The 56,685-nt window shown below is 73.0% G+C and carries 49 protein-coding genes (1 of these 49 only partly in view); 21 read left to right on the forward strand and 28 right to left on the reverse strand.

All coding sequences use genetic code 11. The annotated features are described in order from the left end of the window. Positions 1–297, forward strand: a 297-nt coding sequence (locus ACFY9V_RS22325; RefSeq protein ID WP_391162516.1) for a peptidoglycan-binding protein, incomplete at its 5' end; no start/stop codon positions are given. A gap of 224 nt (positions 298–521) precedes the next feature. On the opposite strand, the gene ACFY9V_RS22330 is transcribed toward ACFY9V_RS22325, so the two are convergent. Beyond that, the gene (locus ACFY9V_RS22330) at positions 522–1,448 is read right to left on the reverse strand and encodes a M56 family metallopeptidase (RefSeq protein WP_355336403.1); all 927 of its coding nucleotides are present in this window, start codon (positions 1,446–1,448) and stop codon (positions 522–524) included. Next, entirely contained in the window at positions 1,445–1,885 is a 441-nt protein-coding gene (locus tag ACFY9V_RS22335) for a BlaI/MecI/CopY family transcriptional regulator (protein WP_355336402.1), read from the reverse strand. The genes ACFY9V_RS22330 and ACFY9V_RS22335 overlap by 4 nt, the downstream gene beginning before the upstream one ends. Positions 1,886–1,998: 113 nt before the next feature. Here ACFY9V_RS22335 and ACFY9V_RS22340 point away from each other — a divergent pair, with 113 nt between their 5' ends. Further along, complete coding sequence (locus tag ACFY9V_RS22340) at positions 1,999–2,721, forward strand: DedA family protein (RefSeq protein WP_355336401.1); 723 nt, start codon at positions 1,999–2,001, stop codon at positions 2,719–2,721. After that, positions 2,718–3,323 carry a phosphatase PAP2 family protein gene (locus ACFY9V_RS22345; RefSeq protein WP_355336400.1) on the forward strand — a complete coding sequence of 202 codons (606 nt, stop codon included), beginning with the start codon at positions 2,718–2,720 and terminating at the stop codon, positions 3,321–3,323. Before ACFY9V_RS22340 ends, ACFY9V_RS22345 begins: the two co-directional genes overlap by 4 nt. A 78-nt stretch (positions 3,324–3,401) precedes the next feature. Here the strand turns inward: ACFY9V_RS22345 and ACFY9V_RS22350 are convergent, their stop codons facing one another. The 5 genes from ACFY9V_RS22350 to ACFY9V_RS22370 form a co-directional block, all read right to left on the reverse strand. Continuing rightward, positions 3,402–4,148, reverse strand: coding sequence for a phosphotransferase (locus ACFY9V_RS22350; protein ID WP_391162517.1), 747 nt, complete (start codon positions 4,146–4,148; stop codon positions 3,402–3,404). Between the two features lie 76 nt (positions 4,149–4,224). Beyond that, positions 4,225–9,153, reverse strand: coding sequence for a DNA repair ATPase (locus ACFY9V_RS22355; RefSeq protein ID WP_391162518.1), 4,929 nt, complete (start codon positions 9,151–9,153; stop codon positions 4,225–4,227). A gap of 11 nt (positions 9,154–9,164) precedes the next feature. Continuing rightward, positions 9,165–11,288: an SPFH domain-containing protein gene (locus ACFY9V_RS22360; protein WP_391042994.1), complete on the reverse strand. Its 2,124-nt coding sequence runs from the start codon at positions 11,286–11,288 to the stop codon at positions 9,165–9,167. A 221-nt stretch (positions 11,289–11,509) separates the two neighbouring features. After that, positions 11,510–12,232 carry a hypothetical protein gene (locus tag ACFY9V_RS22365; RefSeq protein ID WP_391162519.1) on the reverse strand — a complete coding sequence of 241 codons (723 nt, stop codon included), beginning with the start codon at positions 12,230–12,232 and terminating at the stop codon, positions 11,510–11,512. Positions 12,233–12,498: 266 nt separating this feature from the next. After that, positions 12,499–13,044 carry a YceI family protein gene (locus ACFY9V_RS22370; protein WP_355336395.1) on the reverse strand — a complete coding sequence of 182 codons (546 nt, stop codon included), beginning with the start codon at positions 13,042–13,044 and terminating at the stop codon, positions 12,499–12,501. 98 nt (positions 13,045–13,142) lie between these two features. Here ACFY9V_RS22370 and ACFY9V_RS22375 point away from each other — a divergent pair, with 98 nt between their 5' ends. Next, positions 13,143–13,733, forward strand: coding sequence for a MarR family transcriptional regulator (locus ACFY9V_RS22375; protein WP_355336394.1), 591 nt, complete (start codon positions 13,143–13,145; stop codon positions 13,731–13,733). A 198-nt stretch (positions 13,734–13,931) separates the two neighbouring features. Here the strand turns inward: ACFY9V_RS22375 and ACFY9V_RS22380 are convergent, their stop codons facing one another. From ACFY9V_RS22380 to ACFY9V_RS22400, 5 genes are all read right to left on the reverse strand, one after another. After that, positions 13,932–15,038, reverse strand: a complete 1,107-nt coding sequence (locus ACFY9V_RS22380; protein WP_391162520.1) for a helix-turn-helix domain-containing protein — start codon at positions 15,036–15,038, stop codon at positions 13,932–13,934. Positions 15,039–15,237: 199 nt separating this feature from the next. After that, positions 15,238–15,519, reverse strand: coding sequence for a Sec-independent protein translocase subunit TatA (tatA, locus tag ACFY9V_RS22385; RefSeq protein WP_355336392.1), 282 nt, complete (start codon positions 15,517–15,519; stop codon positions 15,238–15,240). Between the two features lie 252 nt (positions 15,520–15,771). Further along, positions 15,772–16,644, reverse strand: a complete 873-nt coding sequence (locus ACFY9V_RS22390; RefSeq protein ID WP_391162521.1) for a hypothetical protein — start codon at positions 16,642–16,644, stop codon at positions 15,772–15,774. 124 nt (positions 16,645–16,768) lie between these two features. Further along, a complete protein-coding gene (locus tag ACFY9V_RS22395) occupies positions 16,769–17,278 on the reverse strand; it encodes a SigE family RNA polymerase sigma factor (RefSeq protein WP_355336390.1) in 510 nt (169 codons plus the stop codon). Between the two features lie 91 nt (positions 17,279–17,369). Then, complete coding sequence (locus ACFY9V_RS22400; protein ID WP_391162523.1) at positions 17,370–17,936, reverse strand: hypothetical protein; 567 nt, start codon at positions 17,934–17,936, stop codon at positions 17,370–17,372. 878 nt (positions 17,937–18,814) lie between these two features. Here ACFY9V_RS22400 and ACFY9V_RS22405 point away from each other — a divergent pair. After that, complete coding sequence (locus ACFY9V_RS22405; RefSeq protein ID WP_391162525.1) at positions 18,815–21,661, forward strand: BTAD domain-containing putative transcriptional regulator; 2,847 nt, start codon at positions 18,815–18,817, stop codon at positions 21,659–21,661. A 66-nt stretch (positions 21,662–21,727) separates the two neighbouring features. Here ACFY9V_RS22405 and ACFY9V_RS22410 read toward each other — a convergent pair whose 3' ends face one another. Next, positions 21,728–21,994 carry a DUF6295 family protein gene (locus tag ACFY9V_RS22410; RefSeq protein ID WP_355336387.1) on the reverse strand — a complete coding sequence of 89 codons (267 nt, stop codon included), beginning with the start codon at positions 21,992–21,994 and terminating at the stop codon, positions 21,728–21,730. A 2-nt stretch (positions 21,995–21,996) separates the two neighbouring features. Next, the gene (locus ACFY9V_RS22415; protein WP_355336386.1) at positions 21,997–22,752 is read right to left on the reverse strand and encodes a dienelactone hydrolase family protein; all 756 of its coding nucleotides are present in this window, start codon (positions 22,750–22,752) and stop codon (positions 21,997–21,999) included. Positions 22,753–22,800: 48 nt separating this feature from the next. Here ACFY9V_RS22415 and ACFY9V_RS22420 point away from each other — a divergent pair, with 48 nt between their 5' ends. Further along, a complete protein-coding gene (locus tag ACFY9V_RS22420; protein WP_391162526.1) occupies positions 22,801–23,388 on the forward strand; it encodes a MarR family transcriptional regulator in 588 nt (195 codons plus the stop codon). 118 nt (positions 23,389–23,506) lie between these two features. Beyond that, positions 23,507–25,168, forward strand: a complete 1,662-nt coding sequence (locus ACFY9V_RS22425) for an MFS transporter (protein ID WP_391162574.1) — start codon at positions 23,507–23,509, stop codon at positions 25,166–25,168. Between the two features lie 201 nt (positions 25,169–25,369). Here ACFY9V_RS22425 and ACFY9V_RS22430 read toward each other — a convergent pair whose 3' ends face one another. From ACFY9V_RS22430 to ACFY9V_RS22440, 3 genes are all read right to left on the reverse strand, one after another. Beyond that, the gene (locus ACFY9V_RS22430; RefSeq protein WP_391042977.1) at positions 25,370–26,026 is read right to left on the reverse strand and encodes a GNAT family N-acetyltransferase; all 657 of its coding nucleotides are present in this window, start codon (positions 26,024–26,026) and stop codon (positions 25,370–25,372) included. A gap of 173 nt (positions 26,027–26,199) precedes the next feature. After that, on the reverse strand, positions 26,200–26,808 hold the full coding sequence (locus ACFY9V_RS22435; RefSeq protein ID WP_391162527.1) for an SPW repeat protein: 609 nt from the start codon (positions 26,806–26,808) through the stop codon (positions 26,200–26,202). A 397-nt stretch (positions 26,809–27,205) separates the two neighbouring features. Then, positions 27,206–27,649: a MarR family transcriptional regulator gene (locus tag ACFY9V_RS22440; protein ID WP_355336382.1), complete on the reverse strand. Its 444-nt coding sequence runs from the start codon at positions 27,647–27,649 to the stop codon at positions 27,206–27,208. Positions 27,650–27,890: 241 nt separating this feature from the next. Between ACFY9V_RS22440 and ACFY9V_RS22445 the strand changes: the two genes are divergently transcribed. From ACFY9V_RS22445 to ACFY9V_RS22465, 5 genes are all read left to right on the forward strand, one after another. Next, a complete protein-coding gene (locus ACFY9V_RS22445) occupies positions 27,891–29,189 on the forward strand; it encodes an MFS transporter (RefSeq protein WP_391162528.1) in 1,299 nt (432 codons plus the stop codon). Positions 29,190–29,375: 186 nt separating this feature from the next. Beyond that, positions 29,376–29,879 (forward strand): hypothetical protein, encoded by a 504-nt coding sequence (locus tag ACFY9V_RS22450; protein WP_391162530.1) that lies wholly within the window; start codon positions 29,376–29,378, stop codon positions 29,877–29,879. 5 nt (positions 29,880–29,884) lie between these two features. After that, complete coding sequence (locus ACFY9V_RS22455) at positions 29,885–32,713, forward strand: substrate-binding domain-containing protein (RefSeq protein ID WP_391162531.1); 2,829 nt, start codon at positions 29,885–29,887, stop codon at positions 32,711–32,713. Beyond that, on the forward strand, positions 32,710–34,179 hold the full coding sequence (locus tag ACFY9V_RS22460; RefSeq protein WP_391162532.1) for an extracellular solute-binding protein: 1,470 nt from the start codon (positions 32,710–32,712) through the stop codon (positions 34,177–34,179). The genes ACFY9V_RS22455 and ACFY9V_RS22460 overlap by 4 nt, the downstream gene beginning before the upstream one ends. 76 nt (positions 34,180–34,255) lie before the next feature. Then, positions 34,256–35,392 (forward strand): alpha/beta hydrolase, encoded by a 1,137-nt coding sequence (locus ACFY9V_RS22465; RefSeq protein WP_391162533.1) that lies wholly within the window; start codon positions 34,256–34,258, stop codon positions 35,390–35,392. Here ACFY9V_RS22465 and ACFY9V_RS22470 read toward each other — a convergent pair. Beyond that, positions 35,389–35,970 (reverse strand): hypothetical protein, encoded by a 582-nt coding sequence (locus ACFY9V_RS22470; protein WP_355336376.1) that lies wholly within the window; start codon positions 35,968–35,970, stop codon positions 35,389–35,391. The genes ACFY9V_RS22465 and ACFY9V_RS22470 overlap by 4 nt on opposite strands. Before the next feature lie 145 nt (positions 35,971–36,115). On the opposite strand from ACFY9V_RS22470, the gene ACFY9V_RS22475 reads away from it, so the two are divergent. Both ACFY9V_RS22475 and ACFY9V_RS22480 read left to right on the forward strand, forming a co-directional pair. Beyond that, complete coding sequence (locus tag ACFY9V_RS22475) at positions 36,116–37,510, forward strand: putative T7SS-secreted protein (RefSeq protein WP_391162534.1); 1,395 nt, start codon at positions 36,116–36,118, stop codon at positions 37,508–37,510. Next, positions 37,507–38,265, forward strand: coding sequence for a hypothetical protein (locus ACFY9V_RS22480; RefSeq protein WP_391162535.1), 759 nt, complete (start codon positions 37,507–37,509; stop codon positions 38,263–38,265). Before ACFY9V_RS22475 ends, ACFY9V_RS22480 begins: the two co-directional genes overlap by 4 nt. Positions 38,266–38,310: 45 nt before the next feature. Here the strand turns inward: ACFY9V_RS22480 and ACFY9V_RS22485 are convergent, their stop codons facing one another. Next, entirely contained in the window at positions 38,311–38,616 is a 306-nt protein-coding gene (locus tag ACFY9V_RS22485; RefSeq protein ID WP_355336373.1) for a hypothetical protein, read from the reverse strand. Between the two features lie 85 nt (positions 38,617–38,701). Continuing rightward, positions 38,702–39,379 (reverse strand): TetR/AcrR family transcriptional regulator, encoded by a 678-nt coding sequence (locus ACFY9V_RS22490; RefSeq protein ID WP_355336372.1) that lies wholly within the window; start codon positions 39,377–39,379, stop codon positions 38,702–38,704. A gap of 159 nt (positions 39,380–39,538) precedes the next feature. On the opposite strand from ACFY9V_RS22490, the gene ACFY9V_RS22495 reads away from it, so the two are divergent. After that, complete coding sequence (locus ACFY9V_RS22495) at positions 39,539–40,573, forward strand: zinc-binding dehydrogenase (protein WP_391162536.1); 1,035 nt, start codon at positions 39,539–39,541, stop codon at positions 40,571–40,573. Positions 40,574–40,732: 159 nt separating this feature from the next. On the opposite strand, the gene ACFY9V_RS22500 is transcribed toward ACFY9V_RS22495, so the two are convergent. From ACFY9V_RS22500 to ACFY9V_RS22515, 4 genes are all read right to left on the reverse strand, one after another. Beyond that, positions 40,733–42,163 carry a DUF6596 domain-containing protein gene (locus ACFY9V_RS22500; protein WP_391162537.1) on the reverse strand — a complete coding sequence of 477 codons (1,431 nt, stop codon included), beginning with the start codon at positions 42,161–42,163 and terminating at the stop codon, positions 40,733–40,735. Beyond that, a complete protein-coding gene (locus ACFY9V_RS22505) occupies positions 42,136–42,555 on the reverse strand; it encodes a YciI family protein (RefSeq protein WP_188285869.1) in 420 nt (139 codons plus the stop codon). The genes ACFY9V_RS22500 and ACFY9V_RS22505 overlap by 28 nt, the downstream gene beginning before the upstream one ends. A gap of 137 nt (positions 42,556–42,692) precedes the next feature. Next, positions 42,693–44,075, reverse strand: coding sequence for an MFS transporter (locus ACFY9V_RS22510; protein WP_391162539.1), 1,383 nt, complete (start codon positions 44,073–44,075; stop codon positions 42,693–42,695). Further along, positions 44,072–44,560: a MarR family transcriptional regulator gene (locus tag ACFY9V_RS22515; protein WP_355336369.1), complete on the reverse strand. Its 489-nt coding sequence runs from the start codon at positions 44,558–44,560 to the stop codon at positions 44,072–44,074. Before ACFY9V_RS22515 ends, ACFY9V_RS22510 begins: the two co-directional genes overlap by 4 nt. Positions 44,561–44,720: 160 nt before the next feature. On the opposite strand from ACFY9V_RS22515, the gene ACFY9V_RS22520 reads away from it, so the two are divergent. Beyond that, entirely contained in the window at positions 44,721–46,172 is a 1,452-nt protein-coding gene (locus ACFY9V_RS22520) for an amidase (RefSeq protein ID WP_391162540.1), read from the forward strand. 8 nt (positions 46,173–46,180) lie between these two features. Here the strand turns inward: ACFY9V_RS22520 and ACFY9V_RS22525 are convergent, their stop codons facing one another. Both ACFY9V_RS22525 and ACFY9V_RS22530 read right to left on the reverse strand, forming a co-directional pair. Next, on the reverse strand, positions 46,181–47,455 hold the full coding sequence (locus tag ACFY9V_RS22525; protein WP_355336367.1) for a lanthionine synthetase LanC family protein: 1,275 nt from the start codon (positions 47,453–47,455) through the stop codon (positions 46,181–46,183). A 24-nt stretch (positions 47,456–47,479) separates the two neighbouring features. Continuing rightward, on the reverse strand, positions 47,480–47,944 hold the full coding sequence (locus ACFY9V_RS22530; protein ID WP_355336365.1) for an ATP-binding protein: 465 nt from the start codon (positions 47,942–47,944) through the stop codon (positions 47,480–47,482). A 160-nt stretch (positions 47,945–48,104) separates the two neighbouring features. Between ACFY9V_RS22530 and ACFY9V_RS22535 the strand changes: the two genes are divergently transcribed. From ACFY9V_RS22535 to ACFY9V_RS22545, 3 genes are read left to right on the forward strand one after another with little or no spacing between them, the layout of a single operon-like run. Further along, the gene (locus tag ACFY9V_RS22535; RefSeq protein WP_391042927.1) at positions 48,105–48,974 is read left to right on the forward strand and encodes a Scr1 family TA system antitoxin-like transcriptional regulator; all 870 of its coding nucleotides are present in this window, start codon (positions 48,105–48,107) and stop codon (positions 48,972–48,974) included. Further along, positions 48,971–49,216: a DUF397 domain-containing protein gene (locus ACFY9V_RS22540; RefSeq protein ID WP_391042926.1), complete on the forward strand. Its 246-nt coding sequence runs from the start codon at positions 48,971–48,973 to the stop codon at positions 49,214–49,216. Before ACFY9V_RS22535 ends, ACFY9V_RS22540 begins: the two co-directional genes overlap by 4 nt. 23 nt (positions 49,217–49,239) lie before the next feature. Continuing rightward, a complete protein-coding gene (locus tag ACFY9V_RS22545; RefSeq protein ID WP_391162541.1) occupies positions 49,240–50,139 on the forward strand; it encodes a TIGR03619 family F420-dependent LLM class oxidoreductase in 900 nt (299 codons plus the stop codon). A gap of 99 nt (positions 50,140–50,238) precedes the next feature. Here ACFY9V_RS22545 and ACFY9V_RS22550 read toward each other — a convergent pair whose 3' ends face one another. Beyond that, positions 50,239–50,592: a beta/gamma crystallin domain-containing protein gene (locus tag ACFY9V_RS22550; RefSeq protein ID WP_355336359.1), complete on the reverse strand. Its 354-nt coding sequence runs from the start codon at positions 50,590–50,592 to the stop codon at positions 50,239–50,241. 175 nt (positions 50,593–50,767) lie between these two features. Further along, positions 50,768–54,013 carry an AAA family ATPase gene (locus tag ACFY9V_RS22555; RefSeq protein ID WP_391162543.1) on the reverse strand — a complete coding sequence of 1,082 codons (3,246 nt, stop codon included), beginning with the start codon at positions 54,011–54,013 and terminating at the stop codon, positions 50,768–50,770. Between the two features lie 621 nt (positions 54,014–54,634). Between ACFY9V_RS22555 and ACFY9V_RS22560 the strand changes: the two genes are divergently transcribed. Together ACFY9V_RS22560 and ACFY9V_RS22565 are read left to right on the forward strand one after the other, a co-directional pair. Beyond that, complete coding sequence (locus ACFY9V_RS22560) at positions 54,635–55,915, forward strand: hypothetical protein (protein WP_391042920.1); 1,281 nt, start codon at positions 54,635–54,637, stop codon at positions 55,913–55,915. 123 nt (positions 55,916–56,038) lie between these two features. Next, positions 56,039–56,685: the beginning of a tetratricopeptide repeat protein gene (locus ACFY9V_RS22565; RefSeq protein WP_391162544.1), read on the forward strand. 1,735 nt of this gene lie beyond the right edge of the window; 647 of the gene's 2,382 nt are visible here — the first part of the coding sequence; the start codon lies at positions 56,039–56,041; its stop codon lies off the right edge, out of view.

The following is a 56,685-nucleotide window of genomic DNA, read 5'->3' on the forward strand; positions in this document are numbered from 1 at the left end:
ATCGGCGCGGGCACCAACACCGCCGTCCGCTCCTTCCAGTCCGCCCACGGCCTCACCGCCGACGGGATCGTCGGCCCCAACACCTGGCAGGCCCTGATCGTCACCGTGCAGCAGGGCTCGTCGGGCGCCGCGGTCCAGGCCGCGCAGAGCCAGCTCAACGCGCACGGTTCGTCCCTGGCGGTGGACGGTGCCTTCGGCGCGGGCACCAACACCGCCGTCCGCTCCTTCCAGTCCGCCCACGGCCTCACCGCCGACGGGATCGTCGGCCCCAACACCTGGCAGGCCCTGGTCTCCTGACCCTCGGCACGCCCTGACCGGACAGCGGCAGCACCCGCGATCCCGGTACGGCACCCCGGCCGCGCTCCTCCGGCCGAGGTGCCGTTCGCGTGAACGCGGAAGGCATGGGTCACCGCGCGCCGGCGCCGCGCGACATCGGCCCCCCTCCCGGGGCCGGGGGCCTCGGGCGACGGGCGACGGGCGACGGGCGACGGGCGACGGGCGACGGGCGACGGGCGACGGGGTCAGCGTTCGCCCTGGGCGACCTCGATGGAGCCGTGGAGGTCGTGGGCGGCCTGGAGGGCGCTGGCGGCGGACAGGGCGAGGCAGGAGGCCAGGACGAGGGCTATGGCGCGGGGGGCGCGGGCGCGGAGGTGGGGGGTGGTCGGGGGGTGGGCCAGGAGGGCGGCGACGCGGCGCGGCACGGGCCCGGTGGCGGCCGGGAGCGCGGCGTGCGGCCGGACGCCGGGCCGGGAGGCCAGGGCGGCGCGCCCGATGGCGCGGGCGGCGAGGCGGCGGTCGCCGACGGCGAGGGCGGCGGACTCGTCGGCCCAGCGTTCGAGGGCGTAGGACAGCGGCCCGCGCAGGCCGCGCAGGGCGGGGTGGCAGGAGGAGGCGAGGGCGAAGGCGGCGAGGAAGAGGTGGTGGCGCCCGGCGAGGTGGGCCCGCTCGTGGGCGAGCAGCGCCTCGCGCTCGGCGGGACCGAGGGCGCGCAGCATGCCGGTGGTGACGACGATCCGGCCGGGCCGTCCGGGCAGCGCGTACGCGTCGGGGCCGGGGTCCTGGAGGACGGTGAGGTCACCGGCCGCCGTACCGGCCGCGACGGCGCGCCTGCGGGCCCGCGCGGCGAGCACGAGGTGGCGGCGCGAGGTGCGGACCAGCGCCGTGACGACGGCGGCCAGCAGCACGGCGGCGACGCACGCGGCGGCCACCGTCACCTGGTCGCCGACCACCGGCAGCACGAAGTGCGCGAAGGCGGCGACCGGCGGGAGCCGCAGGGCGCCCGCCCCGGCGAGCAGCAGCAGCGCGGTGGTGCTGCACGCGGCGAGCGCGACGGCGGACCCGGCGAGCAGCCAGGCCGCGGCGCGCGGCGGCAGCGCGTCCGCCAGCCGCCGCGCGGCGGGCACGGCGAGCAGCGGGAGCAGCAGCGGCGCCCAGACGGCGAGGTTCACGGGCGGCGGCCCTCCGGGGCGGGACCGGCGGGGCCGGGGGCCGGGGACGGCCCGTCGTCCTCCGCCTGGACCAGCAGCTCGCGCAGCAGCCGTTCGTCGTCCGGGTCGAGCTGGGAGACGAAGCGGGCCAGGACCGTACCGCGGTCGTCCTCACCGGACTTGTCCAGCTCGGTGCGCATGCGGCGGGCGGCCAGGCCCGGCGAGTCCTGGACCGGCAGGTACGCGTAGCCGCGCCCCGAACGGGTGCGGCTGACGGACCCCTTCTCGTAGAGGCGCGCGAGGATCGTGGTGACGGTGGTGCGCGCGAGGGCGGTGCCCAGGTCGCGCTGGACGTCGGCGGGGGTCAGGGCGCGGCCGTCGGCCGCCCACAGCGCGGCCAGCACGCTCGCCTCGAGTTCACCCGAAGGCCGCCGGGCCGACGCGTTGGCCTCCGTCATGGATCGCCCCTTCCGGCTCGTTCGTCTACAGTTCTGTAGACCGACTACACGACTGTAGTCGGGGAGGGTGCCGCGCGGCACCCCAGGACCCATTATGGGAGGGCCCCACCGTCATGCCCCTGCCCGCGCTCGATCAGGCCGTGAACGTCCTGGACGCGACCTCCCTGCTGTCGTCCTTCGGGGCCATCGGCATCGCGGTCATCATGTTCGCCGAAACCGGCCTGCTCATCGGCTTCTTCCTGCCCGGCGACTCGCTGCTCTTCACCGCCGGGCTGCTGTGCGTGCCCGGCGCCTCCGATGTGGTGCATCTCTCGCTGTGGCAGGTGCTGCTCGCCGCCGTGGCCGGGGCGCTGCTGGGGGCGCAGACCGGTTACGTGATCGGACGGCGCGGCGGCCCCGCGCTGCTGAACCGCACGAAGAACGCCAAGCTGCACCAGGGCGCGGCCAGAGCCGCGGAACTCCTCGAACGGTACGGCCACGCCAAGGCCGTCGTCCTGGCCCGCTTCATCCCCATCGTGCGCACGGTGCTCAACCCGCTCGCCGGGACGCTGAACGTGCCGGTCCGCACCTTCACCGTCTGGCAGATCGCGGGCGGCGCCGTCTGGACCGTCGGCCTGGTGCTCGGCGGCTACGGGCTCGGCTCGTCGATCCCGCACGTGGACACGTACCTGCTGCCGATCGTCGCGGTGATCGTCGTCGTCTCGCTGGCGCCGCTGGTCCTGGAGGTACGGCGCAGCCGCCGCGACGGCGCGAAGGCGGCCGACGCCGAGCCCGTACCCGCCGCGTCCGCGCCCGCCGTGACAACCCCCGCCGCCTCTGACCCGGAGCGCCCGTGACCTCGCAATTCGACGCGGGCCTGTACCGCTGGATCACCGACCTCGCGGGGCGCACCCCGCAGCCCGTGGACGACACCGTCCGCTTCTTCAGCGACTACGGGCTCGGCCTCTTCGCCGTCCTGATGCTGATCGTCTGGTGGCGGGCCCGCCCCGCCGGGTCCGCCGCGATGGCGGCGGCGCTGGCCGTGCCGTTCACCGTCGTGGTCGCCTTCCTCGTCAACGACGGGGTCAAGGCGGTCTTCGACGAGCAGCGGCCCTGTCAGACGCTGCACACCGTCACGGTCGAGACGTGTCCGGCGCTCGGCGACTGGTCCTTCCCCAGCAACCACTCCGCCATCGCCGCGGCCGCCGCCGTCGGCCTGCTCTTCGCCGACCGGCGCCTGGGACTGCGTCTCGCCGTCCCCCTCGCCCTCCTCATGGCCGCCTCCCGCGTCTGGATCGGCGTCCACTACCCGCACGACGTCGTCGTCGGCCTCCTCGTCGGTGCCCTCGTCGCCTGGCCCGTCTCCCTCCTGGCCCCCCGCGCCGCCCCCGCCGTCGACCGCCTCCGCGCCACCAGACTCCGCCCCCTGGTCCACGCCCTGCGTCCCGCCGCCGAATAGCCTTCCGGGGTGCGGCCCCGGTCGGTTGACCGCGCCGCGCTGTGGCGCGGCCCGGGGCTCGGGGGTCTGCGTACGGGGCTACATACGGGATTTCAGGACGTCGACCTCGCAGCCCGGGGCGAACGGGTCGAAGCCGTGTTCGGTCAGCCAGCGGACGCCCAGGAGGGCGCGCAGGGACCACCAGGCGCGCAGGGCGTCGAGGTCGACGTCGGCGCCGTAGCCGGTGAGGAGGTCGCCGAGGCGCTCCTCGTGGCCGAGGGTCAAGGTGGCGAGGTCGAAGAGGGCGTCGCCCCGGCCCGCCTCCGACCAGTCGATGACGCCGGTGACCTCGGCGCCGTCGACGAAGACGTGATCGATCTGGAGGTCGCCGTGCGCGAACACCGGCGTCCACGCCCGGAGCGCGGCCTCGGCGACCCGGCGGTTGCGGGTGACCAGGGCGGCGGGCAGGACACCGCTGGTCACCAGCGCCTCGCACTCGCCGTCGAGTTCCCCCGCCAACTCGTCGGGGTCGCGGCGGCGCCGGCCTGCCCAGGGCGGCAACGGCGCGTCGTGCAGCCGCCGGACGGCGGCGCCCGCCGCGGCCCACGCCGCCGGGGACGCGGGCGACGGCTCACCGAGGCGGCCGAGCGCCGTGCCCCGGACCGCGGCGAGCGCGAGCACGGGCGGCTCGCGCCACAGGATCTCCGGGGTCGGGACCGGCGCCAGGGCCATCGCCTCGACCTCGACGTCGATACGCGCCTGATCGGCGTCCACCTTCAAGAACACGTCGCCGACGCGCAGGGTCGCGCGCTCGGAGTGGGCGACCACCACATTGACCTCGTCCATGGGCGGCAGTATCCGGGGGGAGGGCCCCGGCGTCACCGGATTTGCCGCGTGGGCCGACGCGGCCGGCCGTGTCCCGCTACCCCACGGCCGTACCGCCCCCCGCGTAGGCGGACCTGATGGCGGACCACCGGGCCGCCTCGGCGGGGGTGAGCCGGTCGCGGAGGGCGGCGAGGTGGAGGAGGGCGGATTCGGCGCCGGAGGCGAGGGTCTGCGCCTCCGCGCGGTAGTGGTCGTCGATGACGGCCTCCAACTCGGCCTCGTTCATGGCGGGTTGGATACGGGCGGCGAGGCGGGACATCGTGCGGTAGGAGCCCTGGAGGAGGAACGGCGGCTCGGTGCGCGAGGCGTCGGTGCGGGCCGCGGACGCGATATAGGCGGCGTTGACGGCCAGCACGGTGGCGCGGGCGCGCAGCAGATGGCGCAGGACGGCCACGATGTCCTCGCGCTCGGCGGCCGGATAGGGGTGGGCGAGGTCGTCCGCGCGGGCGGTGGGGTCGTCCTCGGCGAGCCGGATGAGGAGTTCGAGGTCGCCGCGCTCGCGCCCGGCCAGCGGCGCGAGCGTCTCGTTGGCGGTGAGCGCGTTCTCCACGTAGCTCAGCGCGAAGAGCGCCTCCCGGCCGGTCAGGACGTCACCGAGGTTCCAGACGTCGGCGCGGTTGGCGAGCATGTCCGGGACGCGGAAGAGGCGGCCGGACTCGGTGTACGGGTTGCCCGCCATGCAGACCGCGAACCGCTTGCCCCGCAGGTCGTACGTGCCCGCCGCGCCCTCGACGCGGCGCTGCGCGTCGCACAGCGTGATGAATTTCTGAAGGAGCTCGGGCGAGGTGTGCTGGATGTCGTCCAGGTAGAGCAGCACGTTGGAGCCCAGCTCCAGCGCGAAGTTGATCTTCTCGACCTCGCGGCGCGAGGTGGCGTCGGGGGCGCGCTCGGGGTCGAGCGAGGTGACGCCGGTGCCGAGCGCGGGCCCGTCGATGGTCACCAGGGCGAGGCCGAGCCGGGCGGCCACGTACTGCACGAGCGAGGTCTTGCCGTAGCCGGGCGGCGACATCAGCATCAACAGGCCGCCGGACGGGCCGAATTGGCGGGCGAGGTTGTCGCCGATGAGCGGCAGCGACACCTCGTCGAGCAGCCGGTTGCGGACGAAGCCGGTCAACGGCCGCGGGCGGTAGGCGTCCAGGTCGAGGCGGTCGCGCTCGGCGGCCACCACGGAGGTGCGGTGCCGCTGGTAGGTGCGGTAGGCGGGGACGTCCTCGGCCCTGAACCGCCGTACGCGGGTGAGGGTTTCGTCCAGGCGTACGGCCATCCGCCGCGCGGTGATCCGGGGGTGGGTGCCCAGCAGCCCGGTCACGGTGGTGCCGACGGCGGCCTCGGAGGCGTAGACAGCGAGGTCGGGACCGCAGACGAACGCGGCGGCGGCCTCGGCGAGTTCACCGTCCGCGGTAGAGACGGAAGAGACGGAAGAGGCCGAAGAGGCCGAGGAGCTCGTGGCATGCGCGCCGAGCCAGCCCGTCACGAGCTGCCAGCGCGCGCCCAGGTCGTCGCCGAGCGCCCCGAGGTCGTCGAGGAACTCCTTGTACGGCACGCCCTGCGCGCCGCCGAGCGCGGAGACGAACCGCTCCCGCAGCGCCCGCGCCTCGGCGCCGCCGACGAAACCGGTCCGGTCGGCGGCCAGTTCGGCCACCAGGTAGTCGCCGACGGGCGTCCCCTCCCCCACCGCGCCGATCCGGCCGAGTCCGGCACGGGCGGCGAAGTCCCGTACGGCGGAGTCGAGTTCGGCGGCCAGCTCGGTCAGCGCGGGCACGGCGGCGGCGGAGTCCCCGAAGGCGGACGCGGCCCTGCTCAGCGAGCGGGCCCTGGTGGTCCAGGCCGGCCGGGCGGCCGGGGCGGCGCCATGGGTCCAGAAGAGCTGGGCCAGGGCGCGGTCGGCCGCGGGGTGGCGGAGCAGGCCCGCGGCCGTGTCCAGCTCGTGCAGCGCGGTCAGCAGCAGCGTCGCGTCGTGGTCGTGGACACCGCGCTCGTAACCCTCGTCGAGCCGGGCCGCGGCGGCCTCCTTGACCAGCGCGGGGATGTCGGTCAGAGCGCCGGGGGCGTCGAGCAGCAGGGTCGCGGCGAGGTATTCGGCGCGGTACAGGTCGGGCGACTCCGAGACGACCGGGCGGTCCCAGAAGCGGCGGGTGGCCGCGAAGGCGGGGTCGGCGACCGGCACGAGGTAGTCGGTGCCCGAGATGGTGAAGGCGAGGCCGTCCGCGTGCGGGACGAGGGCGAGTTCCAGCGGCTGGGTGTTGACGGCGAAGCGGTGGCGGCCGAGCCGGATCACCGTGCCGTCCGCGTCGTAGAGGTCGAGCCGGTCGCGCAGCGAGCGGCCCGCGTCCTGCCGGGCCGCGGCCAGTGCCGCCTCGGCCTCCGCGGCCCGCGCCGGGTCGCCGAGGTCCCGCAACTGCGCGGCGATCCGCCGGTGCTGGGCAGCCATCGGGTCGGACGCGAAGTAGGTGTTGACGTCGTCAAGGCTGGGCAGCGCGGCGGCGCGGCGGCGCACCCCGGCCAGGACGCGCTCAGCGGAAGCCGCCAACCGCTGGGCCCGCTGGGCGCGTTCGTCGGCGAGCGCCTGCTTGCGGGCGGCGAAGGTCTGGTGGATCTCCTCGCGGCGCTCGTCCAGGGCCGCGAGCCGGGTGTCGTCGGCGGCGAAGCGCGTGGTCAGGTTCTCGATCCTGACCAGCAGCCGGCCGAGCTGTTCCTCGCAGCTCTCCGGGGTGTCGGCGGCGGCCAGCGCCCCGCTGACGCTCTGCGCCAACAGCGCGCTCTCGGCGGCGAATTCGCCCTCGGACTCGGCGGCGGCCAGCTCCCTGCGGCGGCCGTCGAGCACGGCCCGCGCCTGGTTGACGGCGCCGAGCACGTCGGCGACGGCGGCCAGGATGCGGGTGCGGACGGTCGCGTCGTCGATCTCCAGGGTGCCGACGATCTCGGTGACGGTGGCGAGCCCGGTGGCCTGCTCGTCCAGGACGGCGGCGACCTCGGCCGCGTCCGCCGCGGCCCCGATGGCCTCGGCGTCGGCGGCGGTCGCGGCGACCCGGTCCCGGTAGCCGTCGAAGGCGTGCTCGTCGGCGAAGTACCCCGCCGCGCGGCGCGCGGCGTCCGCCAGGTCCTTGGCCAGGCTCGCGGTGAGCGCGTCCAGGCGCTCGGCGTCGACGTACCGCATCTCGCGCAGGGACATCAAGTGGCCCTGTGCGCGCCGCAGTTCGGTGAGCCGTTCGACCCACTCGTCCGCGGACTTCACGGCCTCGCCGCGCGCCTGCCGGACGAGGACGGCGATACGGGCGGCGCTCTCGTCGACGGCGGTCGCGGCGCGCGCGGTCAGGTCGCGTACCCGCGCGTACTCGGCGAGCACCTGCCGGCCGGTGTCGCGGACCTGGGCCAGCGGCGCGACCAGGTCGCCGGAGGCCGCGTCCGCCGAGGCGGCGTCCTCCTCGATGTCGCCGAGCCAGTGGTAGCGGTCGAGCACCCGCTCGCACTCGCCGACCAGCGCCTCGTAGCCGGGCAGCGCGGGCGCGGCCTCCAGGGCCAGGGCGGTACGGGCCACCGACAGCGTGTCCGCGACGGCCCGCACCAGGTCCGGGTTGCCGATCCGCTCCAGCGGGCCGCCGCCGACCGGCTGCGCGGCGGCGTAGGCGTCGGACAGGAACGGCGTCTCCCAGCGCTGCACCATGTGCACGCGGGCCGCCTCGCCGCCGTCGGCCGGGCGCAGCGTCAGCAGCGTGCCGTCCTCGTAGAGCGCGGCGCCCTGGACGTGCAGCGGCGCCGCGGCCTCCTTGCGGATGAGGTTGTACGGCAGCAGCAGGCGGCGGCCGTCGGCGGCGAGGAAGACGTACAGCACGTCCTCGCCGTTCGCGGACCGCACGATCCGCTCGAACTCCAGCTCCTCCGGACCGGTTTCGTACGCGCGGGTGCCGCCGGTGGCGAGCGCGTAGCCGCCGGGGAAGACCACGCCCTGGTCGTCGGGGAGCCGCAGGCACGCCTGGCCGAGGGCGTCGAGCCGTTCGATCTCGCCGGTCCTGGTGTTGACCGCGAAGTGCCGGTCGGCGTTCTCGCGGTACGGCCGGACGCGCAGCAGCACCAGCGGGCCGACGGTGGCGTAGGCGACGTCGGCGTCCGCGAGGGCCTGGAGCGCGTCCTCGACGGGCTCCTCGTACGACGCCTCGTCGGCGCCGATGGCGAGCGTGCCGCCGGAGGTGGCGACGGTGACGGTGCCGCCGTCGGCCGCGGTCAGCGCGAGGTGCGGGTCGCGCCCCGCCACCTGGTCCTCGCGGGTGACGGCCGCCCAGGTGACGGTGTAGACGCCGCCGTCGGCGTCGGCCCACTCCTCGCGCGCGGTCCCCTCGTACGCGCAGCTCCCGTCGGGCGCGACCCGCCAGCCGACCACGCGGACGTCGCCGACGCCGGGCCCGGTGCTGAAGACCGCGAGCAGCCGCCCCTCGGCGACGCGCAGCCGCAGCAGCCGCGTCTGCCGGTAGTAGCGGTACAGCTCGCCGAACTCCCGTACGAAAACGGGGTCGTCGAGCAGCCCGGCGGGACCCGCGTCGCCGCCGCCCGCACCGCCCTCGCCGCCCGCACTGCCCTGCCCGCCCACACCGCCCTCGCCGACCGACGCCGCCGGGAGCGCCTGGAAGACGTCGCCGACCGAGGTGACCTCCGGCGGGTTCGAGGCGAAGAGCAGATACGGGCCGACGGCGGCCACGTCCGCCGCCTGCGCGGGGTGGGCGGTGCGCAGCCGTTCGGTGCCGTCCAGGCGCAGCTCGGTGGTGCCGAACACCTCCTGGCGACGGGAGTTGAGCGCCCCCGCCCGGTCCGCGAGCAGCCGCGCGGACGCGGTGAGCCGTGCGCGCAGCACCTCGTACGCGTCCCCGTCCAGCCCGCCCGCGGCTGACCCGCCCGCCGGGCGCGGCCCCCCTGAGGCCGCGCCCGGCGAACCCTCGGGTGCCGTGCCCCGCGACTCCTGCGCCCCGCTCACGCCCGGCCCCCTCACTTCTTGACGAGACCGTTGGCCGAGGAGGCCGCGGGCTGGGCGTCGGGCGCGGCACCGCGCAGAGCGCTCAGCGGCGCGTCGGCCAGGCCCAACGACCGTGCCTGGTCGAGGAGTTTGTTCAGCGAACCCGTTTGGGGACCGCCCTCGGCGATCAGGCGCCCGAGCACCGCGGAGACGGTGAGGTTGGCGACGTCACCGGACCCGAGCGAAGACAGCACGCGCGTGGCGTCCTCGGTGAAGCTATTGCCCGAACCGTCGAGCCAGGTGCCCGCCAGCGTCTTGACGGTGTCGGAGTTCGCCACGAAGTTGTCGACGCTGCGCCCGGCCGAGACCGCGCCGAGCAGCTTGTCGAAGAAGACGCTGTCGCCGCCGACGATCTGGATGTCGGCGTGCTCCAGGCCGGTGGCCAGCACCGTCGCCTGCGCCTCCGCGATGGAGCGCTGCGTGTCGAGCCCGGCCATCCGGATGTCCTTCTCCGCGGCGAGCCGCAGCCGGTACTCCTCGTGGCCGCGCGAGGCGTCGTCGAGCGCCGCCATCGCGGCGGCCTTCTCCGTCAGGCCCTCGGCCTCCGCCTTCAGCTTCTCGCCGATCATCGCCGCGTCGGCCTTCGCCTGCGCGGTCGTGCCCTCGGCGTTGGCGAGCGCCAGCAGCCGCGAGCCCTCCGCCTCCGCCTTGAGCCGGGCCTCGGTGGCCTCGGCCTCGGCGTGACCGACCTTGGTGATCGCCTCCGCGCTGCGCTCGCGCACCTCGACGTCGGCGAGCCCGGCCGCCGCGGCCTCCGCCCGGATGCCCTCGGCCAGCCGGATCTTGGCGGCGGCGTCCAGCTCGGCGGCCTGCTTGCGGGCCTCGGCCATGGTCAGCGACTCGCGTGCCTTGTGGTGCGCGGCCTGCTCGGACGCCTCCGCCGCCTTGATGTCCTTGACGAGCTGCTCCTGCGCCTGCGCCTCCGCGGTGATGATGAGCGCCTGCCGCTCGCGCTCGGCCTCCTGCACCAGCCGCAGCGCCTTGATCGACTCCTCCTGCTCGGCCACCGTGCGGTCGACCGCGATCCGCTCCCGGATGACGTCGGCGACCTCGCGGCGCTCGGACTCGACCTCCTTCTCCTTGGAGATCCGGGACAGCTCCGTCTCCCGCTCGCGGGCGATGACTTCGAGGACGCGGTCCTTCTCGATCCGCTCGTTCTCCACGGCGATGACCCGCTCGCGGTTCTTCTGCGCGACCGCTATCTCGCGCTGCTGGTTCTCGCGCTGGACGCCGAGCACTTCCTCGGTGCGGATGAACGCGCCCTGCGCGCCCAGGCGTTCCTCCTCCTGCACGCGGGCGGTGGCCGCCTCTTCCTTGGCGCGCAGCGTCTCGACCTCGCGGCGCTGCTTGATCTCGGCCTCGGCCTGACGGCGTTCGAGCTCCAGGATGGTCTCGCGCGCGTCGACGTTCTGCCGGGTGATCTCCTTCTGCTCGGTGCGCTGGAACTCGTTGGTGCGCACGTGCTCGATCGCCGTCAGCTCGGTGATCTTCCGGATGCCCTGCGCGTCCAGGATGTTGGCCGGGTCGAGCTGCGTCATCGGGGTCTGCTCGAGGAAGTCGATCGCGCAGTCTTCCAGGTGGTAACCGTTGAGGTCGGTGCCGATGACCTGGATGATCCGGTCGCGGAAGTTCTCGCGGTGGGTGTAGAGGTCGACGAAGTCGAGCTGCTTGCCGACGGTCTTCAGCGCCTCGGAGAACTTCGCGTTGAACAGCGTCTGCAACGTCCCCTGGTGGCTGGCCCGTTCGGTGCCGATCGCCTGCGCGACCTTGATCACGTCCTCCTTCGTCTTGTTGACACGGACGAAGAAGGTCAGGTGGATGTCGGCGCGGATGTTGTCCTGGCAGATCAGGCCCTCGCGGCCGGTCCGCTGGATCTCGATGGTCTTCACCGAGATGTCCATCTGCTCGGACTTGTGCAGGACGGGCAGCACGACGGCGCCGGTGAAGGTGACGTCGACATGCTTCGCCTTGGAGATGATCAACGCCTGGCCCTGGGCGACTTTTCGGAACAGCCGGCTCACGGTGAACAGCGTTCCGAGGGCGATGAGCAGAAGCACTCCGAAGAGCACGCCGATTCCGATGGCGGTGGCATCCATGGCAGATCCTCAGGTTCTACGGGTCTGGTGGTGCGGGGACGATGTGCCGCCGTACGGCGGTTTGGTGCCGCGCGGCGAGGCGGACCGGCCGGAGTGGTCCGGCCGGCGGGGACGTTCAGTGGGGACGTTCAGCGGGGGTGCGGATGGGCGGGCGCGGCGAGGCGTCGCGGCCCCGAGGCGGTGAAGCCTTCGGGCGTCGCGGCCTTCAGGGGTTGAACCGCTCAGACCGTCGCGGGGCCGATGCGTTCGTAAGGGTCGAACGGCGCGACCCAGAAGAACTCGCCGTCGGGCTCGTACGCGTAGATCAGCGCGGTGCTGCCCGCCGCGTACCTGTCCTCGCCGCTCTGCCGGACCTGGACCACCGCGGTGGAGCCGTCCGGCGAGGTGACCTCGGCCTGGCCGAAGGCGCCGGTGACGCGTCCGGTGCGGATCACGCAGGGCTGCCCGACGAAGTCCTCGCGTGAGGGCGGGCGTTCGTGCGGGAAGAGCCGTCGCAGCGGGCGGACCAGCACCCAGGTCAGCGACCAGGAGCCGATCACGGCGCCGCACAGGACGGCGAAGGACAGCAGCGTGCGCACCAGGCCCGGCGGGCCGGCGCCGTCGAGTGCCGCGGAGCCGGCCAGGCTCAGGAACCAGGCGAGCGCGGTGAGCAGCGAGAAGACGACGGTGACGGGCACGCCGTCCAGTCCCGTGGCGGCCAGCAGGCCGCTGAGTCCGCCGTGGCCCTCGTGGCCGCCGTCCGGGGCGTCGTGCGCGTGCGCGTCGAGTCCGCCGTGACCGCCGTGTCCGGCGCCCCCGAAGTCGGCGTCGGGGCCGTGGTGTCCGGGTCCGTTGGCATCGGCCCCCCCGAGGAGCACAACGAGCCAGAAGCAGACCACGACCACCAGGGCCCCGCCGAACAGGACGGTCGGAAAGCCGAGAACGATGCTGGTGAACTCCCCCATCCCCAACACCTCCCCCCTGTGCGGCTCTCCCCCGCCCCGCGATGATTGTCGCAGTCCGGGAACCTTTGTCGCATTGCCGGTTCCCGGCAGTCTTCACCGCGTCTACACGTCCTGAACCGACCGCAACCGAAACGGCTCCGGCCGCCGTCCGCGCGGAGTGACCCGTACGGAGGGCGGCCGGAGCCGTGGAATACGCCGCGCGAAGGCGCGAGAACGCGTGATCTGCCGTGCCGTGCCGTGCCGTGGCAGGGCGGGGCGCGGGGGCCTCAGCCCTGGGCGGCCTCGATCTCCAGCGCGATGCGGATCTTGTCGCTGACGGCCGCGCCGGCGGCGCCGCCGGTCACGCCGAAGTCGCTGCGGCTGATCTCGGTGGCGGCCGAGAAACCGGCGATGGCGTGGCCCTGGGGGGCCGTGCCGAAGCCGTTCAGTTCGAGCTGGAGGGTGACGGTCTTGGTGACGCCGTGCAGCGTCAGGTCGCCGTCGACCTCGAACAGCTCGGAGGTCTTGGGGCGGATCGCGGTGGAGGTGAAGGTCAGCTCCGGGAACTTCTCCACGTCCAGGAAGTCGGCGCTGCGGACGTGGTTGTCGCGCATCTCGTTGTTGGTGCTCACCGAGGTGGTCTTGATCACCGCGGAGACCTTCGAGTCCACCGGGTTCTCGGCGGTCTCGATGGTGCCCTCGAAGCTGTCGAAGCTGCCGCGGACCTTGGAGACACCGAGGTGACGGACGTAGAAGGAGACATCGGAGTGGACCGCGTCGATCGTCCACTTGCCGGCGACGTAGCCGTCGATCACTTCGGTCTGGGAGGACATGTGGGGCTCCTTGAGCGGTGAACCGGGGTATTTGGTTGAGCGCTCACCCACCATAACGCCATGGTGTTGAGAGTTCAACCACCCGTATGCTGGTGGGTATGGACGATGTGCGCTGGCTGAGCGACGACGAGCAGGAGATCTGGCGTGCGTATATGACCGCCAGCGTGGAGTTCTCGGCGTATATCGACCGCCAGCTCCGCCGCGAGTCCGGCATGCCGATGGCCTACTACGAGATTCTGGTGCGGCTCTCGGAGGCGTCCGGGCGCAGCCTGCGGATGAGCGAGCTGGCGGAAGCCTCGCAGTCCTCGCGCAGCCGACTCTCGCACGCGGTGTCCGCGCTGGAGAAACAGGGCTGGGTGGTACGCAGCCCCGCCGACTGCGACCGGCGCGGCTGGGTGGCGACGCTCACCGACGCCGGGTTCGCCGCGCTGGAAGCGGCGGCCCCCGGGCATGTGACGGCCGTCCGCGAGCACCTTTTCGACGTGCTGACCCCCGAGCAGCTGGCCACGCTGCGCGACGCGGGCCGGGCGATCAGCGCCGGGCTCAAGACGGAGTGCGAGGAGGCCCGCTCGGAGGAGGACCGGAGCTGCCCGACGCAGGAGGCGGAAGCCGCCGAAGTGGCCGCCGCCCGCGCCGCCGGAGCGGCCGCGATACCCACCGGCGCGACACCGCCCCCGCCGGCCGCGTAGCCCCGGCCCGCGCGTCGGCACACCAGCCACGTCAGCGCACCCGCCGAACCGTCCCGCCCGCCGCGTGGGCAGGGCCCTCACTGGGGCGTGCGCGTCCACGTCAGCGCGCCCGCCGCGTCGTCCCGCCCGCCGCGTGGGCAGGGCCCTGGCTCGGGCGCGCCCGTCCACGTCAGCGCACGCGCCGCGTCGGCGCGCGGCTCACAGCGGTTTGGTCGGCCAGTCCAGCAGCCTCGCGCCCATCGCGGCCGTCTCCAGGGTGTAGCGCTGCAAGGCGTCGTCCGGGTCGAAGCCGGTCACGGCGGCGATACGTTCCAGCCGGTACGACAGCGCGCGCACGCTCAGGTCGAGCCGCCGGGCGGCCTCGGCGTTCACGTACCCGGCGGCGGCGTACGCGGTGATCGTCTCCAGCAGCGGCAGCGCCCCGCCGCGCGCCTCCTCCAGCGGGCCCAGCACCGTCTTGACCAGGTCGAGCATCGCCGCGCGGTCCCGCATCAGCACCGGGAAGACCAGCAGGTCGGCCGCGTTGAGCACGGTCGCCTCCAGGCCGAGCCGGTCGGCGAGGTCCAGGGCGCTGAGCGCTTCCTCGTACGAGCGGACCACGCCGGAGGCGCCGCTGTGCGAGCGGCCGACGGCGGTCCTGGGCGCGGCGACGGTCTTCACGAAGGCGTCGAGCACCTGGCGCTGCGTGCCGGGCACGACGCAGACCATCCGGCCGTCCTTGGGCGCGACCAGCGCGTCATGGTCGCCGAAGCGGCCCGCCAGTTCGCGCTCGACCCGGCTGAGCGCGGGGTGCGTCTCGTCGTACGGCCCGTCCTCGGGCGCCGCGGCGACGGCCACGACGTGCTGGCCCGCGAGCCGCAGTCCGAAGCCCTCGGCCTGTTCCGCGAGGCGGCCGGGGTCGCTGCGGCCGTAGAGCAGGTCGTCGACGAAGGCGCGGCGGGCGAGGGCCGCGCGGCGTACCGAGTGCCGCTGCGCCCGGCTGTGGCCCTCGGCGAGGGCGGCGACACCGGTCTCCAGGGCGGCCAGTACGGCGGCGCCGACCTGCCGCAGCTCGGCGGTGCTCCTGGCGTCCGCCACGCCGGGCAGTACGGGCCAGGTCTCGCGGACGGCCGTGAGGTGGGTGCCGATCAGCGACGGCAGGGCTATGCCGGAGTCCGCCGCCTGCTCGCCCAGCGCGCGGCGGCTCTCGCGCTCGGCGCGGCTGAGCGGGCGGCAACTGCGGGAGACCTCGGCGAGCGTTTCGGGAAAACCGGTCAGAAACTCCTGCGGTACGGCTTCCGCGGCGCTGCCCGTACCCGTGGTCACCCCTGGCCCCCCGTCACTCCACCGGATCCGGCCTTCCGGTTCCTGGACATCAGGAACGTATCAAGGCTGCCGGATCCCGGAAACGGGGGGCGGGGGCAGGCCGCGTCCCAGCGGCGTCCGGCGGGGGGCCGACGGGCGCTTCGCGGTGATTCGGCCGGATACCCGGCGGACGCGGCGGTGAACGCCGCGCGCGGGGCGGCTACTTGGCCGTGGTCGTCGGCTGCGGAGTCGGGGTCGTCTCGCTCGCGGTCACGACGTCGCTCGGGGTGATGGCCTCGGGCGCCGGGGTGGCGGTGGCGGTCGGCTCGGGGCTCGCGGGCCCCGTGTCGTCGCTCTTCATCGCCTTCGCCTCGGACTTGAGGATGCGCATCGACTTACCGAGTCCGCGGGCCGCCTCCGGCAGCTTCTTGGAACCGAACAGCACGATGACGACGATCGCCACCACGATCAGGTGCCACGGCTCCAGCCCGTTTCGCAACATGGAGATCCTCGCTTCTTTCAGGGGGCCAACTGTGCCGAATACTTCAGCTTCGACTGTCGCATTGTCACCCGAAAGCCGTCGCCGACGGCACCCGGGTACTCAAAGCATGCGCAAAAAGCTTGTGAACGGGAAGCCCCCCTTCCCCCGGTCCGGTCGGCGGCGGACCGGAGGAGGGGGCGGGGGGAAGGCCCTGCGAGGCACCAGGGGACGGGCCGGGAGACGGGTCGGGGAACGTCCGGGCCGGGGGCGGTGTCAGCCGCCGTACGTGCCCGCCAGGCGGGCGGACGCCTTGTCCTTCGCCGACGGGTCCGTGGCCGCGTTGTCCCAGGTCGCCTTGTCCGGGTCGGGCAGCGCGTCGATCACCCGCTGCCAGCGCGGGTCGGTGACGATCTTGGCGAGCTGGGCCGAGCTGAGCGGCGGATTCGGACGTGAGATCGGGGCGTCCTTCTCATCCCTGGAATTCCACTCGCTCAGGCTGATCACGGCGCCGGAGGGTGTGACGAGGGTCGCGTACCACTCCTTGGTCTCGGCCCGGTGGTCGGAGTACTCGAAGCCCTTGGAGATCGTCAGCGTGCCGCCGTGCACGTGCGTCGACGTGCACGAGGTGTCCGGGTCCTGCGAGGGGAAGTCCGGGCACGACGGCACCGCCTCGCCCGCGCCGATGCCGAGCGTCACCAGCCCCTTGTTGAAGACGACCGCCGCCAGCGGAATGCCCTCCTCGGTGCCGCGGCTGGGCCAGGTGGACTTCGTGACATGCCCCTTGGGCAGCGTCGCCAGGAACAGGTCCATCACCTGCTTGGCCGTCATCGCGGGCCTGGCCGGCTTCGCCGCGGAACTCGCCTTGTCCGAGGCCGTGGACGACACCGCGGGCTTCGTGGGCGCCGACGCGACCCCGCTGCCCCCGTCGCCCTTGGCCAGGCCGCCGACCAGCGCGCCGCCCACCCCGACCAGGGCGAAGGCCGCGACGCCCGCGGTGATCGCGGCCGTACGCCTGCGGCGCAGTCTGCGGCCGTGCGCGTGCCCCTCCGCGACCAGGCCGCGGGAGTCGTCCGGCTGGAACGTGTCGGCGGTGCGGCGCAGCGCGTCGCCCAGCTCGTCTTCGAATTCGATCGGTTCGATGGGCATGGCGGAACCACCGTCTCGGTTTGGTGTGTACGGATGCGGTCTACGTGGGGGGGTACGGCCACGGGTGCGGCCGGTTGGTCTGTCTGTCTGTCTGTCGACGGGAATCGGTTGCAGCCGACGCGGCTCAGCGGGCGATGAGATCGGCGAGGCTGCCGCCGAGATCCGCCCTGAGCCGGGCGAGCGCGCGTACCGTGCGGGTCCTTATGGCTCCCGGTGTGGAGCGCAGGGCCTCGGCGGTCTCCTCGATGCTGCGGTCCTCCCAGTACCGCAGCACCAGGACCGCCCGGTCCTTCGGCGAGAGCCGGCCGAGCGCGTCGAGCAGCGTGATCCTGAGCGTCGCGTCGTCGCCGTGCCGCGTGGGGCTGTCCGGCAGCTCCGCGCTCGGGCGTTCCTTGCTGCTGCGCCGCCGCTGGTGGGTCAGGAAGGCGCGGACCAGAACCGTCTGGGCGTACGCGGCCGGATTCCCCACCTTCGCCATCCGGCCCCAGACGACGAACATCCGGCCCAGCGTCTCCTGGACCAGGTCCTCCGCCAGGTGCGTGTCGCCGCTGGCGAGCAGACAGGCCGACCGGTACAGGTGGCTCGCGCGGACCGCCGCGAACTCCAGATACGCCGCCGTCTCCCCCTCTCGCATCCCGCTCCCCTTCCCCCGTCCGACCCTTCACCTCTTCGACGCGGCGGGGAACGGGGAATGTTACGGGGCGCCCGGGGACGTCTCCGGGCCGTTACGCGGCTGCCGCCACACCGTCCCGGTCCAGCGGCTTCGCGGCCTCGCGGGTGCCCTCGCGGGCGGCCTCGCGGGCGGCCTCGCGGGCGGCCTCGCGGGCGGCCTCGCGGGCGGCCTCGCGGGCGGCCTCGCGGGCCGGGTTCCGGGTGGGGAAGACCAGCAGGCGCAGCGTCGCGAAGCGGGCGATGCCCGCAAGGGCGGAGGCTCCCAGGTACACGGCCTGCGCCAGCAGGGCGCCCGGGTGCGGGTGCGCGTGGTCCAGCGTCAGGACGGCCGCCGTCGTGAACAGGTATGCCCCGAGCAGCGTCAGCGCCGACTTGCTGTGCACCCGCCACCCCGCCCATCCGCCTTCGGCGGACCTGAACGTGATCCGGTGGTGCAGCTCCGTCGCCAGCAGCGTCGACACCACGGTGACCACCGCGTTCACCAGCGCGAACGGGGCGTGGCCCGCCGCCGCCACCAGCACCGCGCTCGACAGCAGGCCGACGCCTCCGCCGCACACCACGAATTTCCCGAACGCCGCCGCCTTCGCTGCCGCTCTCTCCCCGCCCACCGTCTTCTTCATGCCCCCACCCTCCCCCCGCCCACTGACACGCCGCCCACACCCCACTGACACGCTCCCGCTGTGGGCCCCCGATCTTTCCCGGCCCGCGCCCCCGAACAGCGCCCTTTGCCCAGGGCGGCACACCGATTCTTTTGAGGGGCGCGGGGAACTGCGCGGCCCGCCCCCACCGGGCTGCCAGCCCGAAAACAACCGCATCTGCCCCGCTGGGGTCGGTATTTCAGAGGCGCGCCACCGCGCGGGCTGAGCGCGCCCACGCGGCGGCAGCCGCACATCAAACACAGCCCCGCGCCCCTAAAAGCCCGTGCCTGCCCCCCGTACAAAAAACGGTCCGCCCCACCAGGGGCGCGGGGAACTGCGCGACAAGCCCCCACCGGGCTGCCAGCCCGAAAACAACCGCATCTGCCCCGCTGGGGCCGGTTCTTCACCCGCGCCACCGCCGTGGCTGAGCGCGCAGTTCCCCGCGCCCCTAAAAGATCGGCGTGCCGCCCTGGGCAAAAAACGGTCCGCCCCACCAGGGGCACAGGTCCTCGCGGATGAGGACGAGGGCCGCTGGCCTTGCGCGAGGAGGGGGATTTCAGGGGCGCGGGGAACTGCGCGACACGCCCCCACCGGGCTGCCGGCCCGAAGGCGACCGCATCTGCGGCGTACGCAGGGGCACGGCCTTGCGGAGAGGCGAGGCGGTCTTCCCGCGCCCGGAGGGCGGGAGGGGGCGAAGTGGTCGGGTCCGGCCGCGGCGTGCCGCGCCCCCGTTGCGGCGGTGGATGGACCCACCCGCGCCGCCGGGCCGGACCCGGAGGTCAAGCATGGAGGGGGGCGCCAACCGGCCGCTAACATGGGGCTAACGCGCCGTTCGGGGGAACGGCCAGAGAGGGCCACGGATGCGGTTCGAGCTGCTCGGAGCTGTGACCGTGGAGGGTGGCGGCGTCGGCTCGGCGAAGGCGCGGGCACTGCTGGCCGCGCTGTTGAGCAGTCCGGGCCGGGCGGTGCGCCCGGAGGCCCTGAAGGCGGCGATGTGGGGCGAGGAGCCCCCGCCGACGGCGACGGCGTCGCTGCACAATCATGTGGCCCGGCTACGACGGCTGTTGGCCGAGGACGACCGCCCGGGTTCGCGCCTGCGGGCGGTCCCGCAGGGCTACGTACTGGACGTGGCGGTCGGCGAGCTGGACGCCGAGGTGTTCGTACGGCATCACGCGGCGGCGCGGGCGGCGCACCGGGACGGGGACTGGCCGGCGGTGCTGGCCGAGTGCCGGGCGGCACTGGCGCTGTGGCGCGGCGACCCGCTGGCGGACGTACCGGCGCTGTCGGACCCGCTGCGGGCGTACGCGGCGCATTTGGCGGAGGCCCGGCTCCAGACCCTGGAGTGGCGGTTCGACGCGGAGTTGGCGCTGGGCCGCCATCAGGGAATGGCGGCGGAATTGGCGGCGCTGACGGCGGCGCATCCGCTGCGCGAGCCGTTCCACCGCCAGTGGATGCTGGCCCTGCACCGAACGCACCGGCAGGCGGAGGCACTTGCCGCCTTCCACGACCTGCGCCGCACACTGGTCGACGAGTTGGGCGTGGAGCCGGGCCCCTCGGTGCAGGCCGCGTACCGCGAGATCCTGGCGGCCCCCGAGGACGAAGCGGCCCCGCAGGAATCCCAGCCGTCCACTCCCCCGGCTCAACTCCCGGCCGACACCGGCGACTTCACCGGCCGTACGGACGAACTGGCCGCGCTGCTCGGGGTGATACGCCCCTGCGACCCGGACGCCCCGCGCGTGGCGGTCGTCACCGGCATGGGCGGCATAGGCAAGACGGCGCTCGCGGTGCACGCGGCGCACCGGGCGCGCTGCGACTTCCCCGACGGCGTGCTCTACGCCGACCTGCGCGGCTTCGGCGCGGGTGACGCGCGCCGCCCGCGCGACCTGCTGGCCCGGTTCCTGGGCGATCTGGCCGACGGCGGCGCGCCGGGCACCGGCGGCGCGCTGCCGCTGCCGGACGACCCGGACGACCTGTCGGCGCTGCTGCGGCAGGCGCTGCACGGCCGCCGGGTGCTGCTGGTGCTGGACAACGCGGGCGACGCGGCGCAGGTGGTGCCGCTGCTGCCGGGCCGCGGCGACAGCGCGGTGATCGTGACGAGCCGCAGGACGCTGGCTGATCTGCCCGGAGCGGTACGGCTGCCGCTGGAGCCGCTGGGCGCGGAGGAGCAGCACCGGCTGCTGGTCGCGGTGTGCGGGCAGCAGCGGGTGGCGGCCGAACCGGCGGCGGCGGCCGGGGTGTTGGCGGCCTGCGGCGGACTGCCGCTGGCGCTGCGCATAGCGGGCGCCCGGTTGGCGGCCCGCCCCAACTGGCCGCTGACCGCGCTGGCGGAGCGGCTGGACGGCGCGGGCGACCGGCTGCACGCGCTGTCCGCGGGCGGCCTCGCCGTGCAGGACACCTTCGCGATGAGCTATCTCGCGATGCGCGACAGCCCGCAGGCCGCCGAGCGCGAAGCGGCCCGCGCCTTCCGGCTGTTGGGCCTGTGGCCGGGCCATCCGCTGGACCTCGTCCCGGCCGCCGCGCTGATCGGCCGCGACCCCGCCCCGGCCGAGGACCTGCTCGAAGCGCTGGTCGACACGCACCTGTTGCAGACTCCGCGGGCCGGCCACTACTCCTTCCACGACCTGCTGGGCGAGTACGCGGCGACCCGCGCCGCCGAGGAGGTGCCGCCGCGGGTCCGCGAGAACGGCCTGCGCCGCCTGCTGGTCTGGTACACGGTCACGGTCGCCGGGACCGCGGCCCTGCTCGCGCCAGAGGGCCATCCGATACCGCCGCTGCACGAGCAACCGGCCGTGCCCCCGCTGGAGTTCGACAGCGAGGAGGCCGCGCTGCGGTGGTGCGTCAAGGAGCTGCCCGCGATCAAGGAGGCGATACGGCTGGCGGCGGCGCGCCGCTGGCCCGACGTGGCGTGGCGGCTGGCGGCGGGTCTGTTCGGCTACGCGCAGGCGTACTGGTGGACCGGTGAGTGGGACCTGTGCCTCCAGGAGGCGATGGCCTGCGTGGAGGAGACCGGGGACGTCCAGGGCCGGGCGTGGATGCACAGCAGGCTCGGCGTCGCGCACGGCATGGCCGACCGGGTGGACCCGTGCCTTGAGCATCTGGGCGTCGCCCGGCGGTACTTCGAGGCGGCGGGCGACCTCCAGGGGCAGGCGGCGATCCTCAACAACCTCTCGGGGCTGCACCACGCGCTGGGCGACCACGATCTCGCGCTGGAGTACGGCAGGCAGTCGCTCGACCTGCATTACGCGGTGGGCGACGCCGACCGGGTCGCGACCGTGCTGGGCAATCTCGGTGACGCGCACCTGGGCGCGGGCGACCCGGCCGCCGCGATCGCCTGCTACCGGCGGGCGTTGGGGATGTGGCGCGAGCGCGGGCTGCTGACCAGCACGGCGCGCAGCCTCACCAGCCTCGGCGAGGCGCTGCGCACCGTGGGCCGGTACGACGAGGCGGTCGCGGCGCTGGAGGAGACGGTCGCGATCCTGGACCGGCTCGGGGACCGCGGTACGGCGGCCGACACCCTGGAGGTGCTGGCCCGTACGCACTTCGAGCGCGGCGACCCCGCCTCCGCCCGCAAGCACTGGGACCGGGCCCTGGAACTGGCCCGCACCTACCGCCTGGAGGCGAAGGCGCGGACGATACTGGCGGGCCTGGCGCGACTGGACGCGTGCGAGTCGGCGTGCGTGCGGCAGAGCGAGGACGGGGTCGCGTAACAGCGGGGCCGGGTGCCCGGCCCGAACTCCGCCGCGCGGCAAGGGACTTGGGCCCCGGCCCGGTGGTCAGACGGCCATCTCGCGCGGCACGGCCGCCAGCGCGTCCTGGATCGCGGTGATCAGCGCCCGCGCGGAGTCCGCGGTCAGCTCCAGGGCGACGCGGGCCGAGGGCCCCTTGGCGGGGGCGGCGAAGTCGATGTTCAGGGTGTGCTCGGCCAGCGCGTGCACGGGGTGGTCGAAGTAGACGGTCACGTCGGTGACGTGGAACCAGGAGCCGCCCGGCCCCTTGGCGCTGCCCTCGACCTCGGCCTTGACGGTGGAGTACGTGCACATGGTCAGCCCTCCAGGTGCTTGCCGTAGAAGTCCGCGATGCGCTCCCAGCCGTCCTGGACGGCGGGCACGTTGTAGTTGGGGCGGTCGACGGCGAAGAAGCCGTGCCCGGCGCCCTCGTAGCTGTGGAACTCGTACTCCTTGCCGAGGTCGGTGAGGATGCGCTCCAGCTCGGCGACCTCGGCGGGGCTCGGGTGGCTGTCGGCGGCGCCGAACAGGCCGAGCAGCGGGGCGCGGAGGCTGGGGAGCTGGTCGACGAGGTTGGTGATCCGCAGGACGAAGCCCTCGGGGACGGTGCCGGTGACGAAGGCGCCGTAGCAGTCGACGGCGGCGTCCACGTCGAGGTGGCAGGCGCTGAGCACGGCCTGACGGCCGCCCGAGCAGTGGCCGATGACGCCGGCCTTGCCGTTGGAGGTGGGCAGGGCGCGCAGGTACGCGACCGCGCCCTCGACGTCGCCGACCAGCCGCTCGTCCGGGACCCCGCCGTTGGCGCGGCCGACCGCGGCGGCGTCGTCGGGGGCCGCGCCGGGGGCCTCGCGGTGGAACAGGTTGGGGCAGACGGCGTCGTAGCCCATCTCGGCGAACCGCCGCGTCATCTCCTTGGTCGGGCGGTCGTATCCGGGCAGGTGGTGGATGACGACGACACCGCCGCGGCGGTGGTCGCCCTCCGGTCGGGCCACGTACGCCTCGATCTCGTCGCCGCCGTGGCCGGTGATCGTGACGGTGGTGGCGGTCAGCGAACCGCTGGGGGAAACAGTCATGCGCCAGCTATACCATAAGCCTGGACTGATAAGTTTATACTGATCATCATGACGACCAGCAGCGACGCGGCTGGCACCGCGGCCGACGCGACCGGTACGGCGCCGGGCCCGGACGACCCGGCCGGTCCGGCGGCGAGCGCGAGCCCCGGCCTCCGCGCGGCGGGCGGCGCGTCCGCATCGGCGAACAGTCCGGCCGGTCCGGGCAGTCCGGCCGAGGCCGGACGCATCGCGGTGGACCTGCGCGTGGCGCTGAGCCCGCTGGTGCGGCGGCTGCGGCAGGTGAAGCCGGACGGGGAGCTGACCTTCTCGCAGATCTCGGCCATGGTCCGGCTGGACCGGGAGGGCCCGGCCACCGCGACGGAGCTGGCCGCGGGCGAGGGCATCAGGCCGCAGTCGATGTGCACGATCATCGGCGTGCTCCAGGAGCGCGGCCTGGTCGTCCGCGACCCCGACCCGTCCGACGGCCGCCGCATCGTCGTCTCCCTCAGCCAGGCCGGTCTCGACGGCCTGCACGGCGCCCGCGCCGAGCGCGCCCGCCGTCTGGCCCGCGCGATCGACGAGGAGCTGACCCCCGAGGAGCAGCGGCTGCTGGCCGACGCGATTCCCCTGCTGGAGAGGATCACCCGCCGTGTCTGACCCCGCGGAGCCCGACCCCTCGGACATACCCGCCCGCGCCGCCCCGCCCGGTCCCGGCCCCGCGGGCCCCCGCCCCGACCGCTACAAGTGGATCGCGCTGTCGAACACCAGCCTCGGGATGTTCATGGCGACCGTGGACTCCTCGATCGTGATCATCTCGATGCCCGCGATCTTCCGCGGCATCCACCTGGACCCGTTCGCGGCCGGGAACATCAGCTACCTGCTGTGGATGATCATGGGGTATCTGCTGGTCACCGCGGTCCTGGTGGTCACCCTCGGGCGGCTCGGCGACATCGTCGGCCGGGTGCGGATCTACAACCTCGGCTTCGTCGTCTTCACCCTCGCCTCGGTCGCGCTCTCCTTCGACCCCGCGCACGGCGGCGCGGGCGCGATGTGGCTGATCTGCTGGCGGATCGTCCAGGCCGTGGGCGGCTCCATGCTGATGGCGAACTCCGCCGCGATCATCACCGACGCGTTCCCCGCCGAGCAGCGCGGCATGGCGCTGGGCATCAACCAGATCTCGGCGCTGTCCGGCCAGTTCGTCGGCCTGGTGCTGGGCGGGCTGCTGTCGGCGTGGGACTGGCGGGCGGTGTTCTGGGTCAATCTGCCGTTCGGCATCCTCGGCACCGTGTGGGCCTACCGCTCGCTGCGCGAGACCTCCACGCGCAGGCAGTCCCGTATCGACTGGTGGGGCAATCTCACCTTCGCCGTCGGCCTGGGTCTGCTGCTGGTCTCCATCACCTACGGCATCCAGCCCTACGGCGGCCACACCATGGGCTGGCTGAGCCCGAAGGTGCTGACCGGGCTGATCTCCGGCGTCGTGCTGCTCATCGTCTTCGTGGTCGTCGAGACGCGCGTGGCGCAGCCGATGTTCCGGCTCGCGCTGTTCCGCAGCCGCGCCTTCGCCGCGGGGAACGCGGCCTCGCTGCTGGCGGCGGTCGCCCGCGGCGGCCTCCAGTTCATGCTGATCATCTGGCTCCAGGGCATCTGGCTGCCGCTGCACGGCTACGCGTTCGACGACGCGCCGCTGTGGGCCGGGATCTTCCTGCTGCCGCTGACCGCCGGGTTCCTGATCGCGGGGCCGCTGTGCGGGTGGCTGTCCGACCGGTACGGCGTACGGGCGTTCACCACCGGCGGTCTGCTGGTCTTCTCGCTCAGCTTCGTCGGCCTGCTCCTGCTGCCGATCACGTTCTCGTACTGGGCGTTCGCGCTGCTGATCATGTGCAACGGGATCGGCTCGGGGATGTTCTCCGCGCCGAACACCTCGGCGATCATGAGCAGCGTGCCCGCCACCGACCGCGGCGCGGCGTCCGGGATGCGCTCGACGTTCCAGAACTCCGGGATGTCGCTGTCGATCGGGGTGTTCTTCTCGCTGCTGATCGCGGGCCTGGCCGACCGGCTGCCGTCGGCGCTGGACAGCGGGCTGCGGGCGCAGGGCGTGCCGCCGGACGTGGCCCACCACGCGGCGTCGCTGCCGCCGGTCTCGACGGTCTTCTCGGCCTTCCTCGGGGTCAACCCGGTGCAGACGCTGCTCGGGCCGACCGGTGTGCTGGACACGCTGCCCGCGCACAACAGGGCGGTGCTGACCGGGAAGGAGTTCTTCCCGCACCTGATCTCGGCGCCCTTCCACCACGGGCTGGTGATCGTCTTCGCGACGGCGGCCGGGATGGGCCTGCTGGCCGCCACCGCGTCGCTGCTGCGCGGTGGACCCGCGACGCGGGCGGTGACGGCCGAGGCCACGCCGCCCCAGGTCAGGGCCGGTTCAAGACGATCGAGTTGACCGGGGTGAGGTTGTACGACCAGTGGTCGTTCAGCTCCAGGGTGATCCGGCAGTCGCCGCCGTTGTACTGCCAGCAGAGCTGCGAGCGCGGCGGCGCCCCGCGTGATCCTGCGCATGGTGATGTCCCTCCGTCCGCGGCCGGACCCCCGCCGGCCGTCGCGTCGGCGGCCGGGTCCCGCCGGCCGCCGTCACCGCCTGACGCTAGGAGACGCCGGGCCCGGTCCGCTCCTGACGAATGACAGGGACCGGCGCGATGGTGCCGTCGAGGCGGACCTGGAGGGCGGGGTGCGGCGGGGTCGCGAAGCCGAGGCCGGTGTAGAGACCGGCGCCGTCCGCGGTCGCGTTGAGGTTGATCACCCGCGCCTGGGTCTCGTCGGCGAACCAGTCGAGCACCGCCTCCATGCAGGCCCGCGCGTAACCGCGGCGCAGGCGGCGCGGGTCGGTGCAGACGTTGGAGATGTGGCCGTGCAGACCGCTGAGGTTGGTCGGGCCCGGCGCGTGCCGGTCGCAGGCGCCCACCGCGTTGCTCACCACGCCCAGTTCGGGGTCGTCCACGACGAAGGCGGCGAACTCGCCCGTGGCGGCGAGGCGTTCGGTGAACCACGTACGGGCCCGCGCCCGCCACGGCGCGTCGTCCCCGCCGACCCGCGTGCCCATCGCGTCGAGCATCACGGCTCTGAGGCGTACGAGGGCGTCCGCGTCGGCGGCCGTCGCGCGGCGCACGATCACGTCGGGGGCCGAGTCCGAGGCGGCCGGGTCCGGGGCGGCCGGGCCTGAGACAGCCGGGTCCGAGACAGCCGGGTCCGAGCCCAAATCCCGCTCGGGCGCGGGGAGTTCACCGTCGGTGCCGATCTTCATACGGCGCATTGTCACTCATACGGACAGCGCACGGCATCTCAGTTCCCCGAGCCCTTCACAACAGCGGTCAGGAGTGGTAGGTGGGGCGGATGGTACGTGAAGGTGGTACGGGCGGCCTCGCGGTCGTCCGTACCACCGGGTTCCGGAGTCGGTGCTCCGGACTCAGTACCGGATCAGCGCTCGGGATCGATCCTTCGCTCGGGGTCGATCCTCCGGTCGGCGCCCAGCCCACGGTCGGAACGCGCACCGCGGTCCGTGCTCATCGCGCGGTCCGAGCTGAAGCCGCGCTCCGCGCGGTCCGAGCCCATCCGGCCGCCGCCGGCCGGGAGCCCACGGCTCCTGGACCGGCTACGGCCGAGCATGCCCATGCCCATCGTGGCGAGTCCGACCAGGCAGATCACCGCTCCGGTGATCACGTTGCTGAGGATGGTCTTGTGCACGTGGGGGCTACCGGACACCACCCAGGGTGCGACGATCGTGAACGCGCCGATCACCACGGCGGCCCAGCCCAGTCCGTGCGTACGTTCCAGGACGGAGCCGAAGCCCAGGGCCAGGACGGCCAGGGCGATGCCGAGGATCAGGTTGGTCACGGTGAGAGCGTGGAAGCCGGTGAATCCGGCCACCCACGGCGAGATCGCCAGGTAAAGCCCGGCCAGCAGGGCCAGACCTTCAACGAGACCGGCCCATGGCTTCGCCGCCGCTTCCTCGTACCGGCCCCGAAGGGCCATCAGGTCCGGGTGGGTATCGATTCCCGTCGTCGGGTTGGTCGATTCGGTGGCCATTCCAGCCACCTCCTTTGCTGAGTGCAGTCGCTTCTACCACCGGATGTCCTTCGGGTCTCCGCCCCGAAGCTGCCGCATCCTCACACAGCGTAAATCGCCTGATACCACTCAGGCCACTCGGATGGCGTACATATCTCCTCATATCACCCTGCCGCCCCCCGCCGGACCCTTGCGACGACCGCCCAAGGGCGTTCCTCGCCGATTTCCTCACCGAATCGCGGGGCAGGGGTGCCAGCGGCGGCGCGGGCGGGGGTGCGGGCGGGGGCGGCACGGCCCGGGACCCGGCGGATCACGGGTGGGGGGTGCGGGCGAGGGGTGGCCGGGGCGCACGGCCTCGGCCCGGCCCGGCTCGGCTGATGGCTCGTCGCCCCGGCCGTACGCGTCAGGCGGTCGGGGCTCAGCGGGCGCCGAGCGCCTCCACCGTACGGACCAGCGGCGCGAGTTCGGGCTCGCGGGCGGCCTCGTCGAGGGCCTCGCGCAGGGCGCGGTCGTTGGTGGGGCGGGCCTCGGCGAGCAGGGCGAGCCCGGTCTCCGTGACGTCGGTGTAGATGCCGCGGCGGTCGGTGTCGCAGAGGTAGCGGACCAGCAGGCCGCGGTCCTCCAGGCGGCTGACCAGCCGGGTCGTGGCGCTCTGGCTGAGCACGACCGCGTCCGCGACCTTCTTCATCTGGAGGTGGCCGCCGGGGCCGCTGTGCTGCTTGCTGAGCACGTCGAGCAGCGAGAACTCGCGCACGCTCAGCTCGTGCCCCGCCTGGAGCGCGCGCTCGATGTGCGCCTCGATCCTGCCGTGCAGCAGGGACAGCGCGCACCAGCCCTGGGCCAACGCCACGGTCTCGGTCATCCTCGGCTCCTCCACCGGCCTCGCGGCGGCTCGCACCACCTCCGTCCCCGACCGGCCGGTTCGCACCGGTCGGTCCCGCGGTCGTCGTCGGCCGCGCCTTCAGGATAGCCCGCTTCCGCAATAGGCGGCGTTTGCACTTATCCCGCGTCTGCAATTATTGTGGGCGCTGGTTAACCGCGCACCGGTCCCGTACGCGTCCGTACCGCCGGTTCCGTCCCCTCTCCTCCGGAAGGTGTTTCCCATGCCGCTCGCGCTGCTCGCCCTGGCCCTCGGGGCCTTCGGCATCGGCACGACCGAATTCGTGATCATCGGGCTGCTGCCCGACATCGCCGGGGACTTCGGGGTGTCCATCCCGACCGCGGGCTTCCTGGTGACCGGCTACGCGCTCGGCGTCGTCGTCGGCGCGCCGCTGATGACCGTGCTCGGCACCAAGATCTCCCGCAAGCGGATGCTGATGCTCCTGATGGGGCTCTTCATCGCCGGGAACCTCGTCTCCGCGGTCGCGCCCACCTTCGCCCTCATGCTGGCGGGCCGCATCGTGGCCTCCCTCGCGCACGGCGCCTTCTTCGGCATCGGCTCGGTCGTCGCGGCCGGTCTGGTCGCCGCGGAGAAGAAGGCTGGGGCCATCGCGATGATGTTCACCGGCCTGACCGTGGCCAACGTGGTCGGCGTACCGCTGGGCACCTTCGTCGGGCAGTCCGCCGGGTGGCGCGTCACCTTCTTCGTCGTCGCCGGTTTCGGCGTCCTCGGCCTCGCGGGCATCGCGAAGCTCGTCCCCGAGATCCCCCGGCCCGAGGGCGTACGCCTCCGGCACGAACTGGCCGCCTTCCGCAACGTCCAGGTGCTGCTCGCCATGGCCATGACCGTGCTCGGCTTCGGCGGCGTCTTCGCCGCGATCACGTATCTCGCGCCGATGATGACGAACGTGACCGGTTACGCGGACTCGTCCGTCACCTGGCTGCTGGTGCTCTTCGGGCTCGGCATGGTCGGCGGGAATCTGCTCGGCGGCCGGTACGCCGACCGGCGGCTCATGCCGATGCTCTACGCCACGCTCGGCGGGCTCTCGCTGGTCCTCGCGCTCTTCACCGTCACCGCGCACAACAAGGTGGCCGCCGCCGTGACCGTCTTCCTGATCGGCGCGCTCGGCTTCGCGACCGTCCCGCCGCTCCAGAAGCGGGTGCTCGACCAGGCGTCCGGCGCCCCGACGCTCGCCTCCGCCGTCAACATCGGCGCCTTCAACCTCGGCAACGCGCTGGCCGCGTGGCTCGGCGGGCTCCTTCTCTCGGCCGGGCTCGGCTACACCGCCCCGAACTGGCTCGGCGCGGCCCTCGCCGCGGCGGCGCTGGCGCTGGCCGTGACCTCGGCCGCCCTCGGCCGCGGCTCCGCCCCCTCCGGCCGACGGCCGGGAAGCGTCACGTCCGCGCGCGCCCCGAAGGAGCGCGGGGAACCGCGCGAGCAGCCCACCGCCGGGCCGGTGGCCCGACGACAGCCGGACTACCCCGCTGGGGCCGGTGGTGACCTGCGCGAACACCGTGGCTGAGCGCGCGGTTCCCCGCGCCCCCGAAAGGGCCGCTCGCCGTCGCGCCCAGGGCACCGGCCCCGCGGGGGCCGGCGGGCGACCCGTGGAGGCCGGCGGATCGCCCGTGGGGGCCGGCGGATCACCCGTGGGGGCGCGTTGGCGCAAGGTAGTGACGGAGTGTCAGCGTCCGTGCAAGAGTAGTGAGTTATGACTCATGGGGACGGGGAGCCGGGCCGCAGGATCCGGATTCGGGTCACTGGCGACGACGCGCAGGATCTGGAAGCGCTGTACCGCTGGCTGAGCCTGGAGGACTGGTTCGCGCAGGCCGAGGCCGCGCATCAGCTCACGGCGGAGGTCCGCGAGTACGACGGCGGGCGGCACGACCCGGAGGAGCGGCGGGACGGCCCGCCGATGAGCGGCGGCCTCGTCGAACTGGTGCTGGTGATCGCGGGCGCGGCCATCACCCCGGTCTTCGAGGACCTCTACAACCGCGCGAAGGTCGCCGCCCACGCGTGGGCGGCCAACAGCAGCAGCGACGACCACCCCATGGTGACCGACGTCCAGGCGGACGGCGCGGGCGACGGGGTCGACGGCGGCGACGGGGCCGGGGACGGAAACGGGGAAGGCGCAGCCGACGGGGGCAACGGGGCGGACGACACGGACGACGCCGACGAGGAGCCGGAGGACGACGAAGGCGGAAGGAACACCTAGCCATCGTGTCCTCGCATGCTTACGACCCACGCGGCAAGGCCAATCGCGCACTGCTCTTCGGGGTGTACCGGTACGACCACTTGGACGACCTGCCGGGCGTGCGGCACAACCTCGGCCAGTTGGTCGAAACCCTGATGGCCGGAGGGGTGTTCGGGGCCAACGAGGTCCGGCAGGTGCTCCCCAGGACCCAGCTCGAATTCCTCTCGCACCTGGAGAACGAGGCCAAGGCCGCCGAGGGCCTGTTCCTGCTCTACTTCGCCGGGCACGGCGGAGTGGACCGCAACGGCGACAACTTCCACCTGCTGGTCGGCGAGTCCCGCAGGATCGGCCGCGACGACTACGCGGAGGCAGTGTCCTGGAGCAGCCATGTGCTGCCCAGGCTCAGGGACATCGCCGAACGCCGGCTGGTCGACCGGATCGTGGTGATCCTGGACTGCTGCTACGCGGGCAACGCGCTGCTCGAATTCAAGCCGGGCACGCTGCACCGCGGCAGGGACCGTATCTCGGTGCTGACCGCCGTCCAGATCAACCGCCGGATACCGGGGGGCAACGGGCACGAGCCGACGCCGTACACCAAACAGCTCATCCGGCTGCTGCACGACGGGCTGCCGAGGACCGATGAGGACGTCGGGCCGGAAGAGGCCGCGCGGATCGAGCTGATCCCGCTGTCGGCCGCGCTGTACGAGGCGATGCGGCACAAGTTCACGGAAGGCGGCGACGACCCGTGGGTGCCCCGTCACCACGCCGCCGAGTCCCGGCAGGACGTACTGCTCGGGCTCTCGCCGCGGCTGCTGGAGGAGATCGACCGGCGGAACGCCGCGGGCCGGGCGGCCTGGTGGCGGGCGGCGCTCGCGGCGGCCGGGATCGGCGCGGGCGAGGGGCGTACGGGGCGGGGCCGTCGCGGAGAGCGCGGAAGCCGTGGAGAACGGGGTGGTCGTGGGGAGCGGGGAAGCCGTGGGGAGCGCGGCCGTCCTGGGGAGCGCGAGCAGCGCAAGGGCCGTCCCCGTAAGGAGAGTTCGGGCACAGCCGGTCCCGGCAAGGGCCACAATCCCAAGGTCCTGATCCCGCTGTTCACCGCCTTCGCGGTGCTCCTCGCCGGAGGCGGCTACGGCGTCTACACCTGGGTCGGCGGGAGTACGGCCTGCGCGCCGCCGGTCGAACTACGGCTGCTCACCGACCCGGACGCGGCCCCGACCGTGAAGAAGGCCGTGGCCGCGTATCTGACCTCGGGCGCCAACCACACGGGGAGCGGCTGCCGCCGCTCCGGGATCAGCCTGGTCGACCCCAAGTCCGCCGACGCGGTGACCGGTTTCCAGCACGCGGCCGACTGGCGTACGCCGCGCTCGACCGGTGAACTGCGCCCGCAGCGCGACATCGGCGCGCAGCCGGACATCTGGATACCGGGCTCCGACGTCACCCTGGCCCGCGCCAAGTCCCTTGTCGGCAAGGGCGACGACGTGGAGCTCGGCTCGCTCGGCCCGGTCGCGTACACCCCGGTCGTGCTGGCCATCCCGACGACCCTGGCCAGTACCCCGGCCTCGGTCACGGGCACCCCGCTCGGTCAGCTCCTCGACCAGCTCAAGCGCAACAACCCCAAGTCGGTGCCGGTGCTCCGCGCCGATCCCGAGTCCACGGATTCGGCGCAGCTCGCGACGGTCGGGGTGTACGGGCAGAACGGCGTCGCGCCCGTGAGCGACGCGGTCGTGGGGCAGTTCGAGCGGCAGGCGGCCCAACTGCGGCCCGCGCAGCCCGACTCGTACGCGCTGATGTGCGCGCTGGCCGGGGCGGACCCCGAACTCAAGGACAACGCGGCGGTGTTGGTGCCCGAGCAGGTGATGACGCAGTTCAACACGCACGCGGACGCCAAGGCGCGGGTGGGCTGCGACAACAACAGGCTCCATCCCCGCGCGCCCCAGTATCCGGCCGATGTCGCGCCGCTCGACCTGCCGTTCGTGCACGTCACATGGAAGGGCGCGGACCGCGACGCGACGGCCAGGAAGGACGCCGTCGACCGTTTCCACACCTGGCTGACCGGCGCGGCCGGGCAGAAGGTCTTCACCGACGACGGCTACCGGACGGTCGGGGGCGCGACCGGCACCACCAGCGGTTCCGCGAGCGGCACGGCGACGGACACGGGCTCCGGGGCCGTCGTTCCCGGCAGTACGGTCATGCCCGGCACGTACCCGCCCGACGCCCAGTGGCTGGCGAGGTACGCCGCCGCCGTGGGCAGTGCGCTGGACCGCTACCGGCACGCGCTCGGCCCCGGCCGGGTGCTGTACCTGCTGGACAAGTCCAGCTCGATGGACACCTACTGGAGCAATTCCGCGGGCGCCCTCGACCTGCTGTCGCAGTCGCTCGACACCTTCGGGCCGGACGACGCGTACGGCGTGTGGACGGTGGTCGACAAGCCGCCGACGCAGCAACTGGTGCCGCTGGGCAGGCATTCCGACCTCGCCGGTATCCGCCGCGAGGTCAAGGCGACGAAGCTGGTGGACGAGGAGTCCTACCCGGGACCCGCGCTGGACGCCGCGCTCACCGAGATGACGGAGCACCAGAAGGCCACGGGCGGGGCGCAGTTGATCGTCTACATCACCGACGACGAGGACGACGAGCACTTCAAGGGCCGGGATCTCCCCGACCTGCTGGCGCGGATCGCCGCCCGTCCCGTACCGGTGGAGTGGGTGTCCCTGGCGCCGGGCGGCGGCTGCGCTGCCGGTTCGGTCGGCGCGCAGATCGCCAGGACCAGCGGCGGGCGCTGTCTGAACGCGTCGAGCAGCCAGGTCTCGGAGCTGCGCGACGACGTCGCCCGCGCGGGAACGGGGAACGCCCGGTGAGGCGGCGTCGCGCGGCGACCGCCGCCGCCCTGTGCCTGCTCGCGCTCGCCGCCGCCGCGTGCACCGGCGGGGGCGGCGGGGGCCGTGCCGCGCAGCCCACGACGACCGGCGGCGGCGAGATCATCGTGGCCAGCGGTCTGGACGTGACCGGCAGCGACGGGGTGCGCCAGCAGCTCATCGAGCAGTGGAACGGGACGCCGGAGGGCAGGCGGCACCCGGCGCGGCTGGTCGAGCTGCCCGGCGAGGCCGACCAGCAGCGCAGCCAGTTGCTCGGCGCGCTCCAGTCCGGCAGTTCCGCGTACGACGTGGTGAATCTGGACGTCACCTGGGTGCCGGAGTTCGCGCAGGCCGGGCTGATCAGCCCGCTCGACCACCAGATGAATCTCGACGACGGGGACGTCATCCCGTCCGTCGCGGGCACCGCACGGTGGGACGGCCACACCTACGCGGCGCCCTTCAACAGCGATGTGGGGCTGCTCTATTACCGCGCCGACACCATCAAGGCCATCGGCATCGATCCGGCGAGCTTCCCGAAGGCCGACACCACCTGGCAGGAGCTCCAGACGCTCATCAGCGATGTCGACGCCGACAAGGACCACCAGCCCAAGGGCTACATGGCGGGGTGGACGAGCCAACTCGGCGCGTACGAGGGGCTGACGGTCAACGCCATCGAGGCGTTCGCCTCGGTGGGGGTCCAACTCGCGGACGCCGAAGGTCGTTACACGGCCGACCCGGCAAAACTGCGGGCAGCTTTGAGCGAGTTGAAGTCCCGCGCGGGCCATGACGAGACGCTGCCCGAGGCGCTCACCTCCGACGAGTCGACATCCCTCGGCGACTTCGCGGCCGGGCACACCGTCTTCCTGCGGCACTGGCCGTACGCGTACGGCGCGCTGTCGCGGACCTTCGGCCCCTCGCGGATGCAGGTGGCGCGGCTGCCGGGGAAGGCCGTGCTCGGCGGGCAGAATCTGGCCGTGGCGGCGGGGTCGCCGCGCGCGAAGTACGCGCTGGACCTGGTCAAGTACCTGACGAACGCGCAGTCGGAGCGGTGCCTGCTGGACGCCGGATTCGCGGCGACGCGGGAGTCGGCGTACAAGGACGCGAAGGTGCGGTGCACGCTCGCGCCGGGCACGAAGGGGTCCGGGGGTTCCGGCGGGTCCGGGGGTTCCGGGGGTTCCGGCGGCTCTCCGAGTCCGGGGGCCTCGGCGTCGTCGGAGTCGCTCGACATGCCGCGCGACGCCGACGGCCGCCCCGCGTACGCCGCTTCCACGCTGCTGCCCGCGCTGACCCAGGCGGTGCAGCGCCCCCGCACCCCGTACTACGGCGCTCTCACGCAGCTTCTCCAGGCGCAGTTACACGACTGGATCTCCGACACCGGTCCGTTCAGCGGGGGCGGCTCGTCCATCGACCCGGGGCCGCTCGCCGATTCCCTCGACCGGTCGCTGGCGAAGATCCTGAAGGGCAAGTAGGTCGCTGGCGATCGTCTTTGACACGCCTGGGGCCGGTGAGGCAACTCGGGCGGTGCTCCAGCGTGTTGACCGGAGTATGAGATCTCCTCTTCGATCCACCGTCCGCGCGGCGGCGGCCTCGCTGCTGCTGGCCGCCGGGCTCCTGGCGGCGGGCACGCAGACACCGGCCGTCGCCGCCGTACCGCATGCGACCGCCGAGACCGCCGCCACGACCGCCGCCGGCGTCGGGACCGCCGAATACGACCTCGGGGACACGGCGTTCACCGATCCGGAGTCCGGCACGGTCAGCGAGGTGCGGGCCGTGGTGCACTACCCGCGTCATCTGACCGGGCGGCTGCCGCTGGTCGTCATGTCGCACGGCTCCTGGTACGCCTGCGACGACGCGGACGCGCAGACCTGGCCGTGCCCGGCGGGCTCGCACCCGTACCCGAGCTACCGGGGCTACGACTACCTCGGCCGGGCGCTGGCCGAGCGCGGCTTCGTCGTGGTCTCGCTCAGCGCCGACGCCATCAACATGACGTCCTTCGACTACGGCGACCGCGCCCGCCTGATCAATGAACACCTGCGGCTGTGGCGGGACTTGGCCAACGGCGGCGGCGCCCTGAAGGGCCGCTTCACCGACCCGGCGACCGGCCGCGAGGTCGCGCCCGCGTTCACCGGCCACGTCGACATGACGCGCGTCGGCACCCTGGGGCACTCGCGCGGCGGCAAGGGCGCCATGTGGCAAGCGTCCGACAAGCACCGCGCCGAGTGGCCGACGGGCGTACGGGTGAAGGCCGTTCTCGCGCTGGCGCCGGTCAAGTTCGACTACCCGGAGGGCGAGAACAGCGACACCCTCGATACGAAGGTGCCGTTCGCGGTCGTCACCAGTACCTGTGACGGAGCCGTCCACGAGCAGGGCCAGGAGTATCTGGACGACATCGCGGGCCTGAACACCGTGACGGACTTCTCCGTCTCTCTCCAGCACGCCAACCACAACTACTACAACCGGTCCTGGACCCCGCCGGCCTCGCTCGGCGAGGACGACAGCACCTGCCCCGCGCAGGAGTTGACCCCCGCCCACCAGCAGGACGCCCTCACCGCGTACGCCGTCGCCTTCTACCGCTACGAGCTGTACGCCGACCCCACCGGCCTCCCCGTCCTCACCGGCCGCCACCCCCTCCCCCACACCCCCGCCACCACCCGCATAGCCCTCCCCGCCCCCACCCCCTAGGCCCGGTCAGCGGCCCGCAACACGGCGCCGTACTTCACCAACCGCCGCCGGGACAGCAGCACCCCCAGCCCCCACAACCCGACGAAGAACGCCCAGACACCGCCGCAGACGAGCAACGGCCCCGCCGTGAAGCCGAACTGGGACAGTGGGATCAGCAACGCCAGCGGCAGCACCACTACTTGGATCAGGCCGCGCCTGCGATGGCCTCGCGCGTAGTCCACCTGAATACGCGCGTGCAGCAGCTCGACCTCTTCTCGCACCTCCGGCGACGGCCGCAGCCGCCGCCGTCCCGGCCGCATTCCCGGCAACTGGCCGCCGCGCAGTCCCTCGGGATACCGCGCGGCGGCCAGGGTCGCCCGTTCCGCCGCGTCCGCCTCCCGCCGGAACCCGAAATACGGATTCGGACTCCCCTTCGGCGACGTCGCCGCCATCCCCTCGTACCGGTACCCGTACTGCTCGGCGACAAAGGCGAACGCCGCGAATCTCCGCCACGACCCCACCAGATTCCGCGCCTCATGCCGCGCCGCTCCCCGCGCCCCGTCCCGCATCAGCGCCTTGAGTTGAGCCTCCACGAACATCACGACCTCCGGCCTCCGTGGTCTGGCATGACCTTCTGTCCGGTCCCCGCCGGCGGACCCGCATCCGGGACTCGGCGGAACCATCCATACCGCAAGGATCTTCTTATAGCTTGGTCAAGAAAAAGTCATCTCTGAACGAAGCGGCATGAGTTCGTCATGCGGATGGGGGGCGAGCGTGGGCTCGTTGAAGTATCCGAACCTTGGCTTCGATCCGGCTCCGGGGGATCTGGAAACCGTCCGTCTGATGGTCTCCGCGGTGGGGCAAGTGGCCCACAATAGCGGCAGCGCCCAGAGCCAACTGAGCAAGATCGGCACCTCGGACGGTGTATGGGTGGGGAAGTCCGCCGACGCCTTCACGGAGTCCGTGGAAAAGATTCCGCCATATCTCAAGAAGGCCCTTGACGCGGTGAATTCGGCGCACCGGGCCCTGGCGGGCTGGGAGACCAGTCTGGACGGCTTCCAGTCGCGGGCCCGCGGGCTGGAGGAAGAGGCGGCTGCCGCGGCGCGGAAGGTCGACTCGACCAAGAGTTCCTTGACCGGTCTTCCCGCGGACACCTCCACGATGTCCGACACGGAGAAGGAAGCGCACGAGCGGGACAAGAAGGGCAAGCAGCAGGCGTACGACACGGCGCACGGCGAACTGGAGTCGGTCCGGGGGCGCGCCCGTACTCTGCACGTCGAGTACACCACCGCGGCCGACTCGACGGCGCGCGCGCTGAAGGACGCCACCGACGACGCCCCGCCGAAGCCGGGTTGGTTCGACAATCTGGTCGACAGCGTCACCGACTTCCTCGCCGACGCGTGGAACGTCCTGTCCGATCCGAACTTCTGGAAACTGGTCGGCGACATACTCGCCGACATCGCGATGGTCATCGGCGTGATCTGCCTGGTCGCCCTGGCTCTCGGCACCGGAGTGGGGGCGCTCGGCCTGATCGGCTTCATCGTCGGCGTGGGCGCGCTCGCCGCGCACAGCGCCGCGATGATCGGCGGCGCCGAAGGTGTGACCTGGCAGACTCTGGCCTGGGACGCCGCAGGTGTGATCGCGGGCGGTATCGGTCTGGCGGGCGGCAGCATGATGAAAGCCGGGCGCGCGATGGTACAGGCGGGGCGTGAACTGCGTGTCGCGGAAGGCATCGTGGCGACGCTCGGCAAGATCCGGCCCGGCGCGCTGGGCAACATCGCCAAGATACCCAGCGGTGTCGCCAACACCCTGCGCGGTTTCAGCATGGCAGGGCAGGGCTGGACGTATGTGGCCACGGGCAAGGTGTTCGACTTCGTGGGCACCGTCACCGGCGCGGGCTTCGCGCTCGGGTCCAACGCGAACGACGGCCGGTGGACCGACGGCGACTGGAACATCTCCGACATCCCCGTAGTCGGGCCGATCGCCGGATTCGTCAACTACAAGGCGCCCGACAACAATCCCACGGTCATGGCGCCCCGCCCGCTCGGCCCGACGTTCGACGTCCCCACGACCTTGACGTCAGCGGGCAACAGCTTCGCCAAGGGGCTGGAGCAGGGGCAGTACGGGACAGCGGCGTGAGCGGCCCGACTGCCCAAGGCACGGCAAAGGGCGCGGGGCGGGAGATCCCGTACGCGTTCGGATACCAGGTACCCGACGAGTTCATCCGGCTGCCGGAACCCACTGAGTCCGAAGGCTGGCACGAGGCGCTGGCCACGTTGATGCCCGACGCCGACGAGGAGCAACTGGCTTCTGCGGGAGCGCAGATGCGTGCCAGTCTGCCGGGTCTGGCCGCGGGCAGCGGGGACACCGTCGTCCTTACCGCGATGTGCCTGGGTACGGAGGACGTGAAGGGTGACGAACGCCTGTCGATGGGCCTGCTGGCCGTGACGGTACGGCCCAGCACGCACCGGGACCGGTTGCTCGCCGCCGAGGCGATCTTCCAGGCGGAGCAGCGCAAGCTCTTCGCACGCGAGGGCCGGCTTCAAGAGCTGAACTTCCCTCTGGGCAAGGGTGTGCAGGGCAGGCAGGACATCCTGATCGCCGCGAAGCTGCCCGCGGGGCCCGGCGTGATGTCGACCTCGCTGCGGCTGCTGACGCTCCCCGCGGGCATGGCCGCCGCGGCCGGAGTCGAGGATCCTACCGGCGCCGCGGCGACAATACGGCCGACGCTGCCCGTGGCGGCGCTGCAACTGATCGTCCCGGCGCCCCGCGACTACTGCGTCTACGTGACGATCTCGACGCCGTCGCTCTTCCTGCTGGACTCCTACAGCGGGCGGCTCGCACACATCGGGCGGACGTTCACCTTCAATCCGTCCCAGGAGCACGACGGTTGAGGCCGAGGCGCGGGGAGTGAGCCCGCGGGGCGAGCGGCGGACGGATTACTCGCCGCCGCCCTCGCCCGCCTTCTTGAGTTCGTCGAGGAGCTTCTGATCGATCTTGGCGAACTCCTCGGCGGCCTGATTCGCGAACTCCGAGACGCCCTGGGTGAGTTTGGAGAGCTGGCCGAATCCGTAGTCCCAGGAGTCGGCAAAGTCGTCACACGCCGATTCCAGGCCGGAGTGGCCGATCTCCTTGGTGTTGGCGTGCTTCATCTCCTTCGAAGCGCTCTTCATCTGGTCGCCGCTGGTCTCCAGCTTGCGTGCCATGTCCTTGACCTCGTCGCCCGCGAACCGCAGAAAAGACATCCGGCCCCCCGTCCGTATCGCGTCTTCGTGTTGCGCCTCTGCCGATTCCCAGAATAGGTCCAACTGCCCTGGCGCGGCGGTGAGCTCAGGGTTTGAGGAGGGCGTGGAGTTCGGCTTCGTAGAGCTGGGCGGGGTCGAGGGACATGCCGGTGAAGTGGCCGGCGGCTTCGAGGGAGAGGACGCCGTGGAGGCGGGTCCAGCAGGTGAGGGCGCGGTGGAGGGCGGTGGTGGGGGCGGGGTGGGGGTCGGCCCATGCGCGGTGGGTGGCGAGGTGGGTGTCGAAGGGGGTGACGGGGGCGGTGGCGTCGGGGTCGAGGGCGACGCAGGCGTCCAGGAGGACGGCCATGATCTCGGACGCGATGCCGGTGATGTCGTCGGGGGCGTGGTAGCCGGGGACGGGCGTGCCGTAGAGGAGGAAGTAGCGGTGCGGGTCCTCCAGGGCCCAGCCGCGCAGGGCGTGGGCGAGGGCGACCAGCTCGGGCCGGGAGTCGTAGGCCGAGGCGGCGGCGTGGACGCTGAGGAAGGTGTCGGCGAGGCTGCGGTAGCCGTCCCTGACCAGCTCGGTGATGAGTTCGTCGCGCCCGGCGAAGTAGCGGTAGAGCGCGGGGCCGCTCATGCCCATCTGTTTGGCGATGGCGTTGAGGGAGAGCGCTGAGGCGCCCGCCGTCGCGATCTGCTCCCACGCGTGTTTCTTGACCTCCTCGCGGACCTGGGCCCGGTACCGCTCGCGCGGGGTGCTGGTGGTCGTACCCGGTTCAGCCATTGGCCTTGCCTCCTTCCCGTACGTCGTGCCCGTACGTCGTGTCCGCGTTCCCTTTAGTTAGAGGCTATCACGAACGCTATTGACACTCCCGATCGTGAGGTGTTAGAACTTCTAACGAACGCAAACGTCAGTAACGAGCAGCTCGCAGCGGAGGCCGCCATGAACACCACCGAAGAACTCACCGAGGTCGTCCTGCCCGGCAAGGTCGAGCCGGAGGGCCTCCAGGTCAGGCACGGCGCCGTTCCCACGCCGGGCCCCGGCCAGGTCGTGGTGCGGATGGAGGCCACCGGCGTCTCCTTCGCCGAGCAGCAGATGCGCAGGGGCCGCTACTACGACCAGCCCCCGTTCCCCTTCGTGCCGGGTTACGACCTGGTCGGCACCGTGCAGGCGGCGGGCGAGGGCGTCGGCACGGACCTGGTCGGCACGCGGGTCGCCGCGCTCACCAAGACCGGCGGCTGGGCCAGCCACGTGGTGGTCGACGCCGCCGACACCGTCCCGGTGCCCGAGGGGGTCGGCGCGGCGGAGGCCGAGGCGATGGTGGTCAACGGCGCCACCGCCTGGCAGATGCTGCACCGCAAGGCGCGCGTCCGCGCAGGACAGACCGTCCTCGTGCTCGGCGCGAACGGCGGCGTCGGCTCCGTCCTGGTCGAACTGGCGCGGGTCGCGGGCGTCAAGGTGATCGGCACGGCGTCCGTACGGCACCACGACGCGCTCAGGGAGCGCGACGTCACACCGGTCGACTACCGCGCGGGTGACGTCGCCGCCCAGGTCCGCGCCCTCGCGCCCGGCGGAGTGGACGCCGTCTTCGACCACGTCGGCGGCCGGGGCGTCGTCGACTCGTGGCGGCTGCTCGCGCCCGGCGGCACGCTCGTCTCCTACGGCACCGCGTCCACGCTCAACGACGAGGGCTCCAAGCAGTGGCCCGTGCTCAAGATCATCGCCCGCGTCTGGGTCTGGAACACGCTGCCCAACGGCCGCCGCGCCTACTTCTACAACCTCTGGGCCGGAAAGGCCCTGGCCAAGGACCGCTTCCGGGCCCGGCTGCGCGCCGACCTCACCGAGGTCTTCGCCGCGCTCCAGCGCGGCGACGTCACCGCCCGGGTCGCGGCCCAACTGCCGCTGGCACGCGTGGCGGAGGCGGTCCGGCTGGCCGAGTCGGGGACGGTCGCCGGGAAGGTCGTCCTCACGGCGTGACGCGCCCGCCGCCCCGGTCGAGCAAGGGCCCGGCCGGTCCGGCACCGGCACCGCCCCTCGACCCCGGCACCGGCACCGGCACCCACCCCGCCACCGCCACCGCCACCGCCACCGAAGCACCGCCACCGCCACCGACGCGCCGCTGACGCCCGGACGGGGTCACGGCATCGGCAGGGCATCGGCCTTGCGGAGCAGCAAGGCGCGTTCGCGGGTGTTGGGGCAGTGGCGGGCGGCGAGCTGGAGTGCGGCGCGGGCTTCGGCGGTGCGGCCGAGGCGGGCGAGGAGTTCACCGCGCACGGTGGGGAGGAGATGGGAGTGGGAGAGGTGACCGGCGGCGGCGAGTTCGTCGACGAGGTCGAGGGCGGGCTGCGGCCCGTGGGCCATCGCGACGGCGACCGCGCGGTTGAGGTCCACGACCGGCGAGGGGGCGATACGGCCGAGGGCTTCGTAGAGCACGACGATCCGTTCCCAGTCGGTCGCGGCGACGGAGGGCGCGGAGGCGTGGCAGGCCGCGATGGCCGCCTGGAGGCCGTACGGGCCCAGGCCGCGCCCGACGGTGGAGGCGCGTTCGAGAGCCGCCCGGCCACGGCGGATCGCCGAGCGGTCCCACAGGCGCCGGTTCTGGTCCTCCAGGAGTACGGCCTCGCCGTCGGGGCCGGTGCGGGCGGGGAAGCGGGCGGCGGTCAGTTCGCAGAGGGCGAGCAGACCGTGCACCTCGGGCTCGCGCGGCAGCAGGGCGGCCAGTACGCGGGTGAGCCGGATCGCCTCGTAGGCCAGGTCGGGGCGGAGGAGGTCGTCGCCGGACGTCGCGGTCGACCCCTCGGTGAAGATGACGTAGAGCACGCTGAGGACGCCGCCGAGCCGTTCCCGCCGTTCCTCGGCCGGGGGCAGGGCGAACGGGACCTCGGCGGCGGCGATCGTACGTTTCGCACGGGTGATCCGCGCCTGGACGGTCGGCACCGGCACCAGGAAGGCGCGCGCGATCTCCTCGCTGGCCAGGCCGCCCACCGCGCGCAGGGTCAGGGCCACGCGGGCCTCGGGCGAGAGGACCGGATGGCAGGAGATGAACATCAGGGCCAGGATGTCGTCGTCGATACGGTCCGGGTCCCAGGGCAGGTCGGCGTCGGCCGCCGAGCCCACACCCGTATCCGGGCCCGCGGCCCTTCCCGTGGCGACGCCCGTACCCGCGTCCTCGGCCGCCTCCCCCGCGAGCAGCGCGTACCGCTGGTCCAGCGCCGAGCGGCGGCGGAAGGCGTCGATCGCCCGCCGCCGCCCGGTCGCGAGCAGCCAGCCCACCGGGTTCGCCGGTGTGCCGTCGCGTGACCAGCCGACCAGCGCCTCGGCCAGGGCCTCCTGCGCCACGTCCTCGGCCAGTTCGAAGTCCCCGGTGTAACGGGCCAGGGCCGCGACGACGCGGGCCGACTCGATCCGCCAGACGGCCTCGACGGCGCGGCGCGCGGCCTCCGTACTGCGGGGAGCCGACCCGCCGGGAGCCGACCCGCCCGGAACCGACCCGCCCCGAGCCACCCCGTCAGGAACCGGTCCGCTCAGATCCGGCCCGCTCAGATCTGGCCCGTCCGCTCGCGCCACGCCCGCTCCTTGGTGATCCACTCGTTGTCCTGCGGGAACTCCTCGATGCTCGGCACCCGGCGCACCTCGCACTTCGAACCCGCGACGGCGGGCAGCCGCTTCGCCCACTCGACCGCTTCCTCCTTCGAGGCCACGTCGATCAGGTAGAAGCCGCCGAACAGCTCCTTCGTCTCGCCGTACGGGCCGTCGGTGACCACCGGCGCCTCACCGCTGAAGTCGACCACGACCCCCTGGCCCGGGTCGTCGAGCCCCTCCGCCGCCACCAGGACCCCGGCCCGGATCAGCTCTTCGTTGAACCGGCCGACCGTCTCCAGCATCTCGTCGAACGGGGTCTCCATCATCTTCGCGACGGACTCGTCCGTACCACGCATGATCAGCATGTACTTCGCCATGACGGCTGTCTCCACTCTGTTCTGTTCCGTGCGTTCAGCGCTGACGCGCTCCGGGGGCCGTTTTCCGACCCTCTCACCCCCAAGGTCGAACGGCGCGGGAGCGGATCGACACGGCGGCCGGATCGAATTCGGAGAATTCACGGGACCTGGCCGGAGGCCACCGCCAGGTCGGCGTCCGGGACCGGCCCGGCGTCGGTGTCCGCACCGCCGTGGGACGGCGTGCGGTACGCCCGGAGCGGCGCGTTCGTCGCGGCCACGGCCAGCACCGCCAGGACGGCGGACACCCCGCCGAGGACCAGGGAGAACGGGGCGGAGGTGGCCGAGGCCAGCAGACCGCCCCGGAAATTGCCGAGTTCGGGCCCCGCGACACCGATCACGTGCTCCACGGAGGAGACCCGCCCCCGGTACGCGTCCGGCGTCTCCCACTGGACCAGGGCGCTGCGCGTGACGACGGACACGGTGTCGGCGGCCCCCGCCGCGGCCAGGCAGCCGAGCGCCAGCCACAAAGGCCCCGCCAGCCCGAACCCGGCCAGCGCCAGGCCCCAGACCACGGCGGCGGAGAGCTGTACGAGGCCGCCGCGCCGCCAGCGGGTCACCGTGCCGGAGAGCAGACCGGCCGTGATGCCCCCGACCGCGACGGCCGAGAGGAACAGGCCGAGGGTCCGCGGGTTGCCGCCGAAGCGGATCTCGTTGACGAGGGGGAAGAGCGCCACGGGCATGGCGAGGAGCGTCGCGGCCAGGTCGGTGGCCATCGAGCCCCAGAGGGTGGGTCGGCGCAGGACGATCCGCCACCCGCCGCGCTCGGCACGCCGCCGCCCGCCGCCCTTCCCGAGCGCGCGCCCAATCCCACCGCCCTTCGCGCGCCGACGCCAGCCACCGCCCCTCTCGGACGCCGTCCCCTCACCCCCCTCCGGCCGCATCGCCGGGAGGCGAATCACCGCGAGCATCGAGACCGCCATGGCCACGGCCTGAATCCCGTACGCGGCGGGGAAATCCCAGCGGGCGATGATCAGTCCGGCCGCGGCGGGCCCGGCCAGCATCGTGGCCTGGAAGGAGACGTTGGTGAGGGCGAGACCGGCCGCGACCTGGTCGCCGGGCAGCAGCCGGACGGGAAAGGTGCGCCGGGCGGGAGCGCCGAGCGCGCTGAAGACGGTGGCCAGGGCGACGAGGGCGAGCAGGAGCAGGACGTTCCTGTTGTGGGCCAGGGCCTGGGCGCACAGGGCGGCGGCGACCAGGAGTTGGCCCGTGGTGGTGGCGCGTACGAGCGCGCGGCGGTCGACGGTGTCGGCCAACGCGCCGCCGAGCAGCCCGAAGAGCAGCATCGGCAACCCGGTGGCGAGCCCGATCGCGCCGGTGCCGACCGGGCTGCCGGTGAGGTCCCAGACCTGGGCGAGGACGGCCACATTGCCTATCTGGCCGCCGAGTTGGGAGACGGACGTGCCGATCCACAGGTCGCGGAAGGGCTGACTGCCGCGCAGCGGACGGGTGTCGAGGAACCGGACGCGTATCCGTCCGCTCACTTCGGCGGCTCGACAAGGCGGTTGAGGATGCGCTGGCGCATCGACCGGTGTTCCAGCGCGCGCCGCACCTCCTCGACGACGGCGGTCATGGCGTACGGCACCTCGGCGTCCAGTTCGGCGACGGTCTCGTGGGTGGCGCGCCACTCCGCCTCCAGGAACGGTACGAGCGACCGGCCGCGTTCGGTCAGGTCGATCCGCCGGGTGCGGGCGTCGGGGCCGGGCTCCGAGGTGACCAGGTCCTCCTTGCGCATGGCGGCGACGGTCTGGCTGATCGCGGAGTGCGAGCGGTTCAGGGACTTCGCCAGCTCGCGGATGGTCAGCGGGCCGGTGTGCGCGAGCCGGATCAGCGGATACGCGAACCGGGGCCGTACGCCCGTGATGCCGCGCTCGACGTAGAGCTGCTCGATCTCGGCGTCCATGGCCGCCAGCAGCTCGTGCAGGGTGTGCCAGGGGTCGGGGAGCGCGGTGGGATCAGAAGTTGTCACAGCGCTAATATAACAGCGCTGCGACAATTGCGGAGGCTACGGCTCCGGGCGCGCCGGGGTCAGCCGCGAAGTGGCCCCCGGACCCCGGAGATCGGGGCGGCTTTCCCTTGCCCGAATCGACATTTCGTGGCTCCAGCCGACCGCCCGTACGGTCCCTGGCATGGACAGAAGCTTTCAGACGGCGGAAGAACTCCGTGCCGCCCTGCGCGCCGGTGACGTGACCTCGGCGGAACTGACCGACGAGGCGATAGCCCGTATCGAGCGGGACGACGAGGCGGTCAACGCGATCTGTGTGCCGGACTTCGACCGTGCGCGGGCCGCCGCGCGGGAGGCCGACGCGGCGCGGGCCCGCGGCGAGGACCGGCCGCTGCTCGGCATTCCCGTGACGGTCAAGGAGTCGTACGACGTGGCCGGGCTCCCCACGACCTGGGGCATGCCGCAGCACCGGAACCACCTGCCGGCCGAGGACGCGGTGCAGGTGTCGCGGCTCAGGGCCGCGGGCGCGGTGGTGCTCGGCAAGACCAATGTGCCGGTCGGGCTCCAGGACATCCAGAGCTTCAACGAGATCTACGGCACCACCAACAACCCGTGGGACCACGGCCGCACGTCGGGTGGCTCCTCCGGCGGATCGGCGGCGGCCCTCGCGTCCGGCTTCGGCGCGCTGTCCATCGGCTCGGACATCGCCGGTTCGCTGCGCACCCCCGCGCATTTCTGCGGGATCTACGCGCACAAGCCGACGCTCGGGCTGGCAGCGAACCGCGGCATGGCCCAGCCGCCCGCACCGGCGCTGCCGGTCGACCTCGACCTCGCCGTCGTCGGCCCGATGGCGCGCTCCGCGCGCGACCTCACGCTCCTGCTCGACGTCATGGCAGGACCCGACCCGCTGACGTCCGGTGTGGCGTACGAGGTGAGGCTGCCGCCCGCGCGCCACGAGCGGCTCGGCGCCTTCCGGGTCCTGGTCCTCGACCAGCACCCGCACATTCCGACCGGGGCCGCGGTACGGGCGGCCGTGGGCCGGGTGGCCGACGCCCTGGCCGACGGCGGCGCCCGCGTCGAACGGCACAGCCCGCTGCTGCCCGATCTGGCCGAAGCCGCGGTGGTCTACACACAGCTCCTGATGTCGAGTTCCACCGCGCACTTCCCGGTCGAGGCCCAGGAGCAACTGCGGGCCCTCGCCGCCGACTTGAGCCCGGACGACCAGAGTCTGGAGGCGACGCGGCTGCGCGCCATGGTGTTGAGCCACCGCGACTGGCTCGGCGCGAACGGCCGCCGCGAGCTCCACCGGCACGGCTGGCGGCGGTTCTTCGCCGAATTCGACGCCGTGGTCTGCCCGATCACGCCCACCCCCGCCTTCCCGCACGACCACGGCCCCGACCCGAGGCGACGCCGGATCGACATCGACGGCGCCGGGTACCCGTACTTCGACCAGCTCGTCTGGGCCGGTCTGCCCACCATGCCCGGCCTGCCCGCCACCGCCATCCCGGCGGGCCGGTCCCCCGAGGGCCTGCCGGTGGGCGTCCAGCTCGTCGGCCCGATGTTCGAGGACCGCACCCCGCTGCGCCTGGCCGAACTGCTCGAACCACTGACCGGCGGCTTCCACCCCCCGACATAACCCCCGCCTCAGCGGGCCGGGGTGGTGGGGTGGTGGTCGGGCCAGGGGAGGGCGTAGGCGGAGGTGGCGGCGGGGCGGGGGCGGGTGAGGCGGGTGAAGCGGAGGAGTTCGCGGACGATGCCGGCGGTGCCCATGGCCCAGCCGGGGTGGGGTTCGAGGGTGCTGGGGGTGGCGCGGTGCTCGATGTTGGACCAGCGGGCGCCGTCGCGGTCGCGGGTGGCGCGGGAGGAGAGGTCGGCGGCGAGGAGTCGGGCGAAGTCCGGGGGGTCGCCCTGTTCCGCCAGCCGGTCGCAGGCGAGGGCGAGGACGCCCGCGGTGCCGCAGCAGCGGCCGTTGTTGTCCCAGAAGCGGGGCCGCAGGCGGCGGGGCAGGCCGGAGTGGGTCACGGTGTGCCAGCAGCGGTCGGCGAGCGCCTGCCATGCGGCGGGCTCGTCGAGGACGTCCCGGAGCAGCCGGAAGACCTGGGCGTCACCGGCCGGTCCGTGACACCAGCCGTAGCTGTAGCGCTCGATGAGTTCGGGCCGGTCCTGCGGGTCGGAGTGGGGTACGAGGAAACCGTCCGGCCCGTCCTCGTCGCGCGCCACGACGTCGGCGGCGCCCGCCCGCGCCAGCTCGACCAGGTCGGTGCGGCCGGTCGCCGAGCCGACGCGGGCCAGCGCGTACACGATGCCGAGCGTGCCGTGCGAGATGTGGTGCAGGCGCGGGGCCGCGTCGGTGCGCACCTCCCAGTGGACACCCGCCGGGGTCTCCTCGGCCGTCCGCAGATACGGCTCCACGGCGAGCACGGCCAGGTCGGCGTCGCCCATCGCCAACGCGCCCAGGCCGATACCGGCGTTGCCGCCGAGCAGTTCGAACAGCACGCCCCAGCGCGTCCCGTCGAAACGGGAGCGCACCAGGTCCAGGGCCCGCGCGGCGCCTGCCGCGGCCTCCGGGGCGCCGAGTTCGTCGTGGACGGCCCGCAGCGCGAACGCCATGCCGGTCAGGCCGAAGTACAGCGAGCTGCCGTCCCAGCCGTCGACAGCGGCGGCCACACTGCGGGCGGCGCGCACGGCCGCGTCGCCGTACCGGTCGTCCCCGAAGTGCCGCCGCGCTTCGAGGAGTAGGGGGATCACACCGGCCGTACCGCTGTAGAGCGAGGCGTTCGGCTCGTCGTCCGAGGGCGTGGTGGTCCAGGCGAGCCCGCCGTCCTCGCCCTCCCGCGCGTTCCCGAGCAGCCAGCGCAGCGCGTCCGCCGACAACTCCTCGACCTCATCCGCTGTTACGTCTGTTGCGTCAGCCGTCATAACGCCCACTTTGGCACGCTCTCGCTACGGGGCCGCTTCCAGGGGAAGGGGGAGGTCGAGTTCGGCGCGGAGCGTCTTGCCGACGGGGTCGCGGGGGAGGACCGACCAGCGGGTGGCGAGGGCTTCGACCAGGAGGAGCCCCCGGCCGGAGTCGGAGAGCGGGGAGGCGGGACGGAGCTGGCCGGGGTCCGGGGGACGGCGTTCCCCGCGGGCGTCGGAGACGTCGATACGGAGCAGGGTCGCCGTGAGGCGGATACGGAGTTCGAAGTCGCGCCCGGCCACGCGGCCGTGGGTGGCGGCGTTGGTCGCCAGCTCGGCCACCAACAGGGCGGCCGTCTCGGCCAGTTCGGTGCCGTGCGCGACACCCCACAGGTGGAGCTCGTTCGACGCCGCGTGCCGCGCCAGCCGGGCCCCGCGCCGCGTGGCGCTGAACCGCTGGCTGAACTCACGTTCGGTCACGGGGAGTTCGTGCATCGTTGGTGCTGTCATACCGCCCAATGTGACCCCGGCCCCGCCCCTCCCACCAGGGTCCCGCCGCGTACGCTGCGCCAGCGTACGCGCACCAAACGTAGACAGTACCCGTCACCCCCTGTGAGCATTGTCCGACTCGATGTGGTCAAACGGGCGGGCGCGCGGGAGGTGGCCAAGGATGGCCGATGGCATGGACGGTGCGGGAGACAACGGTACGGGGACGTTCGGCAGTGAGCCCGAGACGTCGGACAGCTTGCGCACCTTCGGTGCGTTTGTCCAGGCGCTCCGGGAACACGCGCGTCTCAGCCGCGAGGAGTTCGGCGACCAGGTGCGCTTCTCCAAACACACGATCGCCTCGATCGAGCAGGGGCGACGCATGCCCGACGCCGACTTCGTGGACCGCGCCGAACCGGTTCTCGGCAACACCGGAGCTTTACGCAAGGCGCTCGACCATGTCGGGCGGCAGCCCGGCCTCGCGGCCTGGTTCCACCAGTGGGCGCGCCTGGAGAAGACGGCGATCAGCCTCGACACATACGACTGCCGCATCGTTCCTGGGTTGTTGCAGACGGCGGCATACGCGCGCGCTGTCGTCGAGAGCGTCCCGCCGCTGGTCAGCGAGAAGGCCATCACTGAGCGCGTCACAGCGCGGCTCAAGCGGCAGGCCCTGCTGTCCACCCACCGCGATCGGCCATGCGCGTTCAGCTTCATCCTCGAACAGGCCGTTCTCGAAAGGCATACCGGCGGCGAGGACGTCACGCGGGAATTGCTCGACCATCTGCTGGACGTCGTCGCGACGCACTGGAACATCGTGTTGCAGATCATGCCGCTCCAACGGCCCGTCCACGCTGGCCTGGACGGACCGCTCGCTCTCCTGGAGACGCCGAAGAACCGCTGGTACGCCTACTCCGAGGGGCAGAAGAACGGCCGCCTCATCGGAGACCTGAAAGAGATCAGCGAGCTCCAGCAGCGGTATGCAAAACTGCGCTCGCAGGCTCTGACGCCCGATGACTCGCGGGGCCTGCTGGAGCGAATGCGAGGAGCGCTATGAGCACGTCCGATCTGGCCTGGTTCAAGAGCAGTTACAGCAGTGCTCAGGGTGACAATTGCATTGAGGTGGCCGCCACCTGGCACAAGTCCAGCTACAGCGGATCTGAGGGCGACAACTGCGTAGAGGTCTCGGCCTGCCCGAGCACCGTCCACGTGCGGGACTCGAAGGACAAGGAAGGGCCCCAACTCGCCTTCTCCCCCGCCCAGTGGGCGGACTTCCTGAGCTTTGCGAGCCAACTCTGAGGCTGGCGGGGTAGGAGGAGGCCATGAAGGTCGGATTCGCACTGCCGCAGTTCAACAAGCAGGCTTTCGAGGTCGCGCGGGCCGCCGAGTTCGCGCGCGGGATCGAGTCGGCGGGCGGAGCCAGCCTGTGGGTGGGCGACCGGAATCTGGCCGCCGTCGATCCGAGCGTCGGGTACGGCGGCGGGAGCACGATTCCGCCGGAGTTGAACGCGGCGGCCGATCCGTTCGTCCTGCTCGGCGTGGCCGCGAGCGCCACCGAGCGCGTCCTGCTCGGCAGCCACGTACTGGTGGCGCCGCTGTATCCGCCGGTCCAACTGGCCAGGTCGCTCACGACCGTTGACCTGATCAGCGGGGGACGCCTGCTCGCGGGGTTCGGCGTGGGCTGGTCGCCGGAGGAGTACGAGGCCGCGGGCGTGGACTTCGCCACGCGGGGCGCCAGGATGGACGAGACCCTGGACGTACTCGAAGAGATCTGGACGAAGGACCCGGCCGGGTACAGCGGGGCGCGGTTGTCGGTGCCGCTGCACCACGCGCCGCTGAAGCCCGCGCGGCGGCCCCGGCCGCCCGTGTACCTGGGCGCGCGCTCGGGGCGGGCGCTGCGCCGGATCGGGGAACGCGCCGACGGCTGGCTGCCGGTGTGCGTGGTGCCGGGCTTCGTGGACTTCGACGGCATCGTCCGGCAGCGGGCACGGGTGGACGAGGCGGCGCGGACGGCGGGCCGCGATCCGCGCGTCATCGACGCGGTCTTGCGCGTCAACATCGAGGCGGGCACGTCCACGGAGCAGGTGGTGACGGTGATCAAGGCCGCGGGCGAACGTACCGGCATCGACCATGTGATGGTCGACACGATGTACAGCGACGCGGGCGTCGACCAGTCCGTGGAGCGGGCCTTGGCGATCCTCGACGGCGTCCGCGCGGGCTGATCCGAGGAGCCGGTACCCCGGCCGGGCGCCGTACGTCGCCCGGCCGCCGGTTCGTACCCTCGCGGGACTGCGGACTCGCGGGCCCGCGGATTGGCGGGCTCAGAGGATCTGGATGCTCTTGACCCGCGGAGGGCGGTTCGGGAACGTGATGTCGGTCCAGCGGTTGATCCGCACCGAGTCGCCGTTGACGTCGTAGTAGATCAGGTCGTTGTTGCCCGTGACGATCCGGTCGACCCACCAGCCGCCGAAGTCGGTCCGGCCCGAATTCGCGTAACAGTCCACGCTGTCACGGCCGTTGAGGTGCGAGTAGATCTTCAGGTAGTCCGCGCCGCCGACGCACTCGACGTGGTCGATGGCGAAGGCGGGGCCGCTCGGCACGGCGACGGTCAGCGCGGCGGCGGCGGCCAGCGCCATGGTCATCGAGCCGATGACCTTCTTGGCTTTCGAGATCACGCAAATCCCCTTCACACGGAGCCCGGCACCCGGCCCGGCTCGCTCGCTTCTTCGGGCCGGACAGCGGCCCGCCGCCGATCTTGGTGTGATGCCTCTGGCAAATGCGGCAAGCGGAGCGATGTCGTCGGTTTTTGACTCGATCGAGCGAAGGTGTGTTTGTTCCGGGCGCGATTGGTTACGGGGCGGGCTCGGGGCGGGGGCGGTCCGTACGCGCGTAGACCAGGGCGGCTTCGGTGCGGTTGCGGACGCCGAGCTTCTCCAGGATGTGGGAGACGTGGACGGCGACGGTGCGGTCGCTGATGTAGAGGGAGCGGGCGATCTGGCGGTTGCTCTCGCCGCGGGAGAGCAGGGCGAGGACCTGGGCCTCGCGTTCGGTGAGGTCGAGGCGGGCCTGGGCGGCGACGGACCGGGTCGTGGGGTCGGGCGGCCGGGTGAGACGGCCGCGGGTGGCCAGTTCGTGGGCGAGGCGCAACAGCGGTGCTGCGGACAGGGGTTCGGCCAGGCCCAGGCAGGCGGCCAGGGCGCGGCCCGCCTGTTCGCGGCGGCCCGCGCGGATCGCGGTCCCGGCCTCGCGCAGGCGTGCGTACGCCTCGCGGTAGGGCTGGTCGGCGGCGCGCCAGGCGTCGGCGACCTGCCGCCAGGTCGCCCGGTCGTCGGAGCCGTCGGCGCGGGAGTGTTCGGCCGCGGCGAGGGCGCCGAAGGCGGCGACGACGGGTTCGCCGCAGTGGCGGGCGGCGATGGCGGCGGCGCGTTCGGCGAAGGTCACGGCGGAGCCGTCCCAGGCGGCGGGCAGGCCGTGGGGGCGTACCGGGCCCGGCAGCAGGGCGAGTTCGGCGGCGAGGCGGGCGCCGTCGGCGAGCAGCCGGATCTCCTCCTCGGCGAGGGCGCCGCCGCCGACGGCCCGCAGGCCGTGCAGGACGTGGTCGGCGGCTGTCGCCAACTCCCCCGCGTCCAGCGCCTGTTCGGCCTGGCAGGCGTGGCAGGGGCCGAGCAGGCGGGGGTCGTCGGGGGCTTCGGCGAGTACGGCGGTGAGTTCCGCGGTGCGGCGGCGGTCGCCGCGGGCGACGGCCAACTCCAGTTGGAGCAGGTGCAGATAGCGGGTGATGTGGGCGGTGGACTGGCCGACGAGTTCGGCCAGGAGCTGGTCGGCCTCCGGCCAGCGGCCGGTGGCGACGAGGACCGCGGCCGTGTTGAAGTCCAGGACGGCGGTGAGCGGGGGCGGCGCGCCGAGTTCGCTGGCCGCGCGGCGTCCGGTCAGGGCCACTTCGCGCGCCTCCGCGAAGCGGCCCCCCGTACAGAGCAGGTACATGTGGTTGCTGGCCGCGCGCAGGACGTCCTCGACGGAGTCCGTACGGCGGGCCAAGTCGCGTGCCGCGCACAGGGCTTCGAGGCCCGCCTCCAGGTCGCCGCGCTGGGCGCGGACGATGCCGAGGGTGGTGAGGGCGTGGGCGTGCTCGGCGAGGGCGCCGATGCGCTCGGCCATCCGTAAGGCCCGTTGCGCCAGCGGCAGCGCGCCGTCCGGGTCGCCGACCTGGACGCGCATGTCGGCCGCCGCCGCCAGGACTCTGGCTTCGAGGGCGCCGGTCGCCTCGGGCGCCGTGGCCAGGAGCCCTTGCGCCTCTTCCAGTGCGGCGATGGCGCCCCAGGGGTCTCCGGCCTCGCGGCGGTAGGCGCCGAGGCGTTCGAGCAGGCGGGCGCGGTCTTGTGCGTGTGCCTGTGCTTGCGCTTCTGCGTGGGCCTGTGCCTGTGCCTGCCCTTGTACGGCGGCTGCCGCGTGGCTTCCGTCGGCGCGGTACGCCTCGGCCGAACGCGGGCCGTGGCGTGGTGTGTTGAGGGTGGCCGGGCCGCCGCCCGCCGACAGGGCCAGCGCGCGGGTGACGTACTCCGTGGCGCACTGGGGCTCGCCCGCGTAGCTGGCCGCGCGGGCGGCCTCCGGCCAGAGAGAGGTGGCGGCGGCCTCGGAGAGGTGGTCGGAGAGGGTGACGGCGAGGGCGTAGAGGCGGTGGGCCTCGGGGTACGCGCGGGCGTTGACGGCGAGGCGGGCGGCCGTCAGGGCCGAAGTGGCCGCGCGGGCGGGGCAGTCGGCGAGGTGCCAGTGCCGGGCCAGGAGGGCGGGGTCCGAGGCGGTACGGGCGGCGAGGGCGTGCGCGTAACGGCGGTGCAGGCGGCGGCGCTCGCCCGGGAGCAGGTCGGCGTACAGGATCTGGCGGATCAGGCCGTGCGGGAGGGCGTAACCGTCCTCGGTGGAGGTGAGCAGGCGCTGCTCGACGGCCCGGCGCACGGCGGCCAGCAGCGTTCGCTCGGGTAAGGGGACGGTGGCGGCGAGGAGTTCATGTGTCATGCCGTCGTCGGTCACGGATATCTGGTCGATGACCTCGCGGACGTCGGCGTCCACGCAGCTCACGCGGGCGAGGACCACTTCCGCGATGGACGCGGGCGGCCAGGGGCGGGCCGCCCGCGCCAACTCCTGTGCGTACAGCGGGTTTCCCTCCGCCGCCGATACGGCCGCCGCCACGTCGGCGGCGTCCGCGTCGGCCGGGAGCAGCGCGGTCACCAGCTCGGCGACCTCCGCGTCCGCCAAGCCGCTCAGCCGCAGCCGCGTCACCCTCGGACATCGGCCCAGCTCCGCGAACCAGCGCCGCGCGTCCGCCGTCAGCTCCTCCTCCCTCACCGTGGCCACGATCAGCACCGGCTGTCGTCTCAGCCGCACCGCCAGAAACGCCAGCAGATCGCGCGTGGACGCGTCCGCCCAGTGCAGGTCCTCCAGCACCAGCACCAGCGTCGTACGCGCCGACATCTCCCCCAGCACCCCCAGCACCCGCTCGAACACCCGCTGCCGCGTAGCCGGCCGCCCCCCACCGAACGCGTACGCCGCGCCCCGTCCACCAGCCGGCCCGGTCTCAGCCCACCCGTCAAAGCCCCCGCGCCCGCGCGCAGCACCCGCGACTGCGGGCGCGGGGCCACCCCCCGCATCGCCGGACCCCCTCCCCGCGCCGGAACGGCCGCGCCCACCGCTTTCACCGTCCGCCAGCGGACCGCCGTCCGACGGACCGGCCGCACCCCCGAAGCTCCCCGGCGAACGCGCGCCGCCGTCCGGCGAGGGTTCGCGCTCGTGTGGAGCGGCACCGGGGGCGGGGTGGGGGGCCGCGCCGGAGGCGAAGAGGTCGCGGAGGGCGGCGATGAAGGGGCCGTAGGCGAGAGTGGGGCCGGTGAGGGGGACGGAGTCGCCGGTGCGGAGGCGGGCGTGGCGGGGGGCGGTGGTGACGAGGGTGGCGAGCTCTTGGACGAGGCGGGTCTTGCCGAGACCCGCCTCGCCGGTGACGAGGAGGAGTTGGGCCTGGCCGGCCGCCGCGCGGTCGAAGGCGGCGACGGCGGCGCGCTTCTCGGGGTACCGCCCGACGAAGGGCGCTGACTTGGTCATGTGCGCAGTGTGAGCACGCGGCAGCGGTGTGTCGACGGCGAAGCGAAGAAGCTGCCATCGGGGGCGGAGCGAAACCGGCCCATTTTCATCGTGGCCGGTACGGGCGTTCCGCAAAGGCCGCGTGAAGGTTTGGTGCCTGGTGGCGGACGGTGTTCGCTCACCGGACGCGGCGGGAATCCGGCGTGATTCCCCGCGCCGCGCCCCGGCGGCGGTCTCGTATCTGTCGCAAACAGAAATCCGTGAAGTCCCCGGCCGTACACGGGTATACGCCGAAAAGGGGTCACCCGGCGGTCGTGGACGAGTACATCTAGTCAATTCCCACATACGCGCCTACGTCATGTTGCAGACGTGCGCGAGCGCTTTACCACCGCATAGTTGGCCCGGTTCGGCCCGGCGGCCAGCCGCGGCCGAAGACCGCTCGACGGAACCGGGAGGAGGAAACCCCATGAAGAAGATGTCGATCCGCAAGGCCGGCACCATCCGCCTGACCAGCTCCGCGTACTACTGCTGCTCGGCCCTCTAGCAACACCGCCGGAGCCGGGCCCTGTTGACCACTTCGCGCAGGCCCCGGCTCCGGTGACCGGCTCCGGTCACCGACTTCCCCGTAGAGAGGCACCCCGCATGACCGTGACCTCGTCGGACGGCACCACGACCGCGCCGGACGGCGGCGGCGGCGCGGTCCTGCTGCACAAGCTCACGATGATCCCCGAGGACGACGGCGTGATGGTCGGCCGTCCGGACACCGCCTCGTACGCCGTCTTCCCCGAGGAGGGCGCTGAGGCGCTGCGGATGCTGGAGGCCGGGGTGCCGGTGGCCGAGGTGGCCGCCTGGTACGAACGGACCTGCGGCGAGCCGCTGGACGTGGACGACTTCCTCGACGTCCTGGCCGATCTGGGGTTCCTGCGCGGGGACGGCGAGGACGAGCCGGCCGGCCCGGTGCGATGGCAGCGGCTCGGCGCCTGGACGTTCTCCTGGCCCGCCTGGCTGGTCTACCTCGCGCTGATGGTGACCGCCGCCGCCTGGATGATCAGGGACTCGTCGCTGCGGCCCTCGTACCACGACGTGTTCTTCACCGACCATCTCGCGCTGATCCCCATTGCCCTGACGGTCGTTCAGATCCCCTGCATCCTCGTGCACGAGGGCTATCACGCCCTGTCCGGGCGGCGGTTGGGGCTGCCGTCCACGCTCACGATCAGCCGCCGGCTGTACTACCTGGTCGCCGAGACCCGGCTGGACTCGCTGTTCAGCGTGGAGCGCAAGCGGCGCTATCTGCCGTTCGTGGCCGGGATGCTGGCCGACGCCGTGCTGATCTCGGGCCTGACGCTGCTGGCCGTGGCGCTGCGCGGACACGGCCCCGCGTGGATCTCCGCCCTGATGCTGGCGATCTCCTTCACGTGTGTGATGCGGCTGCTCTGGCAGTTCATGTTCTACCTGGAGACCGACCTCTACTACGTCCTCACCAACGCCCTGCGCTGCTCCGACCTCCAGAACGCCGCCCGCTTCCAGGTGCGTACGCTCTTCCGCCGCTGGACGCGCAGGCCGCCCCCGGTGGCCGACCCCGACGCCGAATGGTCCGACCGCGACCGGCGGATGGCGCGCTGGTACGCGCCGATGCTGGTGGTCGGTTACGGATTCTCGCTCGGCAGCCTGCTGTGGGCGGGGATTCCGACCACCGTGCACTTCTGGTCGCAGATCAACAACCGCTTCAGCGATTCCGGGACGGCCACCAGCGGGATTCTCGACGCGATCAGCTTCGTCGGCCTCACCGCACTACAGTTCGGGCTGCTGCTTTACGTGACAGTACGGGACCGGCGCGCCGCGAAGGAATCCCGTGGGGATTCGGAACGGGAAGAGGAGCAGGGCCCGAACGGCCAGGAGCCGGAAATCGCAGGCGTCGCTTAAAGCACGCCTTTCCTCTTGGAGCGCTCGGCTCGCTTCCCCCGCTTTGTTCGCTCACCACGCTTTGTTCGCTCGCCCCGCTTTGCTCGCTCGCCCCGCTTTGTTCGCTCGCCCCGCTCGGCTCGCATGAACCCCAAGAACCTCAGGAACTCCCAGGAACTCCAGGACCACAAGGAGCACTTCATGACCTCGTCCCCGCCTCGGCACTGCTGGGTCGCCGCCACCGGCACCGCCGCCGACCCCGCCGACCCGGCCGGTTCCGTCACGTACGGCGACCTCCCGCCCGCGCCCGAGCCCGACATCGACGTGCGCTGTCACCGCCGGCTGCGGGGCCCGTACACCGGGGGCGGGGCCCTGCTGCGCGCGGTGATCCCCGAACTGGCGGGCGAGCACGACGAGTTCATTGCCGCGCGGGCCACCGAGGTGATCTCGCTGGCACCCGACCTGGCACCCCGGGTGCCGATCGCGCCGCAGACGCTGACCGCGCTCGCCAGCCGCGCCGAGCGCACCCGCTTCTACTCCGTCGCCCGTACGCTGCGCGTCTCGCACGGCGTCGCCGAGCTGCTGACGGACTGGGCGCGTACCGTCCGCCCCGGCGGTACGGTGATCCGCTTCCGTGAGCTGGACGACGCCGACCCCACCGACCGTGAGCTGGTCTCCGTCCTGCTGCGGCGCTGCGACCCGGCCGTCCTGCGGCTGGTGGTGGAGACGGACGGTCTCGCCGACGACGAGTTGGGGCAGGCGCTGCGCACGTACGCCGACCGGGCCGCGCC

Origin of the sequence: Streptomyces sp. NPDC008317 (assembly GCF_042955955.1) — a bacterium.
Lineage (GTDB): Bacteria > Actinomycetota > Actinomycetes > Streptomycetales > Streptomycetaceae > Actinacidiphila.

Coding starts and splice junctions, on each gene's coding strand:
- ACFY9V_RS22335 (WP_355336402.1), bottom strand. CDS start 1,885: ATGACGGAGGCCAACGCGTCGGCCCGGCGGCCTTCGGGTGAACTCGAG.
- ACFY9V_RS22340 (WP_355336401.1), top strand. CDS start 1,999: ATGCCCCTGCCCGCGCTCGATCAGGCCGTGAACGTCCTGGACGCGACC.
- ACFY9V_RS22350 (WP_391162517.1), bottom strand. CDS start 4,148: ATGGACGAGGTCAATGTGGTGGTCGCCCACTCCGAGCGCGCGACCCTG.
- ACFY9V_RS22360 (WP_391042994.1), bottom strand. CDS start 11,288: ATGGATGCCACCGCCATCGGAATCGGCGTGCTCTTCGGAGTGCTTCTG.
- ACFY9V_RS22365 (WP_391162519.1), bottom strand. CDS start 12,232: ATGGGGGAGTTCACCAGCATCGTTCTCGGCTTTCCGACCGTCCTGTTC.
- ACFY9V_RS22370 (WP_355336395.1), bottom strand. CDS start 13,044: ATGTCCTCCCAGACCGAAGTGATCGACGGCTACGTCGCCGGCAAGTGG.
- ACFY9V_RS22375 (WP_355336394.1), top strand. CDS start 13,143: ATGGACGATGTGCGCTGGCTGAGCGACGACGAGCAGGAGATCTGGCGT.
- tatA (WP_355336392.1), bottom strand. CDS start 15,519: ATGTTGCGAAACGGGCTGGAGCCGTGGCACCTGATCGTGGTGGCGATC.
- ACFY9V_RS22390 (WP_391162521.1), bottom strand. CDS start 16,644: ATGCCCATCGAACCGATCGAATTCGAAGACGAGCTGGGCGACGCGCTG.
- ACFY9V_RS22395 (WP_355336390.1), bottom strand. CDS start 17,278: ATGCGAGAGGGGGAGACGGCGGCGTATCTGGAGTTCGCGGCGGTCCGC.
- ACFY9V_RS22400 (WP_391162523.1), bottom strand. CDS start 17,936: ATGAAGAAGACGGTGGGCGGGGAGAGAGCGGCAGCGAAGGCGGCGGCG.
- ACFY9V_RS22405 (WP_391162525.1), top strand. CDS start 18,815: ATGCGGTTCGAGCTGCTCGGAGCTGTGACCGTGGAGGGTGGCGGCGTC.
- ACFY9V_RS22410 (WP_355336387.1), bottom strand. CDS start 21,994: ATGTGCACGTACTCCACCGTCAAGGCCGAGGTCGAGGGCAGCGCCAAG.
- ACFY9V_RS22415 (WP_355336386.1), bottom strand. CDS start 22,752: ATGACTGTTTCCCCCAGCGGTTCGCTGACCGCCACCACCGTCACGATC.
- ACFY9V_RS22420 (WP_391162526.1), top strand. CDS start 22,801: ATGACGACCAGCAGCGACGCGGCTGGCACCGCGGCCGACGCGACCGGT.
- ACFY9V_RS22425 (WP_391162574.1), top strand. CDS start 23,507: ATGTTCATGGCGACCGTGGACTCCTCGATCGTGATCATCTCGATGCCC.
- ACFY9V_RS22430 (WP_391042977.1), bottom strand. CDS start 26,026: ATGAAGATCGGCACCGACGGTGAACTCCCCGCGCCCGAGCGGGATTTG.
- ACFY9V_RS22435 (WP_391162527.1), bottom strand. CDS start 26,808: ATGGCCACCGAATCGACCAACCCGACGACGGGAATCGATACCCACCCG.
- ACFY9V_RS22440 (WP_355336382.1), bottom strand. CDS start 27,649: ATGACCGAGACCGTGGCGTTGGCCCAGGGCTGGTGCGCGCTGTCCCTG.
- ACFY9V_RS22445 (WP_391162528.1), top strand. CDS start 27,891: ATGCCGCTCGCGCTGCTCGCCCTGGCCCTCGGGGCCTTCGGCATCGGC.
- ACFY9V_RS22450 (WP_391162530.1), top strand. CDS start 29,376: ATGACTCATGGGGACGGGGAGCCGGGCCGCAGGATCCGGATTCGGGTC.
- ACFY9V_RS22465 (WP_391162533.1), top strand. CDS start 34,256: ATGAGATCTCCTCTTCGATCCACCGTCCGCGCGGCGGCGGCCTCGCTG.
- ACFY9V_RS22470 (WP_355336376.1), bottom strand. CDS start 35,970: ATGTTCGTGGAGGCTCAACTCAAGGCGCTGATGCGGGACGGGGCGCGG.
- ACFY9V_RS22475 (WP_391162534.1), top strand. CDS start 36,116: ATGAGTTCGTCATGCGGATGGGGGGCGAGCGTGGGCTCGTTGAAGTAT.
- ACFY9V_RS22485 (WP_355336373.1), bottom strand. CDS start 38,616: ATGTCTTTTCTGCGGTTCGCGGGCGACGAGGTCAAGGACATGGCACGC.
- ACFY9V_RS22490 (WP_355336372.1), bottom strand. CDS start 39,379: ATGGCTGAACCGGGTACGACCACCAGCACCCCGCGCGAGCGGTACCGG.
- ACFY9V_RS22495 (WP_391162536.1), top strand. CDS start 39,539: ATGAACACCACCGAAGAACTCACCGAGGTCGTCCTGCCCGGCAAGGTC.
- ACFY9V_RS22505 (WP_188285869.1), bottom strand. CDS start 42,555: ATGGCGAAGTACATGCTGATCATGCGTGGTACGGACGAGTCCGTCGCG.
- ACFY9V_RS22520 (WP_391162540.1), top strand. CDS start 44,721: ATGGACAGAAGCTTTCAGACGGCGGAAGAACTCCGTGCCGCCCTGCGC.
- ACFY9V_RS22525 (WP_355336367.1), bottom strand. CDS start 47,455: ATGACGGCTGACGCAACAGACGTAACAGCGGATGAGGTCGAGGAGTTG.
- ACFY9V_RS22530 (WP_355336365.1), bottom strand. CDS start 47,944: ATGACAGCACCAACGATGCACGAACTCCCCGTGACCGAACGTGAGTTC.
- ACFY9V_RS22535 (WP_391042927.1), top strand. CDS start 48,105: ATGGCCGATGGCATGGACGGTGCGGGAGACAACGGTACGGGGACGTTC.
- ACFY9V_RS22540 (WP_391042926.1), top strand. CDS start 48,971: ATGAGCACGTCCGATCTGGCCTGGTTCAAGAGCAGTTACAGCAGTGCT.
- ACFY9V_RS22545 (WP_391162541.1), top strand. CDS start 49,240: ATGAAGGTCGGATTCGCACTGCCGCAGTTCAACAAGCAGGCTTTCGAG.
- ACFY9V_RS22555 (WP_391162543.1), bottom strand. CDS start 54,013: ATGACCAAGTCAGCGCCCTTCGTCGGGCGGTACCCCGAGAAGCGCGCC.
- ACFY9V_RS22560 (WP_391042920.1), top strand. CDS start 54,635: ATGACCGTGACCTCGTCGGACGGCACCACGACCGCGCCGGACGGCGGC.